This is a genomic window from Vibrio sp. 1874, from assembly GCF_033344395.1.
Taxonomy (GTDB): domain Bacteria; phylum Pseudomonadota; class Gammaproteobacteria; order Enterobacterales; family Vibrionaceae; genus Vibrio; species Vibrio alginolyticus.
In genome coordinates, this window is the sequence record NZ_JAWPOR010000018.1 from 1 (window position 1) to 56,981 (window position 56,981).

The window sequence follows — 56,981 nt, forward strand, 5'->3', positions numbered from 1 at the left end:
GTGGTGCCCGGAGGCGGAATCGAACCACCGACACGAGGATTTTCAATCCTCTGCTCTACCGACTGAGCTATCCGGGCAACGGAGCGCTATTAAACGGATTTTCCCGCGTTGCGTCAACCACTTTTTTTAAATAATTTCAAAAAAGTGGTTGTTCGAACGCTTTTTATTCAACTGTCACTACAAAGTTTGCTTCGAGTTAAATTCCTTTTTGAAATTTGTAACTTTTTCTAGGTAGCGACGCGCTTCTGCGTTCGGGTGTTTCTTGGTTAACGCCCAATAAACTTGGTTGGGTTGCAATGAATTAAGATCTTGCATTGCGCGTTTGCGATCACTGCGATGAAATGTGTTTAAAACTCCTCCAGTACCGCCATTGTAAGCTGAAATCATGCTGTACTCGAGAGAGGTAGGGTGGCGGACTTCTCTTAAATAACTATTTTTTAAGATATAGAAATACGCAGTACCGGTATCTATGTTGTTTTCTGGATTAAACAAATATTCAGGGCTTGGTTGGCCCGAGCGCTTTTTCACGAGTTTGAACACATCTCGTCCCGCTGTTTTAGGTACAACTTGCATTAGGCCATACGCATTTGCCCAACTTACCGCGTATGGGTTGAAACTGCTCTCGGTTTTAATAATGGCGTATATCAAGTCTTCTGGAATGTCGTATTTCTTGGAAGCTCGACGCACGATATCGGCGTATTGGTAGCTGCGAGTTGAAAAGTGGTCTTCAACCATGGGAATTTCGACGTAATACGCTTTCTTGAAATCTACATTTTTGGTTTTTATTTTATTTGCGATGAGGTATTCCGCAAATCGGTTTGCCCGCCAAGACCATTGAATTGGCTTATTGTCTTGGTCGACAACTTGTTTATACAGGAATGGTTGCCCCTCTAACGTGATACCTTTAGAGGAGAATAAGTCGACGTGCGCGGGATCGTCTGGTGTTAATAAGGTGGTGACAATCGCGTCTTTTAGGTGTTTTTGGGGCTCGGTCGGTGATACGGTCTCTATCGTGATCACGCCTTTGCGAAAGTCGACCTCGGCGCGGCTAAGGTAGTTATCGATGTACTTAACGTAATTACTCTTGCCAGCGTACTTGATTTCTTTTTTACCCCAGCGCTTTTGAATATTGCCTGAAAAGCTATTGATTAAGGCATCTAGCGCCGCAGTATCTTTTTCAAATTGTCCTGGTAGCTCAGCTAAGTTATTGGCAAAACGGTTTGTTGGCTCGTAGTTGACGTCATAAATCTTTTCGACGAATTCACGGCTACAGCCTGCCATTAAAAGTGCGGCAGCGATAAAGACAATTTTTTTCATAAGTATCAGAGTTATTGAAGGTAATAGAAAAATGACACCACAAATGGTTGTGATGTCATTGTTTAACTCAAGCGACTTTATTCGCTCGGCGGTGTGTAACCTTCGATATGAACGTCTTTTCCTTCAAAGAGGAAATTTACCATTTCTGTTTCGATCAGTTTGCGGTGTTCTGGATCCATCATGTTGAGTTTCTTCTCGTTGATCAACATGGTTTGTTTGTGTTGCCACTGAGCCCACGCTTCTTTCGAGATGTTGTCGAAAATGCGTTTACCTAGTTCACCAGGGTAAAGTTGAAAGTCTAGACCTTCGCCTTCTTTCTTTAGTCGAGCACAAAATACAGTGCGGCTCATAATGACTCCTTGTATTCAATTAACGAAGTTCGTGGGGTAGCGTTTCCAGCAATAGTTTTACTGGCGCGGCTAAACCGACTTCTTCAGGTTTAGATAAGTTATACCAAAGACCTTTGTTGCCTTCCATTATCACGTCCGGTTGCTTTGATAAATCAATCAAAATTGGCGTGATATCTAGGTGGTAATGGCTGAATGTATGACGAAAGGTCATCAGTGTTTGCTTCTGTTTGATATTGCTGGCTTGAATGCCGCGTTGATCCAGTAGCAATTCAATGTCGCTTTCTGCATCCACATGTTCGGTTTGTGGGAAGCAGAATAAGCCACCCCAAATGCCTGTTTGTGGTCTTTGCTCCAACCACACCTCATGACCATTTTCGGTGTTGTGGTGAAGCATCACGAAACGAGTTTGCTTGATTGGTTTATCTTTCTTCGGTTTTTTGCCCGGGTAGTCGAGCACATTACCTTGTTGTTTTGCCACACACAGGTCAGCAACAGGGCAGAGGCTACATTTGGGTTTGCTGCGAGTGCAGACCATTGCGCCCATGTCCATCATTGCCTGGTTATACTTATCTACATCCGTTTGTGGGGTATGCGTTTCGGCAATTTCCCACAGCTGGTTTTCAACCTTTTTTTGTCCTGGCCATCCTGCAACTGCGAAACAGCGGGATAGGGTGCGCTTCACGTTACCATCAAGAATCGCGTGTGGTTGTTTATACACAGACGATAAAATGGCGGCAGCAGTAGAGCGACCAATCCCCGGTAGGGCGTTCATTTTCTCTATATCAAGAGGAAACTCACCATTGTATGTAGAGGCGACCTCTTGTGCTGCTTTGTGAAGGTTACGGGCTCGGGCGTAATACCCTAAGCCAGTCCAAAGGTGTAGGACTTCATCTTGCTCAGCATTGGCAAGATCGATTACGGTTGGAAAGCGCTCCAAGAAACGTTGGTAATACGGAATAACCGTAGTGACCTGAGTTTGCTGAAGCATAATTTCAGACAACCAGACACTGTATGCGGTCTTATTTTGTTGCCACGGAAGATCTTTTCTTCCATATGCGTCATACCATTCTAGGATGGCACTGGCGAAAGGTGTCACGACTTGCTCTGTATTCTATTATTGGTTAGGTGCAAAATTGCACCACATAATGGGCAAGAAGTACAACGGATAAACAGTAGGGATATAAAGAGGTGTTTCGTTGCTTTTGGGTTGCCATAGACCAAGAGCTCAACAAATACTTGCACCTAAGTAAATTCTTTGGATAATCCCCGCTTTGATTAATCAATGTGCAGGCAAAATCAATGAGTGAAGTAACCACTAACGAATACAACGAAGACGGAAAGCTGATCCGCAAAATCCGCAGCTTTGTACGCCGTGAAGGGCGTTTGACTAAAGGTCAAGAGAGCGCGATGAATGAATGCTGGCCTACGATGGGTATTGACTTCAAAGCTGAACTTCTCGATTGGAAAGAGGTGTTTGGCAACGATAACCCAGTAGTGCTTGAGATCGGTTTTGGTATGGGTGCTTCATTGGTTGAAATGGCAAAGAACGCGCCAGAGAAAAACTTCATCGGTATCGAAGTTCATAGCCCAGGCGTTGGTGCTTGTCTTGCCGATGCTCGCGAAGCGGGAATTACTAACCTGCGTGTAATGTGTCACGATGCGGTAGAAGTATTCGAACACATGATCCCAAATGGCAGCTTATCGACACTGCAATTGTTCTTCCCAGACCCTTGGCATAAGAAGCGTCACCACAAGCGTCGTATTGTTCAATTAGGTTTTGCGGAAATGGTGCGTGAGAAGCTTATCCCTAATGAAGGTATTTTCCACATGGCGACCGACTGGGAAAACTACGCAGAGCACATGATTGAAGTGATGAACCAAGCGCCAGGTTTCGAAAACATTGCCAAAGATGGTGATTTCGTTCCTCGTCCAGACGATCGCCCGCTAACGAAGTTTGAAGCTCGTGGTCACCGTCTTGGTCACGGTGTTTGGGATATCAAATATAAGCGTATTGCGTAACCAGAGGAGTTCATGGGATGTACCATTACGCGATATTAGCGAATCCGGGTCATAACCGAATTTACTTTGATAGCGCAATGACCATTGCCTGTTCTGAGCTAAAAGCAATTTTAGCTTCACAAGGCGTGGATGTGACAGAAATTGGTAGTAAAGACGTTGGCTTACCTGCTGCGTTGGTGTTTTCTTGTCAGGAAGCGCTAACCGATGAGCAGGCGCGAAGAATCGCAGCCTCTTCGATTTACTATGCGCTATTTGAAGTGCGCGAAGATGGTTTACTTCGACCAGTTCAAGCGCCCGTATTTAACACTTTCCCGGAAAGTATGAGCCAGATTTTGCGCTACACCGGGAAAACAAACGAGCAGTTTACCCGTTTGATGGTGAATATCGGCATTAGTGCGTCCAATACGGGAAGTGAACAACTGACCTTAATGGATCCAATGTGTGGTAAAGGTACAACCTTATTTGAAGGCTTGATCCACGGTTTGAACGTGGTAGGGGTTGAGATCAACGCCAAGTGGGTGCAAGAGATCCAGACCTTTATTGTTAAGTTCATGAAGAATGGCCGCTTTAAGCACAAAGTGAGCAAAGAAAAGCGCACTGCGGGTGGCAAGAAAGTGGCGGATGGTTTCGTGGTTGAAGCTGCAGCAAATAAAGAAGATTACAACCAAGGCCATCTTCAGTTTATGAAGCTATATTCGGCTGATACTCGTATCGCTGATCAAGTCGTGAAAAAGAACTCAGTTGATGTGATGGTGTCTGACTTGCCTTATGGCGTGCAGCACGGCAGCAAAAATGCCAAGGACAGCAAACTGAACCGCAGTCCACTAGAGCTTTTAAAAGAGGCTCTGCCTGCATGGAAAGTGGTATTGAAAAAACAAGGTTCAGTGGTGTTGTCTTTCAATGAATTTACATTGAAATGGAAAGATGTCGCGGCATTATTTGAAGAGCAAGGTTGGAAGGTACTTTCAGAAGAGCCTTACATCGGTTATCTTCACCGTGTTGATCAATCTATCAACCGCAATATTATTGTGGCAGTAAAACCATAATCGACTTGAGTCGAACGAACCCTATGGAAAAGCCAACGACACGTTGGCTTTTTTTACCTCTGAGCTCAACGAGTTCTCTTGTAAATAGAAGGTAGAGAATGAAACCGACAGTGGAAATTTTGACAGATATTTTGGCGGAAGTACGCCCTTTAATCGGCCAAGGTAAAGTGGCTGATTACATTCCTGCTCTGGCAAAAGTACCCAGCAACAAGTTAGGTATTGCGGTATACACCAACGAAGGTGAGGTTATTAAGGCGGGTGATGCCGATGAACCTTTCTCTATCCAATCTATTTCAAAAGCATTGAGCTTGACGTTAGCGATGTGCTTGTACAAGCAAGAAGAAATTTGGTCTCGAGTGGGAAAAGAGCCTTCGGGGCAGGCATTTAATTCGCTAATCCAGCTAGAAATGGAGCAAGGTATTCCTCGTAATCCATTTATAAATGCTGGAGCGATAGTAGTGGCGGATTTGTTACAAACTCGCTTATCTGCGCCTCGTCAGCGCCTGTTGGAGTTTGTGCGTCAGCTTTCTGGTGATACCCATATTGTGTATGACAAAGTCGTTGCGGCATCCGAAATGATGCATGGTGATCGTAATGCGGCGATTGCATATCTCATGCGTTCGTTTGGCAACTTCGAAAATGAAGTGATTCCAGTACTACAAAATTACTTCCACGCTTGTGCGCTGAAGATGAGTTGCGTCGATTTGGCTAAAACGTTTAGCTATTTAGCAAACAAGGGCACATCGGTACAAACGGGTAAGCCTGTAGTTTCTCCTGTGCAAACCAAACAACTTAATGCACTGTTAGCAACGTGTGGCTTGTATGATGGCGCGGGCGAGTTTGCTTATCGCGTTGGAATGCCTGGTAAGTCTGGTGTTGGTGGTGGCATTATCGCGGTAGTACCTGGTGAAATGACCATTTCAGTATGGTCTCCAGAGCTTGATCCTTCAGGTAACTCGCTTGCTGGTACTAAGGCGCTTGAGCTGCTCTCAGAGCGAATTGGCCGTTCAATTTTCTAAGGTTGGAAATGTGTCAACCTTATTTAGGACGGCACACAGTTTCTAAATAAAAAGCCTCTCAATTGAGAGGCTTTTTTTGTTTTGGGGTTGCGTTACTCTTCGCTTTCTTCGGCCATAAAGGCTTCGAGCAAATCATTAAGGAAGAGCTTCCCTTTTTCAGTAATTTGCCAGTGGGTAGGCGTTTCACTCAGGTAGCCCATTTCTATCGCCCAGTTGATGGTTTCTTGAATCGTACTAAGCGGTAAGCCCGTGGTGTCCACGTAATCTTGCTTCGGACAGGCTTCAATTAAGCGGAATCGGTTCATAAAGAACTCGAATGGACGATCTTCATCCGCGACGACATGTTCCGTATGCAGATAAGGTTTGACCATATTTTGATAAGCCGCTAAATAGCCTCGCGGGTGTTTTACCTTTGTCGTTCGAATAATACGTCCGTCGGTAAAACTGAGTTTGCCATGAGAGCCACAACCGATACCAAGGTAATCACCAAAGCGCCAGTAGTTGAGGTTGTGCTGACACTGATAGCCCGGCTTACTGTAACCGGAGATTTCATATTGCACATAACCCGCGGCTGCAAGTTTTTGGTGTCCGAGCTCGAAAATATCCCACAAGTCATCATCGTCAGGTAGCGTTGGTGGCTTGTAGTAGAACATGGTGTTTGGTTCGATGGTCAGCTGATACCAAGACAAGTGCGGCGGTGCCAACTCAATCGCTTTGTCCAAATCTGCCAAGGCTTGTTCGATGCTTTGATCAGGTAAGCCGTGCATGAGATCGAGGTTAAAGCTGTTCAAACCGATTTGGTGCGCCAGATGAGCAGCGTTGACGGCTTCGTCTTGGCCGTGAATACGCCCCAAACGCTCAAGCTTTTGTTGCTCAAAGCTTTGCACGCCGATAGAGATACGCGTTACCCCGGCTTTACGGTAGCCAACAAAACGCTCTGCTTCGATGGTGCCTGGGTTCGCTTCCATGGTTATTTCGATTTCAGGCTTGAACGGAATACGCGCTTCAATGCCCTTAAGTAGACGCTCGATGCCTTCTGCCGAAATCAAACTCGGCGTACCACCACCAATGAAGATTGAATGCAGTGGACGTGGCGCTTCGTTAAGTCGGTATTTCTCAATGTCGGTATCCAAATCTTCTAAAAGGGCACTGATGTACTCTTCTTCTGGAATCTCGGTTTTGAGCGCGTGAGAGTTAAAGTCGCAATACGGGCACTTTTGCACACACCAAGGGATGTGTACATACAAGCTGAGTGCTGGGGGCGTTAACATGGTCTAATTCGCTCGTGATTACTGAGACACTTGCTCAGACAGTTGAGCAAACAACGACTTGAGCGCTTTACCGCGGTGAGACAGTTGTTTCTTACGTGCAGGTTCAAGTTCGGCTGACGCACAGTTGTCTTCAGGAACAAAGAAGATTGGGTCGTAGCCAAAGCCATTTTCACCGTGTGCTTCAGTTAGAATTCGGCCTTCCCATTTACCGTGACAGACGATAGGCGTTGGGTCGTTCTCGTGACGCATGAGGACTAATACGCAGTGGAAACGTGCTGTACGCTCTGCTTCTGGTACGCCTTCCATTGCCGCTAGCAATTTTTCTAGATTCTCTTGATCAGATGCGCTCTCGCCTGCGTAACGTGCAGAGTAAATGCCCGGAGCGCCTTTTAAGAAATCGACTTCTAATCCAGAGTCGTCTGCAATGGCAGGAAGCCCTGTTTCTTGTGCGGCATGGCGAGCTTTAATGATTGCGTTTTCAATGAAAGTTGTACCCGTTTCAGCTACTTCCGATACATTGAATTCACTTTGCGCTAATACTTCAAAGCCGAAGTCAGACAATAAATCTGCCATTTCACGAACTTTGCCTTGGTTACCAGTTGCTAGCACAATTTTTTTCATGGGAATCTCTTTTAATAGTGATAGAGGAGAACAAATCGTTCTCCTCTAGATATTCTTTAACTAATAAGTGGTTTTTAGCCTGCTTAGATCCAAAAGCTTTTGGAACATCACAACCCAATTACTCTTCAACATAAAACTTCTGGGTGAATTTAAGCTTACCTGAGCCTTTGTTTCCAGCTTTTACGTCAATATCGAAAGTAAAAGTTTCTTCGTGGGTAATTGGCAGTTCGGCTAAATAGTATATCGCATTGCCTTCTTTGACTTCACGAAAGGTCAAGGTCTGAGTTTGGCCGATAAGGTTCTTCGCGCGTCCAGCAATTTTTGCTTCTAATGCTGGCTTACCCAATGAAGCTCTATCTAACACGCTAATATTAACCACAGCGAGGTATCCATTACGTTTGATATCGTAGCTACGTGCGACTTTGGGTGTTAGGAATGTTGAGTTAAACGCTACATAGTGTACTTCGATATCTTTCATATTTTTAAACTGATCGGCGAAGCTTGGTAACGACAACAGGCTAATCAGTAATGCGGTAATCCATTTGCTCATTGTTACTTCCTCAAAGCACTTGTTATAAAACAACCATAGCTGCAATTTTACCTTGGTCAGGGGGTAAAAAATGCGTACTCAGTCGTTGGTATTAGTAAGTGTGGTACAAAATCGTAAATAAAAAGCCATCATAAGATGGCTTTAATTTCTGTCGGTATCTGGGTAGGCGATTCTATCCGAATTTGTTTGTGCCGTCCTAATTCACCTTTTTCTATGTTAACCAAGCCCTTAGCGATTTTAAACTGCTTGGCTAAGAACTTAGTTAGGTGTGCATTAGCTTTGCCATCGACAGGTGGAGCAGTAATGGCGATTTTTAGCTCTTCACCATGCAAGCCAACGATTTTATCGCGGCTAGCTTTAGGTTGAATATAGAGCTTCAGGATGATGTCCTCACCATCTTGCCAAACTGCAGCTGACATTATAGCTGGAACCAAATTGGACCAATGATATCGCCCATTAAGAAGTTCGCGAACTGCAAGCCGATAAATAACACCAGTACGCTTAAATCAAGACCACCAATAGCCGGAAGAATACGACGGATTGGAGCGCACATTGGCTCGGTCAGTTGATGGAATACGTACTCGATAGGGCTGCGGCCTTGGCTTACCCAGCTCAAAATTGCACGGATCAATAGTACCCAGAACAATAGGCCACCTGCGGCTTTGATTAATGATAATAAGCCCAAGAATAAGAAGTCAGCGCTGAAAGAGACGGAACCGTTCGAAGCTATTAGGATAAGCACGACAAATTTAAGCACACACAACACGTAGGCAAACAACACGGTTGCTAGGTCAATATTCCCCACGGAAGGGATAACGCGGCGCAATGGACCAATGACCGGCTGAGTCGCTTTTACTATGAATTGCGAGAATGGGTTGTAGAAGTCTGCGCGCGCAGCTTGCAACCAAATTCGCAAAATTACGACCATGATGTACAGGTCAAATAGGGTTGAGATGAGAAAACTCATTGAATTCATAAGGTACCCTTAACAAGTGATGGATGATACTAAACGGAGTTCATCCAAATAATTAAAACAGTTTTTCCATTTCTTCCGCGCGAGCCACAGCAGCTTGCATGGCTTTAGCGACAATATCTGAAAGTTGATGTTCGTTGAATGTACGCAGTGCTTCTGCCGTTGTCCCACCTTTCGAAGTTACGTTCTCACGCAGGGTTGATAGCTCAGTTTCTGGGTTGCTAACCACCATACTGGCCGCGCCCAGTGCCGCTTGCTGAACCAATAGTCGAGCGGTCTCTTTATCAAAGCCTTGCGCAATCGCTTCTGCTTGCATCGCTTCCATAAACAGGAAGAAGTATGCTGGAGCACTGCCCGCTGCGGCAATCACATTATTGATGCCAGACTCTTGCTCAACCCAACATACTTTACCGACCGCTTCCATTAACTCTGCGGCAAAAGCTTTGTCGTGCTCGGTTACATGAGTTGGTGCGAACAACCCACTCATACCCAACCCAAGTTGTGATGGCGTATTTGGCATAACACGAACCAAGTTCAATTTGGTGGCTAGCATATCATCCAATCGTGAACAGTTGATGCCTGCGGCAATAGAAATCACCAGTTTATTAGTGAAATCGATCGATTGCAGTGGTTTACAGACATCCGCCATCATTTGCGGTTTTACAGACAATACCACCACATCCGCCTCGGTCGCAGCTTGGATGTTATCGCTGGTGGTACGGATGCCAAAATCTTGTTCTAGCAGAAGGCGACGAGCCTCTGAAGGAGCCGTCGCGGTAATGTTTTGCGCTGGGTATCCGTTAGCAACCAAGCCGGAAACAATGGCTCTCACCATGTTGCCAGCACCAATGAAGGCGATTTTCTTATGTTCCATTTGTCTGATTTCCATCATGATATTTAGAATTTATTGTGCGCTCAGGTGTATAATGGCGCCGCTGTTACTTACTGCTCCTATTGGCGAGTAAGATGATTGCGCATTTACGCTCTAACTTTTGGCGACGTAACTTATGTCGCGAGTGAGCGTTTTTTTGATTTAGCTGTAGTCTCGAGCGCCGAAAATAGCGGTTCCAATACGAACCATTGTACTACCAGCTTCGATTGCAGCGGTCATATCACCACTCATTCCCATTGATAATGTATCGATTTCTGGGAACTGTGCTTCGAGTGTTTGCTTCAACGTAGCCAACTTCTGAAATTCACGGAGTTGTGATTCGTAGTCAGACACGTTGGCAGGGATCGACATCAACCCTCTTAAAGTGAGGTTGGGTAGGCGAGAAATCAACTCTGCCAGCTCGAATACTTCCGCTTCAGTGACACCAGACTTAGATGCCTCACCACTGGTGTTAACCTGAAGCAGAACTTGTAGCGGTTTAAGTTCGCTTGGCCGCTGATCATTCAGGCGTTGAGCAATCTTGGTTCGATCGATGGTGTGAACCCAATCGAAATGTTCAGCAACAAGTCGCGATTTATTCGATTGAATCGGGCCAATGAAGTGCCATTCGATTCGATTATCTGGATAATGCTCGGCAAAGTGCTGAACTTTACTGACGCCCTCTTGAACGTAGTTTTCACCAAAGGCGGTTTGTCCCGCTTGGTAGGCTTCGAGAATTGCCTCGACAGGTTTAGTTTTGCTTACCGCTAGAAGTTGCACTGACTCTGGAGTTCGACCACATTTTTGCTCGTCATATCGAATTTGAGAGGTGATATGTTCAATATTTTGTTGAATACTACTCATAGCTGTACTTTAGACTTAAGGATTTTAAATGGATATCACTGAGTTACTGGATTTTAGTGTAAAACATAATGCCTCGGATCTACATCTTTCTGCAGGTGTCCCACCAATGGTTCGTATTGATGGGGATGTGAGAAAACTAGGCATTCCAGCGTTTACACACCAAGAAGTGCATCGTTTGGTTTTCGAAATCATGAACGATGCCCAACGCAGTGAGTTCGAAGAAAAACTCGAAGTCGATTTCTCTTTTGAGTTGCATAACGTTGGCCGTTTCCGTGTCAACGCTTTCAACCAATCTCGCGGTTGTGCGGCAGTATTCCGTACCATTCCAAGTAGCATTCCAACTCTGGAAGAGCTAGAAGCGCCAGAGATCTTCAAAAAAATTGCGAACGCTGAAAAAGGCTTAGTTCTGGTCACTGGCCCAACAGGTTCAGGTAAATCGACGACCTTAGCAGCCATTGTTGACTACATTAACCGTAATCACAACAAGCACGTACTCACAATTGAAGATCCGATTGAATTTGTTCACAACAACAATAAATGTTTGATCAACCAGCGTGAAGTTCACCGTGACACCCATAGTTTCCAAAATGCTTTGCGTAGTGCATTGCGCGAAGACCCGGATGTGATTCTAGTCGGTGAGATGCGTGACAAAGAAACCATCAGTCTAGCGCTGACAGCGGCTGAAACCGGTCACCTTGTTTTCGGGACGTTGCACACCAGCTCGGCGGCAAAAACCATTGACCGTATTATCGATGTGTTTCCTGGTAGTGATAAAGATATGGTTCGCTCGATGCTATCTGAGTCCCTTCGTTCGGTTATCGCGCAAAAGCTTCTGAAGCGTAACGGTGGTGGCCGTATTGCATGCCATGAAATTATGATGGCAACGCCTGCGATTCGTAACTTGATCCGCGAAGACAAAGTCGCGCAGATGTATTCGATCATTCAAACAGGTGCGGCTCACGGCATGCAAACCATGGAGCAAAATGCTCGTCAGTTAATGGCGCAAGGCATGGTTGCTCGTGAAGAGGTCGATAGTAAGATCGGATTAGAAGTGCAGCAATTCTCGTAACGTTCATACAGATAATGGTGAATACGGAAGATGGATCTAGATAAATTTCTCGAAGGCATGTTGGCGCTGAAAGCGTCGGATCTTTACATCACGGTTGGAGCGCCAATTCTATTTCGTGTGGATGGCGAATTGCGTCCGCAAGGGGAAAAACTCACCGAGAGTGATGTGGCTGCATTACTCGACAGCGCTATGGAACCAGATCGGCGTCAGGAATTTCGTAAAAGTCGCGAGTCGAATTTTGCCATTGTGAGAGATTGTGGTCGCTTCCGTGTGAGTGCCTTTTTTCAACGCGAGTTACCAGGCGCAGTGATTCGTCGTATTGAAACTAATATTCCTACTTTTGAGCAGTTAAAGTTACCGTTAGTGTTGCAAGATTTGGCGATAGCTAAGCGTGGTTTGGTGCTGGTGGTCGGTGCTACTGGATCGGGTAAATCGACCACCATGGCGGCGATGACAGGCTATCGAAACAGCAATAAAACCGGGCACATTTTGACGGTCGAAGATCCGATCGAGTTCGTGCATGAACACAAGCGCTGTATCGTGACTCAACGTGAAGTTGGGTTAGATACGGAAAGCTATGAAGTTGCGCTTAAAAACTCGCTGCGCCAAGCACCAGATATGATTTTGATTGGTGAGATCCGTAGCCGTGAAACAATGGAATACGCGATGACCTTCGCCGAAACGGGTCACCTGTGTATGGCAACGTTGCACGCCAACAATGCAAACCAAGCTTTAGAGCGCATTCTTCACTTGGTACCGAAAGATCAAAAAGAACAATTCTTGTTCGATTTGTCGATGAACCTAAAAGGCGTGGTTGGTCAGCAGCTGATCCGAGATAAAAATGGGCAGGGACGTCATGGTGTATTTGAGATCTTGCTAAATAGTCCACGTGTGTCGGATTTGATTCGTCGCGGAGATTTACATGAGTTGAAGTCAACCATGGCTCGCTCAAATGAGTTTGGTATGCTGACGTTCGATCAATCTCTTTATAAGTTAGTGATGCAAGGTAAGATCAGCGAAGAGGATGCACTACATAGTGCCGACTCAGCGAATGATCTGCGCCTGATGTTGAAAACGCAGCGTGGTGAAGCATTCTCTACGGGCAGTTTGGCAAACGTTAAGATCGATATGGATTAATCCAATCCAGAAACAAAAAAGGTTGGCAGAAGCCAACCTTTTTTCATTGTGCTTGAAGTGTTTACTCACCCCAAAGGGCTTCAAACCAGCTTTCTAGAATCACCACCGCTGACTGGCAGTCAACATTACCTTTCGATAGGGCTTTGTAGCCGCCCATGCTGAACAACTCCGCACGAGCTTCTGCAGTAGATAAACGCTCATCATGCAGCTCAACAGGCAATCCGTATCGGCCTTGCAGACGCTTAGCAAATTTTCGTGCACGAGGGGTTATGGTCTCAAGGTCTTTACCATGCAGATCGGTCGGTAAACCGACCACTAGCAAATCTGGTTGCCACTCTTTGATTTGCTTTTCGATATCGTCCCAGTTTGGAATACCGTCATTGGCTTTAAAGGCTTTTAATGGGGAAGCTGTACCAGTAATTTCTTGGCCAATAGCGCTACCAATGCTTTTGGTTCCAAAGTCAAAAGCCATAATTGTGCGTGACATAAGGTGTCTCTATCTAATGTAACTGTATATTTGGACTAAGCATGTCCAGAGTCTGCTGAAAGGTGACTTGGGTCGATACCCAGCTTTTCGACCGCTTTCTTCCAACGCTCGTTGATTGGTGTATTAAAGATAATTTCAGGCGTCGCTTCAATGGTGAGCCAAGAGTTTTCGACCAGCTCACTTTCTAATTGGCCTGCACTCCAACCGGAGTAGCCAAGTGCCACTAAGTAATCACTTGGTTCTGCTTCTGTTCCTAACACCGACAGAATATCACGCGAAGTGGTTACCGCGAGGTCATCGGTCATTTGGACGCTGGACTCGTAGTAATCTTTGGGTTTATGCAAAATAAAGCCACGATCTTCCGAGATTGGGCCGCCATTATAAACTGGTCTATCTAGACTGGCTTCAAATAGGCGCGGGTGTACTGGCTGAACTTCCACCTGCTTGAGCATGTTGCCGACGGTGATATCAACAGGAGCATTGATCATCAGCCCCATAGCGCCGTCTTCGTTGTGCTCACAAACGTAGATCACGCTGTTTTGAAAGTACGGATCTTTCATCCCAGGCATGGCAACCAAAAAGTGATTTGTGAGATTCATACTCATACTGACCCTTAACTCTCGTAAATGCCCTTAAGCAAACATCATACAATTTACATCTAGGTATGTGCATGAGTTTGCTTAAGTTAATGTACTACGCTCTCTATTAACTGTAATACAGTTTGAGTTATTCGCCTTTTACTCGACGCTCAATCGCATCCATCAGCTTGCCTGTGATTGAGATATCAAAAGCTGCTTCAATTTCGCGAATACAGGTTGGGCTGGTGACGTTGATTTCTGTTAGCTTGTCGCCAATTACGTCAAGGCCAACAAAGATAAGGCCTTTTTCTTTCAGTGTCGGAGCAACGGTTTGCGCAATTTTGAGGTCGGTTTCGCTTAGCGGACGAGCTTCACCAGTACCACCAGCGGCTAGGTTGCCGCGCGTTTCGCCTTTAGCAGGAATGCGTGCTAGACAGTAAGGCATAGGTTCGCCATCTACCACTAGGATACGTTTGTCACCGTTGCTGATGTCTGGCACGAAGGTTTGTGCCATTGCGTAGTTTTGACCGTGGTTAGTCAATGTCTCGATGATCACAGAGACGTTTGGATCGTTTTCTTTTACACGGAAGATGGACGCGCCACCCATACCATCAAGTGGTTTCAGGATGACATCACCATGTTTTTCACGAAATTCTTTAATTTTCTCTGCTTTTCGCGTCACGATCGTTGTAGGTGTCAGCTCTGGGAACCATGCTGTAAACAGCTTTTCGTTACAATCACGTAAGCTTTGAGGCTTGTTAACGATCAGTGCACCTTGTTCTTCTGCACGCTCAAGGATGTAAGTCGCGTAGATGTATTCAGTATCAAACGGAGGATCTTTACGCATTAGCACCGCGTCTAGCTCAGACAGTTCGATAGTTTGCTCTGATTTGAACTCGTACCAACCGTTTGGATCTTCTTTTAGTTCTACCACTTTAGTATCTGCAATGGCAACGCCTTGATCGAGATGCAGATCATTCATTTCCATGTAGTGGATTTCATAGCCGCGTCGTTGCGCTTCAAGCATCATGGCAAAGCTAGAGTCTTTTTTGATGTTAATGGACGAGATTGGGTCCATTACGATACCGAGTTTGATCATTATTTTTCTCCGTTTAACCAAGATCGCCGAAACGAACTTGTAAGGCTGTAATTGCTGTCAGAGCCGCTGTTTCGGTACGCAGAACGCGAGGGCCGAGTAGCGTTTCTTCAAATTGGTATTCTCGAGTCATCTCGATTTCTTCAGACGATAAACCGCCTTCAGGACCGATCAGTAGGCGCACTTTTTCAACCGGGGTTGGCAAAGTGTTGATTGAGTATTTAGCACGAGGGTGAAGGTTAAGCTTTAAACCATCGTACTCTTCTTTACACCACTCTTCCAAGCTCATAATTGGACGAATTTCGGGCACGACATTACGCCCACATTGCTCACAGGCACTGATGGCGATTTTCTGCCATTGCGCGAGTTTTTTCTCAAAACGCTTTTGGTCAAGCTTGACACCACAACGTTCAGAAATCAGAGGAGTGATGGTATTGACGCCAAGTTCAACAGACTTTTGGATGGTGAACTCCATCTTATCGCCACGTGAAATGACTTGACCAAGGTGCAGATCTAAAGGGGATTCAATACTGTTTTCTACGCGCTCGGTGATGTTAACCAAAACTGATTTCTTGCTGACTTCACTGATAACCGCTGGGAACTCTGCGCCACTGCCGTCAAAAAGGAGAACGTCTTGGCCTTCTTTCATGCGCAAAACACGACCGATATGGCCTGCTGCGTCGTCACTTAAAGCAAGTGAGCCAAGTTGATGAATGGTTTCTGGATGATAAATTCGAGGGGTACGCATGAGATTTCCAGCAAGAGAATAAACTTAAACCCTAACATGGATGCTTTGCACCGAAAAAACAAGGGGCAAGAAGCGTTTCAATATCAGTAATTGAAACGCTTCGAGGTCGGAGGTTACAGTGCGCGGCAGGCTTCTTGAACAAATGGGTTGTGATTGCCCTGTACTTTTGCAATGCGCTCGTCACGCTCACATTCCCATTTATCGGCAGGATAGGTTTTGTTCCAAGCACTCATTAATTGCGTTTGCTGCTTCGACAGTTTGAAACCGTACTCTTTGCTCATGTATAGATAGGTACGAGCAATTGAACCACGCGCACGGTCTGGTGGCATGACTTTACGCTGCTTAAAGTTCACTTGCATCTCACAGCGACCATAACTCACGCCATCCATACCGTTCCATTGGCTGAAGTTGTAGTTCGAACGGTCACCGTTTACTTCACCAATAGCAGGAGTTAGGTTGTGCAAGTCTGCTTCCATCAAACGAAAAGTTTTGTCTTTTTTCTTACAGTTTTTACGTCCGCCATCTTGCCAGCATTGACGCTGGTGGCCAAATTGCCACGCAGGAACAATGTGCTCCCATTCGATTCGTGCAGCCCGTTTTTCTTGTTTACGGACTTGGTAACCGCAAGAGGCTAAATCGGGTAAGCCTTTCTTGCCTTGCCATTGAATGTTACAGCCACAGTAGAAGCTTGTTGGGTGGTCTTGATAAATTTTGACCGCCTCACGTTTGGCTGCAGAGAATGAGCTCGGTGGCGCGGCAATCGCAGTGCTAGAAAGCGCGATAAGCAACAGAGAGAGTAAGTATTTCATGATAAAAGTCTTTATAAAGTATGACTTTATTCATGATAACACGCATAAAATAGCTTTAGTGATGAGTAAGTTAACAATAAGTGGCGAAGGGAAGGTTTTGATCAACTCGATCTTTATTTTGGGAACGCAAGTAACACTATGAGGTAAGGGCTACGATAATTGAATGCCGGTGAAGTTAAGTGGTTGGCGGCATTTTTGACAAGAGTACGTCGCCTCTTTGCGCAGCACTTTATTATGACGGCGAATCGATAGAGGGTAGGCCATACAACCACAACGATACTCAAAGGTTTTACCTTGAACGGATTTTACTTCAAAGCTGTGAGTGGTTTTGGCTGGTACGTTAAATACGGCTTCCATGACGCCTTTCCATTCTTTACCGTGAGGCCTAACTCGCCCGTAAACCTGATAAGTAATCAGGTGTGCTACTTCATGAGGAATGACTTCATCTAAGAATGCTTGGGTGTTTTCGCGAAATAAAACAGGGTTTAGGCGTACTTGATTTAATTGAAGGTAGGCTTTTCCTGCCGCTTTCCCACGGACGTCGAAGGTGATTGTTGGAATCGGGAAAGAACGTTTGAAAGCTTGTTCCGCCATCGCGATACAGCCCGCCATCACTTGCTTGGCTTTATAGCTGAGTTCTATATCCACAATTCACCTCGATAAATCAAATAAAAAAGCCCCCGCATTTGCGAGGGCCAGATCATAGCATCAGTTAATTATGGTGTGTGTTTTTTCTTGATGGTGGCATGGTAAGCGTGCCATGTACCGTAGCCTAGAATTGGCATGGTAAACAACATTCCGATCCCGTAGGTCGCAAAGCCGATAAGAATACCGCCACAGATGATCGCTGCCCAAACAATCATTGCTGGAATGTTGGATTTCACTGCATTAAAGCTGGTAAATACAGCGGTCATCATGTCTACGCGACGCTCCATCATGAGCGGAATAGAAAAGGCTGAAATGCTAAACACCACACAAGCCAAAACAAAGCCAACTAAAGAGCCGATGACAAGGAAGGGTAGGAACTCACTTAAAGGTGCCCCTTGAACAGAAGGGTAGAGCGCATGAAGTAGAGCGGCAATGCGCATCCAAAATATCATACACACTGCGAGTAACACGGCGAACGCCCATTGAGATGTTGAGTTACGACCGATCGCTTTCATTGAATGGAACAAGCTTGCTTTGTGTCCGCGCTCTCTCTCCCAACTGGCATCATACAAGCCCAGCGCGAGAAACGGACCGATTAACATGTAAACAATCAAACTGGGCATGACGACCAAGTGTGTGCCTTGCCACTGTACGAGCAAAACAATGCCTATCGCAGCTGCCATAAAACAGATGCCATAGAAAGCACTAATAAGTGGCATTCGCACGAAATCATGCAGACCTAATGCTAGCCAATGAAAAGGTGCAGAAAGATTGACCGTATTGCACGGTATGGTTCTGGCGTATTCGTTGTCTGGCACTTCCTTTCGCTTGTTGTGGAAGTCCGATGGATTAACAGTTCGAGGCATAACTCCTCCTTGATTTATTCCCACATTATCCGCTTATACCAACTGACAGCGGTTTTTGTTCAGTCAAACTTGAAGCGACTTTTTCAAGTTTACATCTGAGCATTGGCTTAGTTTGGTATCGGCCATAAAGATGCCTGACTCATGTCTTTACTTAAGTGTTGCTTCCACAGTCGCCAGCATCCGACGTCTCTATTTAAATTGGAATTAACAATATTTTAACTATTGGCGGAGATGGGATAATTTACAAATAATTGCTTAAAATTTATTCGGTATAAAAATGAGGGAGAAACAGGACTGCTTTGTGGCGCAGGGCGGTATGAGTCGAAATGACTAGATAAAAGTTGCTGAAAATAAAAAGCCCCCACCATAGGCGAGGGCTTGATTGATTCTTGCTTGGCTTGATTATTTGATGCCAGCGAAATCGCGTAGAAGTGCAGCTTTGTCTGTTGCTTCCCACGGGAATTCTTCACGACCGAAGTGACCGTAAGCCGCTGTCTTCTTGTAGATAGGTTGAAGAAGGTTAAGCATTTCTTGTAGACCGTATGGACGTAGGTCGAAGAATTGACGAACCGCTTCAATGATGATGTCGTGAGATACTTTCTCAGTACCGAACGTTTCCACCATGATAGACGTTGGATCAGCAACACCGATTGCGTAAGAAAGTTGGATCTCACAACGGTCAGCCATGCCTGCCGCTACGATGTTTTTCGCTACGTAGCGTGCTGCGTATGCTGCACTACGGTCAACTTTTGATGGATCTTTACCAGAAAACGCACCGCCACCGTGACGAGCTGCGCCGCCGTAGGTATCTACGATGATCTTACGACCAGTTAGACCACAGTCACCCATAGGACCACCGATTACGAAGCGACCGGTTGGGTTAATGAAGAAGTTTGTTTCTTTGTTGATCCACTCAGAAGGTAGCACTGGCTTAATGATCTCTTCCATTACCGCTTCACGCAGGTCTGACGTTGAGATTGAGTCACAGTGTTGAGTTGAAAGAACAACCGCGTCGATACCAACGATGTTACCTTGATCGTATTGGAATGTTACCTGAGATTTTGCATCAGGACGCAACCAAGGTAGTGTGCCGTTTTTACGAACTTCTGCTTGCTTTTGAACAAGACGGTGAGAGTAAGTAATTGGCGCTGGCATTAGTACTTCAGTTTCGTTACAAGCGTAACCAAACATGATGCCTTGGTCGCCTGCACCTTGTTCTTTAGGGTCAGCTTTATCAACACCTTGGTTGATATCTGGCGACTGTTTACCGATTGTGTTTAGTACCGCACAAGAATCTGCGTCAAAGCCCATATCTGAATGTACGTAGCCGATTTCACGAACGGTTTCACGAGTTAACTCTTCGATGTCTACCCATGCTGAAGTCGTGATTTCACCACCCACCATTACCATACCGGTTTTAACGTAAGTCTCACATGCAACACGAGCCTTTGGATCTTGCTCTAGAATCGCGTCAAGAACCGCATCAGAAATCTGGTCTGCAATTTTATCTGGATGACCTTCTGATACTGACTCAGAAGTAAACAGGTGCTTAGCCATGTTAGCTCCACTATATCTGGTTTAAAACTGGGGAATGATAAACTCTCCAGCGCAAATTAATACTAATTTTTGTAGGTGTATCTACATCTAGACGTCTATTCTAAATTTGATTGCTCGAATTACAAGCTCTTTTTTGGTTTTTGTTATAACCAAACGTTTGCCTGATTTATTGATAATTTTAAGAACTTCGAACGATTTGGCGCGAAAGGTGCAATATTTGTGAGGTTTTGGACTGGAAAACGTTTGCACACCCAACAGGGCTTTGAGAGAATTATGACCTACTTTTCGTTTCGCTTAATGTACTCAGGAGCAGACATGTCGTCTCGTAAACATCTTGCCAATGCAATTCGTGCTCTAAGCATGGATGGTGTTCAACAAGCTAACTCAGGCCACCCAGGCGCACCAATGGGTATGGCTGATATCGCTGAAGTTCTTTGGCGCTCTCACCTAAACCATAACCCTTCAAACCCAGAGTGGGCCGACCGCGATCGCTTTGTGCTGTCAAACGGTCATGGGTCAATGCTTATTTACTCTCTACTGCACTTAAGCGGTTACGAGCTATCTATTGACGATCTGAAAAACTTCCGTCAATTGCACTCAAAAACCCCAGGTCACCCAGAGTACGGCTACGCGCCTGGTATCGAGACAACAACGGGTCCTCTAGGTCAAGGCATCACTAACGCTGTTGGTATGGCGATCGCAGAGAAAGCACTAGCGGCACAGTTCAACAAAGAAGGTCACGATATCGTTGACCACTTTACGTATGTGTTCATGGGTGACGGCTGTCTAATGGAAGGCATCTCGCATGAAGCATGCTCTCTTGCTGGGACGTTAGGTCTAGGCAAACTGATCGCGTTTTGGGATGACAACGGCATTTCTATCGACGGTCACGTTGAAGGCTGGTTCTCTGACGATACACCTAAGCGTTTTGAAGCGTACGGCTGGCATGTAATCCCAGCAGTCGATGGTCACGACTCAGACGCGATCAACGCAGCAATTGAAGCAGCAAAAGCGGACCCACGTCCTACGCTTATCTGTACCAAAACAATTATCGGTTTCGGTTCTCCTAACAAGTCTGGTTCGCACGACTGTCACGGTGCACCATTAGGTCACGATGAGATCCAAGCGGCTCGTGAATACCTAGGTTGGGAGTACGGCCCATTTGAGATCCCGGCAGATGTTTACGCTGAGTGGGATGCAAAAGAAGCGGGCGCCGCGAAAGAAGCAGCTTGGAATGAAAAATTCGAGGCATACGCTGCAGCTTACCCTGCTGAAGCGGCAGAGCTTAAACGACGTCTAAACGGCGAACTTCCTGCACAGTGGGAAGAAAAAGCGAACCAAATCATTGCCGATCTTCAAGCAAACCCAGCGAACATTGCATCACGTAAAGCGTCGCAAAATGCACTAGAAGCGTTTGGTCAAATGCTTCCTGAGTTTATGGGTGGTTCTGCTGACCTAGCGCCTTCTAACCTGACCATGTGGTCTGGTTCTAAGTCTCTAGAAATGGAGGACTTCTCTGGCAACTACATCCACTACGGTGTGCGTGAATTCGGTATGACCGCTATCATCAACGGTATCGCATTGCACGGTGGTTTCGTTCCTTACGGCGCAACATTCCTAATGTTCATGGAATACGCTCGTAACGCAATGCGTATGGCTGCGCTGATGAAAATTCAGAACATCCAAGTTTACACGCATGATTCGATCGGTCTTGGCGAAGATGGCCCAACTCACCAACCTGTTGAGCAAATGGCGTCTCTACGTGTAACTCCAAACATGAGCACATGGCGCCCATGTGACCAAGTTGAGTCTGCAGTTGCATGGAAACTAGCGATTGAACGTAAAGATGCACCAACTGCACTTATCTTCTCTCGTCAAAACCTAGCGCAACAAGAGCGTACTGCTGAACAAGTCGCAGACATCGCGAAAGGTGCTTACATCCTGAAAGATAGCGAAGGTAAGCCTGAGCTAATCCTTATCGCAACAGGTTCTGAGGTTGAGCTTGCAGTGAAAGCCGCTGAGCAACTAACTTCAGAAGGCAAGAAAGTACGCGTTGTTTCAATGCCATCAACAGATGCATTCGACAAACAAGACGCCGCTTACCGTGAAGCTGTACTGCCATCAGACGTAACGGCACGTATCGCTATTGAAGCGGGCATTGCTGATTTCTGGTACAAGTACGTTGGCTTCGACGGTCGCATCATCGGTATGACAACATTCGGTGAATCTGCACCTGCTGGTCAGCTATTCGAGATGTTTGGCTTCACGACTGAAAACGTAGTGAACACAGCAAAAGAATTGCTAGCGTAATTGCAGGACCGTCTAAACAGTCGAACGTAAACGACGATTGTTAAACGCTAAAGTTAGAAAGGCCATCATTATGATGGCCTTTTTATTTTTGTCAGGTTTTCCAACCTTGTGGAATGCTTTGGTGAATGCAGTCTAAAAGTACGGATAAGCGCAGTGGTGGTCGTCCTGCTGGTGTATAGCAGTTAATGGAAATAGGCTCAGAAAGCCAACCTTCTAAGCAAGGTGTGATTCGCCCTGGGTGATGTTTCTCATAGCCGCATGCTGTCCAAGTCGGCAGCAGTCCAATACCATGACCATTCGCGATACTGTCTATTTGCATTGCTATGTTGTCGCTGTATAACCGACTAACAAAGGGTTCTAAAAAGAACTCACCGTGTTGAGGGTGTGCTAGCATCAATCCATTTTCTTGCACTGAACCAAAATCGATCCATGGATGTGCTTCAAGTTCTTTGGGGTGCGGTATAGGCCCATGTTGTTTTAGATAATTTGGAGAGGCAAAAGGCGTATAGCGAAATACCCCCAGCACTTCTTTTCGCCAGTCTAGCTCTTTACGTTCACCGAGCCAGATGAACAAATCTGGGTCATGATGCGCCTCAGAAAAGTCACTGGTAAGTTGAACTCTAACATCGGGATTATCAGCAAGAAAACGATTGAGTACGCCGCCGAGCCAGCTTCTAACTAAGGCAGTGTGACAAACAATATGCAGTGGCCCTGAAACTTGGTTCGTTAAACCTTGCAGTGCATCATAACTCTCTTCGCTTAACTCAAGAATCTGGCGGCTGTAGTGGGCAAAGATCTCTCCAGCTCTTGTCAGAACTAATCGATTACCTTGTCTGGCGGTTAGAGCCTGACCGAAGTCTTCTTCTAATTGTGCCAAGCGACGACTTAGCGTTGATTTTGGCTGATTAAGGGCTTTAGCAGCGGCTGTCAAACTTTTATGCTGATTGAGCGCATCAAAGGCTCTAATTGATGCTAAGTCGTGCATATTTCTTTTACTCCTTACTGCGTTATGTACGAGTTCCATAAATGGAAAGAACCGTTCCATAACTCTCACTATACATCTCATTCTATTTGTGAATAATTCACTTTCGAAAATAATAATCATTATCAATTATGGAGATGTAGATGTCTACTCTTAGACTGCCAGTTATTACCGCAACTGGTATTTTAGCCTTCGTCAGTGTCCCTCATGTTTTTGCCAATGATGCAGTTTCTAAAATGGAAACAGTGGTTGTAACTGCATCAAGCTACGAGCAATCTCAAGCGGACGCGCCTGCAAGTATTAGTGTGATTTCACGTGAGGAGTTGGACTCTCGTTATTACCGCGATGTGACTGATGCACTAAAAAGTGTGCCAGGTGTTGTCGTGACAGGTGGTGGTGATACCACCGACATTAGTATCCGTGGTATGGGTTCTAAATACACTTTGATACTGGTCGATGGTAAACGTCAAAGCACGCGTGAAACTCGTCCAAATAGTGACGGTCCTGGTATCGAACAAGGTTGGTTACCTCCTCTTCAAGCGATTGAGCGAATCGAAGTTATTCGCGGCCCAATGTCGACGCTTTACGGTTCTGATGCGATTGGTGGCGTGATTAACGTCATCACACGAAAAGATGCGTTAGAGTGGACGGGTAATGTTCAACTGGGCACGGTACTACAAGAGAATAGCCGCTCAGGTGGAGAGCAGAGCGCGAACTTTTTCGTTAATGGTCCGTTGGCTGAAAATTTATCTCTCCAAGTATATGGTCAGTACACAACCAGAGAAGAAGATGACATCGAATACGGTTATGAAGATAAAGATATGCAGAGTATCTCTTCAAAACTGACTTACCAGATTAATGAGCGCCACTCGGTACAATTAGAAGGTGGCACGTCGGCACAAAGTCGTCGTGGCAATGTGGGCCTTTCAGTGCCGACCACTGGGTGTCGTGGAGGGTGTGAAGATTCACTGAATGAATATCGTCGTAATTACGTAACGGTAAGCCACAACGGTGATTGGGATTCGATTGGCATTTCAGATACTTACTTACAGCGAGAAGAGAGCGAGAACAAATCTCGTGAGATGACGATCACCAACACCACGTTCAAATCGAGCTTGGTGACTGGTATCGGAAACCATACGTTGACGACGGGTGTGGACGCCACTCATGCAGAGCTTGAGGATTTCACCTCCAACAAAGCGTCATCGAAGACTGAAACATCGAATACGCAGTGGGCTGTTTTCATTGAAGATGAATGGAGAATCGCTGATCCGTTTAGCGTTACGCTTGGTGGTCGTCTAGATCATGACGAAAACTATGGCGCGCACTTTAGTCCGCGTGTTTACGGTGTATGGCGAGTTGATCCGTCTTGGACGGTGAAAGGCGGTGTGGCAACAGGTTTCCGTTCTCCACAATTACGTGAAATTACTCCTGGCTGGGCGCAAGTCAGTGGTGGCGGTAATATCTACGGTAACCCAGATCTTGACCCTGAAACGTCGCTAAACAAAGAAATCAGCGTCTTGTATCAAGGTGATTCTGGCTTAGATGTCTCTTTGACAGCGTTCCATAACGAATTCAAAGACAAGATCACACGTGTTGTTTGTCCAGACACTATCTGTACTGATGGTCCAAACCAATGGGGCGCAGATCCAACGTACCGTATTAACGTGGATGAAGCCGTCACACAAGGTATTGAAGCGACTTTAGCATCGCCGTTAACGGAAACCATTTACCTTAGCTCGAGCTACACATTTACCGACTCAGAGCAAAAAACAGGTGAATACAAAGGCATGCCGCTGCAGCAGTTACCAAAGCATCTGTTTAATGTGGATGTGACTTGGCAAACGACAACAGATCTAGAGAGCTGGGCGAAAGTCACGTACCGAGGTAAAGAAATGGATCCGGTTACTGGCCCATCAAGAAACAGTATTGTAGAACCAGCTTATACCTTTGTGGACGCCGGTGTGACATACCAGTTAACCGACAATACTCGTATTAAAGGCGCTATCTATAACTTGCTGGACGAGGAAATCAGTTACGAAGAATACGGATATATTGAAGATGGTCGTCGCTACTGGTTAGGTTTAGACGTCGCATTTTAATTATCTATCGTTGTAATAAGGTCGAGTATAGTCTCGACCTTTTTTAATCCTGCTTTACTGTGATTCAACAGGTGCGTTTGTCAGCCTGATCAGGTAGTATCTGTGACACGAAATTTTTGGTAGGGCGAAGGATAAATGCTAAAGGTTGCGATCAATGGATTTGGACGTATAGGTCGTAATGTTCTGCGAGCGGTGTATGAAAGTGGAAAACACCAGCAGATCAAGGTTGTGGCGGTTAACGAACTAGCACAGCCAGAGGCGATGGCACACCTACTGCAATATGACACCAGTCATGGTCGCTTTGGTAAAAAAATTTCCCATGACCAAGAACATTTGCATGTTCATCATGACAGCGGTGAATATGATTCAATTCGCATTCTCCACCTCTCCGAAATCGAATTACTTCCTTGGCGTGATTTAGAAGTTGATATCGTCTTGGATTGCACTGGTGTATTTGGTTCGCAAGCGGATGGGCAAGCGCATATAGAAGCTGGCGCGAAGAAAGTACTGTTTTCGCACCCGGGCGCAAACGACCTAGATAATACGATTATCTATGGCGTGAACCACGAAACTCTGAAAGACGAGCACCGTGTTGTCTCCAATGGTTCTTGCACCACCAACTGTATCGTTCCCATCATTAAAGTATTAGACGAAGCCTTCGGCATAGAGTCTGGCACCATTACCACAATTCATTCGTCCATGAACGATCAACAAGTAATTGATGCGTATCATAACGACTTACGCCGTACCCGCGCTGCAAGCCAATCTATTATTCCGGTGGACACTAAGTTGCATAAGGGGATTGAAAGAATCTTCCCGAAATTTTCCAACAAATTCGAAGCAATTTCTGTTCGTGTTCCAACGGTTAACGTCACTGCAATGGATTTAAGTGTCACAATTAGTACAAATGTGAAAGTTAATGACGTAAATCAAACCATTGTTAACGCATCTCAGTGTACATTACGTAACATTGTTGACTATACTGAATCGCCACTCGTTTCCATCGACTTTAACCACGACCCCCATAGTGCGATTGTGGATGGAAGCCAGACTAGAGTGAGTAACGGGCAACTCGTAAAAATGCTCGTTTGGTGCGACAACGAATGGGGCTTTGCTAACCGGATGCTGGATACTGCCTTAGCAATGCAAGCTTCTTCGCAAGTGGAACAGTAATGACGAAGAAGTGATGGAGAATTTTTATTTCAAGCCTTGAAATAAATCCATAATATCTCCATATCTATAACCAGTTTGAAGAATTAACAGGCTTGGCAGGGTTGCCGAGTTTTCAAAAACTTTAATTATTAAATATTTGAGAGGACACATCATGTCTGTAATCAAGATGACTGACCTGGATCTTGCAGGTAAACGTGTATTTATCCGTGCTGACCTAAACGTGCCAGTAAAAGACGGTAAAGTAACTTCGGATGCACGTATCATCGCATCTCTTCCAACTATTAAGCACTGCCTAGAAGCAGGCGCTAAAGTAATGGTTACGTCTCACCTAGGTCGCCCAACTGAAGGTGAATACGCTGAAGAGTTCTCTCTACAACCAGTTGTTAATTACCTAAACGACGCACTAGATTGCGAAGTGAAGCTAGCAAAAGACTACCTAGATGGCCTAGAGCTAAATGCGGGTGAACTTGTTGTTCTTGAAAACGTTCGCTTCAACAAAGGCGAAAAGAAAAACGACGAAGAGCTATCTAAGAAATACGCAGCACTATGTGACGTATTCGTAATGGACGCATTCGGTACGGCTCACCGTGCTCAAGCATCTACTCACGGCGTTGGTATGCACGCAGACGTAGCATGTGCTGGTCCTCTACTAGCGAACGAACTAGAAGCGCTAGGCAAAGCAATGGACAAGCCAGCTCGTCCAATGGTTGCTATCGTAGGTGGTTCAAAAGTTTCTACTAAGCTAACTGTTCTTGAGTCTCTATCTAAAATCGCTGACCAACTCGTTGTTGGTGGTGGTATTGCTAACACATTCATCGCAGCTGCTGGCCACAACGTTGGTAAGTCTCTATACGAAGCAGACCTAGTTGAAACAGCTAAGAAGCTAATGGACGAGTGTGCAATTCCAGTAGCAACAGACGTTGCATGTGCGAAAGCATTCGACGAGAACGCAGAAGCTGAAATTAAGCACGTTTCTGAAGTACAAGACGACGACATGATCTTCGACCTTGGTCCAGATTCAACTGCTGAACTAGCTGAAATCCTTAAAAACGCTAAGACTATCCTATGGAATGGTCCAGTAGGCGTATTCGAATTCAAGAACTTCGAAGCAGGTACTAAAGGTATCTCTGAAGCTATCGCAGCTTCTGAAGGCTTCTCTGTTGCTGGTGGTGGTGACACGCTAGCGGCTATCGACAAGTTCGGTATCAAAGCGGATGTATCTTACATCTCTACTGGCGGCGGCGCTTTCCTTGAGTTCGTAGAAGGTAAAGTTCTTCCAGCAGTAGAAATGCTAGAAGCACGCGCTAAGTAATTAAAGCAAAGCGGGGGAGTGATTCTCCCGCTTTCTTGTTTGCTGCAACGTGTGAGGAACTCTGCTAGAATAACCTCAGTTGTGAGCAAACGTTTGCAAGATTTTCAACTTAACAAGTTTTGTTTAAAAACGACAGATAAATAGGATTACATCCATGTCTAAGATCTTCGACTTCGTAAAACCAGGTGTTATCTCTGGCGATGACGTTCAGAAAGTATTTGAAGTTGCAAAAGAAAACAGCTTTGCACTTCCAGCAGTAAACTGTGTGGGTACTGACTCTGTAAACGCAGTACTTGAAGCAGCTGCAAAAGTTAAAGCTCCAGTTATCGTTCAGTTCTCTAACGGTGGCGCTGCTTTCTTTGCTGGTAAAGGTCTAAAACTTGAAGGTCAAGAAGCTCAAATCCTAGGTGCTGTTGCTGGTGCGAAATACGTTCACGCTGTAGCTGAAGCTTACGGTGTTCCAGTAATCCTACACACTGACCACGCAGCTAAGAAACTACTTCCTTGGATCGACGGTCTACTAGACGCTGGTGAAGAGTACTTCGCGCAAACTGGTAAGCCACTATTCTCTTCTCACATGATCGACCTTTCTGAAGAGTCTCTAGAAGAGAACATCGAAATTTCTGCTAAGTACCTAGAGCGCATGGCTAAAATGAACATGACTCTAGAAATCGAACTAGGTTGTACTGGTGGTGAAGAAGACGGTGTTGACAACTCTGATATGGATGCGTCTGAACTATACACTTCTCCAGAAGACGTTGCATACGCATACGAGAAACTAAGCGCAATCAGCCACCGTTTCACTATCGCAGCATCTTTCGGTAACGTACACGGCGTATACAAGCCAGGTAACGTTGTACTAACTCCAACTATCCTACGTGATTCTCAAGCGCACGTTTCTGAGAAATTCGGTCTTCCAGCGAACTCTCTAAACTTCGTATTCCACGGTGGTTCAGGTTCTTCTCTAGAAGAAATCCGTGAATCTATCGGCTACGGTGTAATCAAAATGAACATCGATACTGATACACAGTGGGCTACTTGGGATGGTATCCGTAAGTTCGAAGCTGAAAACCACGATTACCTACAAGGTCAGATCGGTAACCCAACTGGTGAAGATGCACCAAACAAGAAGTACTACGATCCACGCGTATGGCTACGTGCAGGCCAAGCTTCAATGGTTACTCGTCTAGAGCAAGCATTTGCTGACCTTAACGCAGTTGACGTACTATAATCGTTACTGATTAAGTTACTTAAAAACCCGCTCTTTGAGCGGGTTTTTTTTATATCTATCATTTTCTTCCCCTCTGCTTTCTCCCGATATTTTTATGCGTTAGGTTGTATTTGCTAGTGAGATATCTCACCTTTAACGTTTTTTTTAAAGAAAACATGGGAATATCAGTCTTAAGAGTGGCGAAATCAGAGTGCATTGCGTAACCTGTAACAAGTCAGTGTCAGAAAGCTCTGATAAAGTCTTGTTTTGCATATCTTTGCGAAACTCTGACTTTGAAAAAAGTCAGAGTTGGGATATTGTGCCAAAAATCTGACACTGTTCAGTGGAGCAATAGGGATGTTGTTTTAGAAAAGAGCCTTTAAAAAACAAGGTTCATAAATTAACGGCAATTGGATTTATATCTCTTTATTTTTGAGGATAAGAATTATGGCAGGTGAATCGGTGGGTATCGATACCACTTTAACGGATGGTCTAACTCAGGCTGAAACTTGGCTGACAAACAATTCAGATCTACTGGTTCAGTACGGTGTGAACATTATCTCTGCGGTGCTTATTCTGTTTATCGGTAATCTTATCGTTAAGGCAGTCGCTGGTAGTGTTTCTAAAGTACTAGAAAAGAAAAACATGGATAAGGCCGTCGTTGAATTTATTCACGGTCTTGTTCGTTACTTGCTATTTGTAATCGTGCTAATCGCGGCTCTTGGTCGATTAGGAGTTCAAACCGCTTCTGTTGTTGCTGTGATTGGTGCGGCAGGTCTTGCTGTTGGTCTTGCACTACAAGGTTCACTATCAAACTTTGCAGCAGGCGTACTTATTGTTGCGTTCCGTCCATTCAAATCAGGCGACTACGTAGAAATCGGTGGTGTAGCGGGTAGTGTTGAAGCAATTCAAATCTTCCAAACAGTTCTAAAAACACCAGACAACAAAATGGTTGTTGTGCCTAACTCTTCAGTTATCGGCGGTGCCATTACTAACTACTCTCGCCATGCGACACGACGTGTCGACCTAGTGATTGGTGTTTCATACAAAGCAGACCTTAAACTAACGAAGAAAGTGATTCGTGAGACGCTAGAGAAAGATCCACGTATCTTGAAAGACCCAGATATCACAATTGGTGTACTTACGTTAGCAGACTCTTCAGTTAACTTTGTGGTTCGTCCATGGGTGAAAACTGCAGATTACTGGGGCGTATACTTTGATGCAATGCAAGGTATTAAAGAAGCATTGGATGAAAATGGTATCGAGATTCCATTCCCACAAATGGATGTTCACCTGAACAAAGTCGACGCTTAATCAAAAGCAGTCGATATTCAAAAGCGAGGCCAATAGGCCTCGCTTTTTTATACTTCGTAAAGGGTGTGATGACCAGCAAGTAAGAGGCGTTTTAGATGTTTACCTGCAAATCCAAATGTGAACTCAGGTAAGCCAGGCGTATAGAGCAACTCTTGATGTTGATAGAGATTGGTATCAACAATGATAGTGATGTATTCCGGTAAGCCTATTGGGCAAACCGCGCCGGGTACGCAACCTAACACTTCGACCATTTCATCGTCATTACAAATAGAGGGACGTTTACCTGTAATCGCTTTAATCTGCTTGGCATCGAGGCGCGAGTCCTTATCTGTCAGATAAACTGCGTAACCTTGTCCTTTGAGTGTTAAAAAGAGGCTTTTGGTATGCGTACCCGTCCAACCAAGCTCTCTCGCAATGCGTATATCTGTCTCAAAGTCTAAGATGGCTTCGTGCTGCCATTCCCGAAAAGGAATAGAGAGCGCGTTGAATCGCTCTCTATTGTTGTTATAAATACGTTTTAGTGACTCCATGTCTTTGCTGCCTTACTACCTTATGATTACCAATACTTATCAATAAGCTCACTCGCTAAGATATACGCTATTGTGAACATCATCATTGCGATTGCAATGTCGATGGTTTTTTTCACTTTTGGTTTAGAGAGTGTTGGACCTAGTTTGGCGGCTCCTATCGATAAAGTGTAGAACCAAACAAAGGAAGCCATAATCGTACCTAGTGCAAAAGCAATGCGATCATGGCCTTCAAATTGTCCACCGATCGAACCTAGAATAACGACTGTATCTAAATATAAGTGCGGATTAAGCACAGTGACGGCTAACGCACCTAGAATAACCGTTCGACGACCTCGAGCTACGATCTCCCCTTTTGATTCCGATTCACTCTCTGGCTTAAAAGCACTTTTTAGTGAGAGCAGTCCATAGAAGCTCAAGAAAGCAATACCACCAAGTGTCACCGACGTCAGTAAGATTTCATTTTGAGACAGAATTGCACCACCACCAAAAATACCTAGAGAGATGAAAATCATATCTAGCACGCTACAAATAGTGGCGGTTGTTAGGTGGTGGTTACGCTTTATGCCTTGATTCAAAACATACGCATTTTGCGCGCCGATCGGAATGATCATTGATGCTCCTAAACCAAAACCTTGCAATAGAACCCACAAGCTCACACTTCACCTCACTTCAAAATAACAAATACATTTACAGAAAAGGGAAAGATAAAGCGTTTATCTAAATAAGTATAATTAATGATTTTAATCTTACATTAGATAGACTAATTTAACGGGAGGCGTTTGATCAAGAGTGAGAGGAAAGGTATGCGAGGGTTAGATTACAAATGGATTGAGGCATTAGACGCTATAGTTTATCAGGGTAGCTTTGAGCGTGCTGCCGAGCATTTATTTGTTTCTCAATCCGCCATTTCTCGACGTATCAAGCAGTTAGAGAAGTTTCTCGCGCAGCCTGTTTTAATTCGAAGCCAGCCACCTAAGCCAACGCCAATTGGTAAAAAATTGTTGGGTCTTTATCGGCGAGTACGCTTGCTAGAGCATGAAATTCTCCCCGAACTAAAAAATGATACCAGTACGCGACCTGTGCAACTCTCTTTAGCGACTAATGCAGATAGCCTTGCAACATGGCTACTGCCAGCGCTGCAAAATGTTATGAAGCAGCGTCAAGTTGAACTAAAACTGACTATCTATGGTGAATACCGCTCTATTGAAAAACTCAAAAGTGGCGAAGTGACAGGAGCGATCAGCTTGGAGTCCCAGCCAATCCCCGGATGCAGAGCAGACTATTTAGGTCGCATCGATTATGTTTGTGTCGCGAGCCCAGAGTTCTATCAGCGTTATTTTTCTAAAGGCGTAAATAATCAGACATTGGCAAAAGCACCGGCCGTTTCATATGACCAATATGATGATCTACATAAAACATTTCTTACCGAGCACTTTAACGTCAATCCTGACAGCGTTATTCATCACAACATCAGTAGTTCTGAAGCGTTTCTAAAAGTGGCGTTAGCTGGTGTAGCTTATTGCTTGATCCCCCGCTTGCAAATTACCGACGAATTAGACAGAGGTGTGTTGGTTGATGTGACTCCAGGTTTTTTAATGTCCCATCGGATTTATTGGCACCACTGGCAGTTAGAAACTGGGGTACTACAAGAAATCTCACATGCGATAGTGGGGTATGCGCAGCAGCATCTACCTCAATAAGTTCGTCAGAGCTGCATATCGTTAACTTAAGTGTGTTTTGTTTAAAAATTACGCCAATGTTACATAGTCAAAGTTGTGTTAGAAGTCACTATGGGTGCTTGGATAATCGGCGGAAGTTTCTATTATGAAACCACACGCTTTCTCAGCCATGATAGTGATGTTGGAATCTGAGATTAAGTACTTAATTTTGTATGGATGGATTTATTGAATGAAATTGTATTCATTTTTGCTGGCTTCAGCACTCAGCCTTACCAGTGCTTCAGTTTTGGCGAATACGCCAGAGTTTGCTCATGTTACGACAACGGGGTATGGCGAAGTGACGGCCACACCTGATATGGCTACGTTTTCTGTAAAAGTAGTCGATACGACAATGACGGCCGAACAAGCGAAATTGTCCGTAGATAAAACCGTTGAAGAGTTTCTAAAAAGCTTATCGGATGCCGGCTTGTCAAAAGACAATATTACTAGCTCGAATTTATACCTTGCTCCTCAGTACCATTACCCTAAATCAGGAAAAGCAGAACTTGTTGGGTATCGAGCATCTCGCAGTATTGATGTCACGGTGACGGATCTGAAAAACCTTAACCAATACCTAGATATGGCGTTAGAAGCGGGAATTAATCAGGTTGATAATATTCAACTTAAGGTAAGCAACCAAGCCGAGTATCAGCAAAAGGCACGAATGGCTGCGATTAAGGACGCAAGAGAAAAAGCAGGGTCATTAGCGATTGGTTTTGAGAAAAAGTTGGGCGATGTATGGCAGATCAATTACAGACAGATGCACGTTCAGCCTGTGTTAATGCGTTCAATGGCGATGGATAGTAAAGAAGGAGCGAATAGCTACCAAGATTCAACCATGATCATTCGCGATCAAGTCGATGTCATTTATAAGCTAAAGTAAGGCTTAGCAAACAGTAAAAAGCAAAAGGCAGGGAGTTACAACCCCTGCCTTTGTCATTTCTATTTCACAGTTTAATGCAGGATACGAGCACGGATTGTGCCTTCAATGTTTTTGAGCTTTGTTAGAGCTTCTTCTGCTCGTTCAGTTTCAACGTCGATCACTACGTAGCCTATTTCAGCGGCTGTTTGTAGGTACTGCGCGGCAATGTTAATGCCTTCTTCAGCAAAGATGGTGTTGATCTGAGTTAGAATACCAGGACGGTTCTTATGGATATGAAGCAGACGAGAGCACTCACCACTGTGTTCTGGCAATGACACTTCAGGGAAGTTTACGCTTGAAAGTGTCGAGCCGTTATCAGAGTACTTAGCCAGTTTGCCCGCCACTTCTAAGCCGATATTCTCTTGTGCTTCTTGCGTTGAACCACCAACGTGTGGAGTGAGAATGACGTTATCGAATTTTTGTAAAGGAGACTCGAACGGGTCAGCATTTGTTTTTGGTTCAGTTGGGAATACATCAATTGCAGCTCCGGCAAGGTGACCAGCTTCTAAGCTATGGCAAAGTGCAGGAATATCCACAACGGTGCCACGTGCAGCGTTGATAAAGATGGAACCTGGTTTCATTCGAGCAAATTCAGCTTCACCCATCATGTTTTTCGTTTCCGGTGTTTCGGGAACGTGCAAAGAAATCACATCACATTTGTTCAATAGTTCACTCATGGTATGTACTTGCGTCGCATTACCAAGGGACAGTTTGTTCTCAATATCGTAGTAGTAAACGCGCATACCTAAGTTTTCGGCAATAATACCAAGCTGCGTACCAATGTGACCGTATCCGATAATGCCAAGGCACTTACCACGAGCTTCGTAAGAGTTGTCTGCACTTTTCTTCCAAATACCGCGATGTGCAAGTGCATTCTTTTCAGGAATACCACGCACTAGTAAAAGGATTTGCCCAAGTACAAGCTCTGCCACGCTTCGAGTGTTAGAGAATGGTGCATTAAAGACAGGAATACCGCGTTTTGCTGCTGCATCTAGGTTTACTTGGTTAGTACCAATACAAAAACAGCCAATTGCAACCAGCTTGTTCGCCGCATTGATTACCTCTTCGGATAGGTTCGTACGGGAGCGGATACCAATGAAGTGCACGTCTTTTACCGCTTCAATTAGTTCTTCTTCCGGAAGGGAACCTTTATGGTATTCAATGTTGGTATAACCAGCTGCTTGAAGAACTTCAACTGAAGAAGGGTGGAGTCCCTCTAACAAGAGGATCTTAATCTTTTCTTTTTCCAGTGAAACTTTGGCCATTTTTTCTCGTCCTTAAAATGGAAAGGTGGGCTAATGTGGCGCACATTGGGCAAAACTATTAAAAAGGGGATAATTAACAGTTTTGTAGGAAGACAAACGTTTCCCTGTGCGTCTTCTGTTCAATAAAGTAACAAAAAAAAATTGCTTTGGGTAAGAAAATTACGGAATAAGAGATAATTTTCTTATAGAAAGGAATAAAAAACGGTGCCTTGCAGCACCGTATGTAATGAAATAACAGAAAAGTGAACCAGATAGGTTCATTTTGGGCTGTTATTTATTCTTCAATTTTTGCACCTTCTGGTGTGCCAGTGATCACTACGTCTGCACCACGATGAGCGAAAAGACCCACAGTCACGACACCAGCGATGCCGTTTATTTTGTCTTCCATTTCTTTCGGGTTGGTAATTTGCATATTGTGCACATCCAGAATCACGTTGCCGTTGTCAGTCACAACGCCTTCACGGTAAGCTGGATCACCACCTAGTTTTACCAATTCACGAGCCACGTAAGAGCGTGCCATTGGGATTACTTCAACAGGCAATGGGAACTGGCCAAGTACGTCAACTGCTTTAGTGCCGTCAACGATACATACGAACTTATCAGAGATTGCTGCGACAATTTTCTCACGAGTCAGAGCCGCGCCGCCGCCTTTGATCATTTCACGTGCTGGGTTGATCTCATCTGCGCCATCAACATACACATCCAGCTTCATTACATCGTTACACTCGTATACTTCAATACCAAGCTCTTTAAGGCGCTCAGTTGAAGCGACAGAGCTAGACACTGCACCTTTAATATCATCTTTGATAGTGCCTAGTGCATCGATGAAGTGATTCACGGTAGAGCCAGTACCAACACCGACAATGCTGCCTTTCTCAACATATTTTAGTGCTGCCCAACCAGCCGCTTTTTTCATTTCATCTTGAGTCATGCCAATCTCCTGAATAGATGTTCGTTAACGTTTGCGGGCGTGATTATAGCGGCTTACTTGTCACTTTCCCATTGCCATATTTGGCTTGGGGTCACGATCTTAGGTAATGGAATGTCCCAGCTTTCAATTGGTAAGCGTTCTACATGTTGGCAGTCATGAGCGATACCAACAGGTTTAGCTCCCTCTCCAGTTATAAACCAACGTGACAGAGTACGATCGTAGTACCCTCCGCCCATGCCTAAGCGGTGTCCGATACTGTCGAACCCAACTAAAGGCGTGCAGATTAAATCAAGCTGGCGAACGGGTTTGAGGTGTCTGATATCGAGCTTGGGCTCTAAGATGCCGTACTTGTTGTAGACGAGCTGTTCATCACTTACATACTGAAGAAACAGTAACTGACCTTTAGAAAAGGGATGGATGACGGGCAGATAAACCGATTTTCCCTGTTGCCATAACCATTCAATGAGCGGTTTAGTATCAAGCTCACCGTCTGCAGAAAGGTAGATGGCAATATGTTGCGCCTGATCGATTTCAGGAAGTTGGGAAAATTGAGTAATAAGGTCGATTCCCGCTTGGTATTGCGTATCACTGCACAGAGCGTTGCGCTTTTCACGAATCAGTTTGCGGAAGTCTTGTCGAGAGAGGTCTGACATAGAGAGAATACCCCAGGGTGCCGTTGAGGATTGTGGCCCTTGAACCAGCTGGTTCAAGGCGGATCAGCAATGACAACCGTAGGCTTCTCGGTGCATGCCGAGCTTGCTCAATAGTTACCAAATACTAACCCTTAGGTATTGCTTATCGGCTCAGGGACTTAAATCCTGCTGACGCACACCCCAGGGTAAATTTTGTATTTACTGCTGTCCTTGCGTAACTTTGCTTAGTGCGTTCTCTAAAGACGCGGTGAGCTTTTCCATTCGCTCAGTAATTTCTTGCTGTTGACCATTGGATTCGTATGACTTGGTGTGCAACTCATAGCAAATATTCAATGCAGCAAAGGTCAGCAGTTGGATTTCATTGGTTACCTTAGTACGTTCGCTCATTTCTTTCAATCGGCGATCCAGATCTTTTGCCGCTGCAACAAGAGACTCTTCTTGTCCTGTCGGACAATTCACTCGTGTAAGTTTGCCTAATATTTCAACGTCGATCGCTTGATTGCTCATGATGAATAAACTCTATATTCGCGCTATCTAAGGTGTTGCTTCATACAACTACCGAGGAGCAAACTATAGGAAAACCGCTATTAAGATTCAAGCATTTCCCATCACAGAAAGAGAAATGATGACGAGATCACACAGGAATTGGGCAAATTGAACAAATGCTGTCCAAAATTGAATTTGATAGCCGTTTCAGACCACTAACCTTGATGGTAGGATATACCAATACATTATTACGCAAGAATGAGCCAAGTTATGAGTGAAATCACCCTTCCTGAATACCAATCTATTGCTGCTGAACTGCAATCTGCAAGCCTAGCAGTAACACCGGCGGAGTTACATGGCTTATTTGTCGGCATGTTAAGTGGTGGATTGGCGATCAATGATCAAACTTGGCAGCCTATTCTGTTTGACTACACCAATGATGGTATGGGTTGGCCTTCTACCGCACTAGCTTTTGCTCAAAGCGTATTCACTGTTACTGTCAATGAACTAACTGGCACGTCGATGGAGCTGTCTTTATTATTGCCAGATGAGCCGGGCGAAGAAGGCTTATTCGCATTAGCCGACAGTGTGTCCGACTTTGTAAACCACTTTATTTCTGGGCTAGGTCTAGCAGGCGTTGCGCTTAATAAAGCATCTGATGACGCTAAAGAAGCACTGGCTGACCTAGAAGAGATTGCCAAATTAGGCATCGATGAAGATGACGATCTTGGTGAACAAGCGCAATTGCTAGAGCAAGTGATTGAGCACATCAAAGCTTGCGTACTAACGATCCATGCTGAATTTGGTGTTCGTCCTGAAAGCAGCGACAAAAAACCTACTATTCACTAATCGTAGACCGTCCAGAGGTTAGTATGAAGCAATATGATGTAGTCATTGCTGGTGGTGCCATGGCTGGTGCAACGTTAGCATTGGCGATTGACCATTTGTCTCAGGGAAAGCTCCGCATTGCCGTCGTTGAGCCTTTTAAAGCACAATCAGATATGCACCCTGGTTTTGACTCTCGCTCAATCGCATTGTCTTACGGTACTGTCAATCTGTTGCGTCAACTACAGCTCTGGACGTCAGTAGAACCGTTTGTCACACCCATTGAACATATCCACGTTTCTGACCGTTCTCATGCTGGGATGACGGAGATTACCAAGCAAGAGGTTGGGGTTGAAGCTCTAGGGTATGTTGTAGAATTAGCCGATGTTGGGCGTGTATATCAAGAATTATTAGACAGCAGCGAGTCAATTACGCTGTTTTGTCCTGACTCCGTTACCGATATCGAGCGCGAGCAAAACTGTACCCATGTGACGTTGAAAAGTGGTGAGCAACTTGAAGCAAAACTGCTGGTGGCTGCAGATGGTGCTGTTTCGACCTGTTGTCAGAAAATTGGTCTAGAACTTTCTGAGCAAGATTTTGAACAAGTGGCTGTCATTGCCAATATTGTGACTCAAGAACCTCATCAAGGTAGAGCCTTTGAACGTTTTACTGAGAATGGCCCTGTTGCTTTATTGCCAATGAGTGACAATCGAATGTCCTTAGTTTGGTGTTTGCACCCTGAAGAAGCCCAAGCCGTTCTTGAGTTATCTGATCAAGCATTTCTCCAGCGTTTACAGAACGATTTTGGTTGGCGTTTAGGCGCGATGAAAAAAGTGGGGCGCCGTGCAAGTTACCCATTGCTTCTTCGCCATCGAAAGCAAAATATTTCACATCGCTTTGCGATTGTTGGAAATGCGGCGCAAACGCTGCACCCGATAGCTGGACAAGGCTTTAATCTCGGTATTCGCGATGTAGTCTCACTAGCAGAAGAAATTGTGCAGCAAAGTGAGGATGTGGGTCTTTATCAAGGCCTGATGCGCTTTAGTCAACGTAGAGAAGCAGATCGAAGCGAAACTATTTGGCTAACCAGTGCCTTAGTGCATGTTTTTTCAAATGATTTACCCGCGATGCGAATTGGCCGAAATACTGCCTTAGCAGCGATGGATAACCTTTCTATTTTTAAGCAGCCGCTACTACGCCATACACTTGGCTTGGTAAAACGATGAACGGCCGCACTGAATTAGGTAATAAAAAGCAATGATGCAAAGTGTAGATATCGCCATCATCGGCGGAGGGATGGTTGGGTTGGCACTTGCTGCCGCGTTCAAAGACAGTGATCTGCGTGTCGCCATTATTGAAGGTAAAGTGCCAGATGATTCGTTGAAAGAATTACCCGATGTTCGTGTGTCTGCGTTGAGCCGCTCTAGTGAGACGATTTTGCGTAAACTTGGTGCTTGGCAGGGCATAGAACAGCGCCGAGCTTCACCTTACCATGGCATGGAAGTATGGGAACAAGATAGCTTTGCCAGCATTGAATTTAATGCACAAAGTATGGCACAACCTGATTTAGGGCATATTGTTGAGAATCGTGTGATTCAACTTGCACTGCTTGAACAAGTCCAAAAGCTCGATAACGTCACTATGTTTATGCCTGCACGTTGCGCGACTCTCGCGGTCGGTGAGCAAGAAAGCTGGCTGACGCTCGATAATGGCCAAGCCATGACCGCTAAATTAGTGGTCGGAGCCGATGGGGCGAATTCGTGGCTTCGCCATCAAATGGATATTCCATTAACGCATTGGGACTATGGTCATCATGCTTTGGTCGCGAATGTCAAAACTGCCATGCCACACAACAGCATTGCGCGCCAGATATTTACTCCTCACGGACCGTTGGCATTTTTGCCAATGTCGCAACCAGATATGTGCTCTATTGTTTGGTCCACGGAGCCAAATCGAGCAGAGCAGTTAGTGGCAATGAGTGAACATGATTTCAATAAAGCGTTGACGAGTGAGTTTGATGCTCGACTTGGTCTATGTGAAGTAGTGGGAGAGCGTGCTGCGTTTCCTTTGAAAATGCGCTATGCGCGAGATTTTGTTGTCGAGCGAGTCGCGCTGGTTGGTGATGCAGCTCATACCATTCATCCATTAGCGGGGCAGGGTGTGAATTTAGGTTTATTAGATGCGGCCAGTCTTGCTCAAGAGGTGTTAGCACTTTGGAAGCAGGGACAAGATATCGGTAGTAAACGCAACCTAAGAAGCTACGAGCGTTGGCGAAAAGCGGAAGCGGCAAAGATGATCGCTACTATGCAAGGGTTTCGAGATTTGTTCTCTGGCGAGAACCCAGCTAAGAAGCTCGTTCGTGGCATTGGCTTAAGTTTAGCGGGGCAACTGCCGGGAGCGAAAGATGAGATCATGAAGCGCGCGCTTGGTTTAAAGGGACACTTGCCGGATCTGGCGCGTCAGTAAGTGCAAAGCGAACTTCAAATACACAAAAGGCTGGTTAATCCAGCCTTTGTTTTATCAACATTTTGCTAAGCATATGCGCATCGGAGTTTCATTATTTCTTGATTGATCTCTTTGACCGCTCGGAAATGGCGTTGCTCTGCTTTCTCCGGCAGTATTAACTTACCGTTATCAAACTCGAATCTACCGACCCCGTAAATATAAATTCTTCCTTTAAAAAGACGACTTATATGTTTAGCAATCATACTTGGTGTATAGCGCTTAAACAGTCTCATATTTACTTTCCTTTTATCTAACCTAGCCTAGGTATTCTACGTTCTGGACGCGAAAATTATTGTGACAGCAATAGTATTAAATACAGATGTAGGGTGTTGCGTCAGAGAATTGTGTTGTCTTAGACAATTTGACAGTGTCATCTCTTAAATAGCGTGAGGATTACCCCAAAAATAACCTCTCTAAAGGAATCCTTACGCCAATACACTCCTTTTTACGTGACGCATTAAGCAATAGTTTTGTTACAGAATTAAGAATAGAACGAAAACGGTTGTTTGCTAGTTGTTTCTATTAAGGTCGTGCCTCGCGCAACACACTTTACGTTCTAACGATTAGAGGAAATGAAAGAGAAAAAGTTCCACGTAAAAAAAAGCCCGCTTCAGCGGGCGAATAGTCACAGATGCATTACACAAAAGTGGATAACTAACTGCATGAATGCTGTCACTCAGCTAGCTGACTCACTTTATATCGGTTAAGTGCTTGTTTGAAACTTAACCAACAAATTCAGCATATACGAGTTTTATCTTTGTGACTATTTATGTTTTATATGTGATTAAAAATTCTCATGTCTATTTTTGTAGATATGAGCGAGATCACGCAGTGATAGAAACACTACATGTCATTACATTGTTTTTAGACGATTAACGACAGATCTCAGCTACGGTCGGCTGGCACAATTGGATAAGATCTTGAATAGAAAGCGCCAGCCCAGCCATTCGATCGCCACTGCTGATCGTGACTTCCTGTTCTTCTAGTAAGCTAGGGTCGAACACGATTGGCATATGACGTTTGAGTAACAGAGGAGTGACAGTACCAATTTTGTAACCAGTGATGGACTCAACGTCGGCTTGATCAACACAAGTCATCCGGCGACATTTCAGTAACGAGCGCACTTTTTTGGGATCAACGCTACGATCACCTGGCGCACAGGCGAGTGCATATTGATTACCCATGTCTCGTAGCAAGATTGCTTTCACCATTTGAGAAGGGCGAATGCCGCGTTGGTGCGCGGCATCCTCAATGGTGGTTGCTGGTCTTTGATGCGGTAACAGACGAAACGGAATGTGTTGGTCTGTGAGAAATTGCATCAAAGGAGTATGGATTGTATTACTCATCATCAAGACTGTAAGGCAGTGATTCGATTGTCCATTCACACTCTGGTTGCGCAACCAAACGAAGACGAGTGTCCTCATCGAGATTATTAGGCAGCACGATCAGGCCAATCGCATGATTGTCACTGAACTGGTAGTGATTTAATAAAGCACCTACTGAACGCCAGTTTTCACCTACGCTGCGTTCGAGCTCAATTGGTTCGTCACTGAATGGAGCAGAAGTTGCACCTTTTACGATATACATCGCACGTTTATTGGTACCGCGATACTTCGCTCGTGCTACCGTTTCTTGTCCCGTGTAGCAGCCCTTTGTGAAGCTTATGCCTCCTAAAGCTTGCACGTTAAGTGCTTGTGGAATGTGAGCATTCTGCGCGGATGCAGAGACAAATGGTAAACCTGCCTTAATATCGAAACGATTCCAAAGCTCATTTGTCGTAAAGACAGCGTCGGTAGTTTCAACGATTTGCTGTGCTTCTGGCGCACTTAATATCAGTAACCAGCGATCTTGGGCAACTTGTACTGCTGTGCCACCGTTAACTGGGCGAACGCTGCCAGTTGTCTTGCTCATTGTTGAAATGAATTCGTCGGCTTTGACGCCAGCAACGCCTAAGATAACGTCATCAGAAGCTTCAATCGTTACTTTAGAGAAAATAGCGTATTTCTTTATTTCACTAAGTTCTACGTCAATCGCCGATTTTGGTTGGATCATGCCGTAGCCATCATGATGATGGAAAAGGCGGAACACGCTCCACACTTTTCCTTTTGCATCACAATGTGCGCCCAGTGTTGATTGGTCTTGTTCTAAAGAAACAACATCGCAGGTAACCTGACCTTGTAAGTATGATTTTTTATCGTCACCGATCATGGTGATCATGCCGAAGTTATCCAGCAGTGAGATAGATAACTCTGGAAGTGCGTCTTGAGTTGAGAGAGGTAATGCTGAAAAACGAGTTTGCCATTCCATAATTACAATGCCTTTTGAAGATATTTTTCCGCTATGTTATACCCAAATAACCTTGAGATACTAGGGGAGCGATTTACGAATCAACATTTGTCTGCTTTCACTATCGTATTGTGACCCGCACACTAGTGACGTAGCACATCCCTTGTTACACTCCGCACTAACAACAAGACATCTATGAAGGAATAGTGAATGTACACTCCGGAAGAAAAAGCGCGTATTAAATGGGCTTGTCGTCGAGGCATGCTTGAGCTTGACGTAGTAATTATGCCGTTTTTTGAAGAGTGCTTTGATACTCTGAGTGAACAAGAGCAGCGTGACTTTGTTTCTTTACTTGAATGCGATGATCCTGATCTGTTTACTTGGGTAATGGGGCATGGCCGTAGCGAAAATTTAGGTCATGCAGCAATGGTTGATAAAATTGTCGCCCATAACCTCAGCAAAGTTCGTTAATTTTACTGCTTCTCCCTCTCTGACTGCCCGAGTCTTCAATGTTGTACTTTTCTTATTGATGACTTGGGCTGTTATCCTCTCTAGCATTCCGCTCGTATTATCGACTTATTTGTTATTACTGATTGTGAAGGCTTTCTCAAACCAAAGTCTTGTTCAACCTACAAGTCATGGGCATTGGTATGTGCACTGCGATGGCTCGGTTAGGTTTGATGCCCTTGAGTGTGGCGAATACTCGGAAGATATTGAGTCCGAAAAGGGTCATTTACAGCGAGTTGATACATCGGCATCACCATTCAAGATAACATTCCAATTGCAATCTGGCCGTAGTGTTACGATTTGGCGTGATAGCTGTGACGATGAGCAGTATCGTCAATTATCTTTGGTATTACGCCAATGGGAAATGAAACAGGGAGCTAATGCTCCCTGCTGATGTAATAGTTTACTTGGTAAAGTTAAAGCTGTTTAGCTGGAACCAAAATCGTTGGGCCGCTGTTTTCCAGTTGGTTCGGATAGTCAAGCGTGTAGTGCAAACCTCGACTCTCTTTACGCTGCATCGCACAACGAACCATCAACTCTGCTACTTGTAAAAGGTTACGCAGTTCTAATAAGTTGTTCGACACTCGGAAATTGCTGTAGTACTCGTGTGTTTCTTGTTGCAACAGTTGGATACGGCGTAAGGCGCGCTCTAAACGCTTGTCAGTTCGCACAATGCCCATGTAGTCCCACATAAACAGACGAAGCTCGTGCCAGTTGTGCTGAATAATCACTTCTTCATCACTATTGGTTACTTTGCTTTCATCCCAACATGGCACCTGTGAAGGTAGCTCAACGTTAGTGTGATGTTTTAGAATATCTTTTGCCGCAGACCAAGCATAAACCACGCATTCGAGAAGTGAGTTTGATGCCATGCGGTTAGCACCATGCAGCCCGGTGTAGCTAACTTCACCAATCGCATACAAATTTTTCAGATCGGTGCAGCCATTTCTATCCACCATGACACCGCCACAAGTGTAGTGTGCAGCAGGTACGATTGGGATTGGCTCTTTAGTCATGTCAATGCCCAAGTCCATCAAACGTGAATAAATGGTTGGGAAGTGTTTCGTAATAAAGTCAGCAGGCTTATGGCTGATGTCGAGATACATACAGTCGGCACCTAAACGCTTCATTTCGAAGTCGATAGCACGAGCCACGACGTCACGCGGAGCAAGCTCTTTACGTTCATCGAAATCCGGCATAAAGCGAGAGCCATCTGGACGACGCAGGTAAGCACCTTCGCCACGCAACGCTTCAGTCAGCAAGAAGTTACGTGCTTCTGGGTGATATAAACACGTAGGGTGGAACTGGTTAAATTCCATATTCGCCACACGACACCCTGCACGCCAAGCAATCGCAATACCATCACCAGACGACACATCTGGGTTAGAGGTGTATTGATAAACCTTTGAAGCACCACCTGTAGCGAGAACCACAAATTTGGCTCGCACGGTTTCGACATGCTCTTCGTTGCGGTTCCAAATATAAGCACCGATAACTTTGTTTTTATCACCGCCAATTTTGTCTTCGGTGATTAAGTCCAGAGCATTGTGACGTTCGAGAACATGAATGTTTGGATGGTTATGAGCGTTATCTTGCAGGGAGGTTTGCATCGCCATACCTGTCGCATCTGCCGCGTGAAGAATACGACGACGGCTATGACCACCTTCACGAGTTAAGTGGTAGCGAGGTTCATCGTCAGAGTCATCTTCTTCACGATCAAATGGGACACCACCGTCAATCAACCACTGTACACACTCTTTTGAATGCTCAGCAATGAACCTTACGGTCTCCTCATCGCAAATACCATCCCCGGCGATTTGCGTGTCTTCAACGTGTGAATCAATGGTGTCTGACTCATCAAATACGGCAGCGATACCGCCTTGAGCATAGTAGGTTGCCCCTTCGCTGCGTGGTCCTTTACTCAGCACCATCACCTTACAGTGGTTAGCAACGCGCAAAGCCAACGACAAACCTGCCGCGCCACTCCCTACCACTAATACATCACACTCATGTTCACGATTTGTGTTCATATAACTTTTATAATCCCAAGCTAAGGTAACAAAGTTACCTTGTGTATTATTTGCACACCATGTGCATTCCATTATCGCGACATCTGTCGCTAAGGGCTAAGTTGGGAGACCTATCGACGTCCGTGTTACGGCGGTGACTGAGCCACTCTTCTTTTTCATGCAGAGCATGAGCATGCTTCCTAAGTTATAATTTGTAACGCGGTGTTCAGATAGCCATTAGCCATGCAAATGAAAAGTAATAGTTTGTCAATGCCATTGCTTTTCCATGCCCGACCCAGCACAATCTGGGACAGAGATCATTCATTATACCCATTTCCCTCCAAGATGCTCGCTTGTCAAACTTAGACTAAAGTCAGGCAGCGGTGGTCATTTGGGTACAGACATCACATTGTGAAAAAACAATGACAAAAAACTTGAGAAACCATGGAACTTTCTCATTCACGTTAGGGTCACAATAGTGCTCAAGTAAGCAGTGGTGTCAATACTACGTTTTGCATAATTAGTACCCATATCTGAGAAGAGTAGGGGCATAACAAATAGGAGTATCCGCTCGAATGAACGAGCAGCTGACCGATCAAGTATTGATTGAGCGAGTTCAGAATGGCGATAAGCAAGCATTCAACCTGTTGGTAACAAAGTACCAGAATAAGGTATGTAATCTTATTTCCAGATACGTTAGTAATCCTGGCGATGTACCAGATGTAGCACAAGAAGCGTTTATTAAAGCTTACCGAGCTATCCCTAGCTTTCGTGGGGAAAGTGCGTTTTATACGTGGCTGTATCGCATTGCAGTGAATACTGCGAAAAATCACATTGTTGCTCAAGGGCGTAGACCTCCAGCGACAGATGTCGATGCTGAAGATGCTGAATTTTACGAAACAGGTAGTGCACTTAAAGAAATATCGAACCCTGAGAACTTAACGTTGTCCAAAGAATTGCAACGGGTGGTGTTCAGTGCAATCGAAGCTTTACCTGAAGATTTAAAAACCGCAATGACATTACGAGAGCTCGATGGCTTGAGTTATGAAGAAATTGCAGAAGTGATGGATTGCCCGGTAGGAACGGTACGATCGCGTATCTTCCGTGCTCGTGAGGCGGTGGAAAAGAAAATCAGACCTCTTTTGCAACGCTAGTACAAGTAATAACTATGGTGAAAATAATGGCTGACAAAGAAAAACTTTCAGCTCTCATGGATGGAGAATTGGTCGATAAGGCTTTAATTCAAGAGTTAGAGCAAGACCAAGAGAGCCGTGATGCTTGGCAGAACTATCACCTGATTGGTGATGTGATGCGAGGCGAAGCGCCAGCAAAACCTGAGTGGAATATTGCTGAAAGCGTGGCGTTAGCGTTAGAAGATGAACCTGCACACCGTGCGTTTGATTCGCACAGTGCAAATGTTATCTCAATTGCGGATACGCCAAAAGAGTCGCAACCAGAACCGCAAAAAGCAAAACGTCAGTTGCCAGGTTGGTTGACGCAGTTTGGTCAAGTTGCTGTTGCTGCATGTGTATCGCTTGTTGTTATTTTAGGTGTACAGCAGTACGGTGGTAGCGATTCAATGTCGCCGCAAACAGATCAATTACCTGTATTGCAGACGGTTCCGTTTGCTGGCAGCGCAGAACCAGTGAGTTTGACTCGTGAGTCTGTAGAACGTTCTGTAGGCGAGGCAAATATGCAAGAGCAGCGCAAGCGTGTTCATGCTATGCTGCGAGACTACGAATTGCAGTTACGAATTAACAGTGATGCATCTCAACAAGATGCAAATCTGAATCCGGATATTGAATGAAAAAATTTCTGATCAGCGCTTGCGCTCTGTTCAGTATGATGTCTTCTCAAGCCTTTGCTGGTGATAAGCCAGCGGAGGCTTTATTGCATCAAATGAGCGAGGCGAGTAAGAATTTAAGTTACGAACTCTCTTATATCCTTATCAAAAAGAACAGCATTGAGCCGTTGCTGTATCGTCATGCCACGCATGGTGACGATCAATATGCTCATCTTGTCTACTTAAGTGGCCCTGTGCGTGAAGTGATTCGTCGCGGAACTGAAGTAAGTTATATCGAAACGGGTTTAGAACCGTTCACCATCGAGTCAGGTAAAATGGTCGCTCCGACTATGCCTATGCTCAACACCAATATCGATGAGCTAAACTTGTATTACGACTATGTAAAAGTGGGCAGAGCTCGTGAAGCTGGTGTGGCAACACAAGTGCTGCGTATTGTTCCTAAAGACGGTCTGCGCTATTCATACGTACTATGGATCGATGAAAAGAGTAAATTGCCGTTACGTGCCGACCTTGTGGACCGCGATGGTGAAATGCTTGAACAATATCGCACTATTTCTTACACGGTAAACCCAAAAATCGCAGAGTTAATGAGTGGCCTGCAAGATGTTCAATTACCTGCTGTTCTCACCATGCCAAAAGGCGATATTGGGACCAGTAATTGGCAGGTTGGTTGGATCCCTGAGGGTTTCGAGCCGAACGAGCTCAACCGCTATCGTATGGCCGTTACTAACCAAATGGTGGAGAGCCAGCTGTATTCTGATGGTCTGTTTAGCTTCTCTGTTTACGTAGCAAACAAGGATGAGCATTCGTTAAAAGGGCAGTTGGTTCGCCAAGGCAGAAGAACGCTACACAGTTTTGTGAGCGGTCAACATGAAATCTCTGTTGTAGGAGACATTCCACCGACCACAGCACAGCGTATCGCCCAATCTGTCACATTTAATGTAACAAAGAGTAAATAACAATGATGACCGCGTTGGCTACCGTGACAGACGTGCATCGTCGCGGCAAGCAATTCGAAATTGATTTAAGTTGCGAACAGCAGACCAGTTGCAGTAGTTGCTCTTCACAGAAAAGCTGTGGAACGGGCGTTGTTACTAAAGCCATTGGTAACAAGAGTTTATCTTGGCACCTGCGCACGGATAAATCGGTGAAAATAGGTCAAGTCGTTGAGATTGGTTTTCCTGAGTCGAGCCTAATAAAATCAGCAATGGCGGTTTATTTACTGCCATTGTTTGGTTTGATTATCGGTGCGATGTTTGGTCACTTCCTGTTAGCGCCGCTGACAGCCGGCGGGGAAGGCATCATCATATTGGCATCGGTATTGTTTGCCGCTGGTGGAATGTGGATCGCAAAACGTGTTTCTCGTCCGTTAGAAGATGAATCCAAGCGCCAAGTTACCCTCGTTCGGGTACTTGGAGAGCCAATCCAGTAAGTGCTGTCCCCCTCCACTAAAGGTTATTTGGGTATGTACTTTAAATTACGTGCGCCCGTTAACGAAATTCGGTAGAATCTGCCAACTTGATTGAAATGCCGTCAGTAGATGGCGTTTCTTACTGTCCCTATTTGTAAAGAGTTAGTCACCCTAAATCTATGAAGCACATTCGTAACTTTTCGATTATCGCCCACATCGACCATGGTAAGTCGACCCTATCAGACCGTCTAATCCAAGTTTGTGGCGGGTTAACCGATCGTGAAATGGCCGCACAGGTTCTGGATTCAATGGATCTTGAACGTGAGCGTGGCATCACCATCAAATCTCAGAGTGTGACGCTAAACTACACCGCTAAAGACGGTGAGACGTATCAGCTGAACTTCATCGATACTCCGGGGCACGTTGACTTTGCATATGAAGTATCACGTTCTCTAGCGGCTTGTGAAGGTGCGCTATTGGTTGTGGATGCGGGTCAAGGTGTTGAGGCTCAAACACTGGCTAACTGTTACACCGCGATCGAAATGGATCTAGAGGTTGTGCCAATCTTAAACAAGATTGACCTACCTGCAGCTGATCCTGAGCGTGTAGCGGAAGAAATTGAAGAAATCGTTGGTATCGATGCAATGGAAGCAACCCGCTGTTCTGCGAAGACAGGCATCGGTGTTGATGACGTTCTAGAGAACATTGTGTCAGCGATTCCAGCACCGGAAGGTGATCCAGATGCGCCACTACAAGCGCTGATCATTGACTCATGGTTTGATAACTACCTTGGCGTTGTTTCTTTAGTGCGTATTAAAAACGGCGAACTGAAGAAGAACGATAAGATCAAAGTGATGAGTACGGGCCAAGTTTGGGGTGTAGATCGTCTTGGTATCTTTACGCCAAAACAAGTAGATACCGATATCCTTCGTACTGGTGAAGTAGGTTGGGTTGTTTGTGGTATCAAAGACATTCTTGGTGCCCCTGTTGGTGATACGCTGACTCTAGCGAAGAATGGTTGTGATAAACCGCTACCAGGCTTTAAGAAAGTTAAACCTCAGGTTTACGCAGGTCTGTTCCCTGTATCTTCTGACGATTACGAGAACTTCCGCGACGCACTAGGCAAACTAAGCCTAAACGACGCATCGCTATTCTACGAGCCAGAAAACTCTGCAGCACTAGGCTTTGGTTTCCGTTGTGGTTTCCTTGGCATGCTACATATGGAAATCATCCAAGAGCGTCTAGAGCGTGAATACGACTTGGATCTTATTACCACAGCACCAACGGTAGTTTACGAAGTTGAGAAGACGGATGGCGATCTGCTGTATGTTGATAGCCCAGCAAAACTACCAGCGATCAATGATATTGAAGAAATTCGTGAACCGATTGCGCGTTGTAATATCCTTGTGCCTTCAGAGTACCTAGGTAATGTAATCACCCTGTGTGTTGAAAAGCGAGGCAGTCAAGTTGATATGGTTTACCACGGTAACCAAGTCGCTGTGACTTACGATATTCCAATGGCTGAAGTGGTACTGGATTTCTTCGATCGTCTGAAATCAACATCACGCGGTTACGCATCTTTGGATTACAACTTCCAGCGTTTTGAAGCTTCGAACATGGTACGTGTAGACGTTCTTCTTAACGGTGACACTGTTGATGCATTGGCGATGATCACACACAAAGATCAGTCTCAGACTCGCGGTCGTCAGTTGGTAGAGAAGATGAAAGAATTCATCCCTCGCCAAATGTTTGATATCGCAATCCAAGCGGCAATTGGTAACCACATTATCGCTCGTTCAACGGTAAAACAGTTGCGTAAGAACGTTATTGCGAAATGTTACGGAGGTGACGTAAGTCGTAAGAAAAAACTTCTGAAGAAACAGAAAGAAGGTAAGAAACGCATGAAGCAGATCGGTAACGTTGAGCTGCCTCAAGAAGCGTTCCTAGCCATCCTTCACGTAGGTAAAGACTAAAGTTGAACTTTGTCTCACACTTGTCGGTCTTAAGACGTTAGATATTAAAATAAGTGAAAGGGTTTCGGCTCTTTCACTTTCGTATTTTTAGATAAGGGAATTTAATGGCGAATACATTCTCACTGATGTTGGTTATTGCGACTTTGGTAACTGGCGTGGTTTGGCTATTGGAAAAGCTGGTTTTCGCGAAAAAGCGTCAGGAAAAACTGGCTGAGATTCAAGCTCAGACGTCTAATGGTTTGGATGCAGTGACCTTGCAAAAAGTTGAGCGTCAGCCTTGGTGGGTTGAAAATAGCGTCTCTATTTTTCCTGTGATCGCGTTCGTTTTAGTATTACGTTCTTTTATCTACGAACCATTTCAAATCCCATCAGGCTCAATGATGCCTACCTTGCTGGTTGGCGATTTCATTTTAGTTGAGAAGTACGCGTACGGTCTAAAAGACCCAGTATGGCGTACTCAGCTAGTGGAAACTGGTAAGCCTGAGCGTGGTGATATCGTGGTATTCAAATACCCACCACAACCAAGTGTGGACTACATTAAGCGTGTAGTTGGTTTACCTGGTGATATCGTGCGTTATTCAAGTGATAAGCAGCTTTGCGTGCAAAGCCAAGGCGAATCGGCATGTAAGCCAGTTAAACTGAGCAATGTTGAAGAAAGTCAGTTTAGCTCGAACGGTATCCCAATGATCCAACTGGATGAAAAATTGGGTAACGTTGAGCACAATATTTTGGTTAACCCTCTTGTGCGTAACCGCGTGGAGCAATATTTCCCACGTAGCGGCACGACAGAGTGGGTTGTACCACAAGGTCAGTATTTTGTGATGGGTGATAACCGTGACAACAGTGCTGACAGCCGTTACTGGGGCTTTGTTCCAGAAGCAAACTTAGTCGGTAAAGCTGTCGCGATCTGGATCAGCTTCGAGTTTGATCGTGGCGCAGATAGTGTTCTACCTTCATGGATTCCAACTGGTGTGCGTTTTAACCGCATCGGTGGCATTCACTAACCATTCAAATATCGAGAGAGTATGAATTCTCCAATTGATAAACTAGAGAGAAAGCTCGGCTACCAGTTTCAAGATGCCGGGCTTATCAATTTGGCGCTGACGCACCGCAGCGCCAACAGTAAGCACAATGAACGTCTTGAGTTTCTGGGCGATTCAATTTTAAGTTTTGTCATCGCTGATGATCTGTACCATCGTTTCCCAAAAGTGAACGAAGGTGACATGAGCCGCATGCGTGCTACTTTGGTTCGCGGACATACATTGGCGGAACTGGGTCGTGAATTCGATCTAGGAGATTATTTAAAATTAGGTCCAGGTGAATTGAAGAGTGGCGGTTTTCGCCGAGACTCTATTTTAGCCGATGCGGTTGAAGCCATTATTGGCGCAATTTACCTAGACAGTGATCTTGAAGTTGTGCGAGGCATTGTACTGAGTTGGTATCAGTCACGCCTTGAAGCCATTAAACCAGGCGTTTCACAAAAAGATCCGAAAACTCGCCTACAAGAGTTCCTACAAGGCAGAAGAAAACCGCTGCCTGTCTACACAGTGACTAATATTAAAGGTGAAGCGCACAACCAAGAGTTCACGGTTGAGTGCGAAGTAGCAGGTGTGGATAAGCCTGTAATCGGTAAAGGCACCAGCCGCCGCAAGGCAGAACAAGCGGCTGCTGAAACAGCACTTGAGCAATTAACAAATGGCTGATAACGAATTCGATATCGATGCGTTTTTCGCATCACAGGGTGAGCCAAGCTCGCCAGAAAACCAACACTGTGGCTTTATTGCGATTGTTGGTCGCCCAAACGTAGGTAAGTCGACACTTTTGAACAAGATTTTGGGTCAGAAGATTTCGATCACCTCTCGTAAGCCGCAAACGACACGCCACCGTATTATGGGTGTGGATACGGACGGCGATTACCAAGCGATTTACGTTGACACGCCTGGACTTCACATTGAAGAAAAGCGTGCGATTAACCGTTTGATGAACCGTGCAGCTAACTCGTCATTGAGTGATGTAAACCTTGTGTTCTTCTTAGTCGATGGTACGCATTGGACTAAAGATGATGAGATGGTGCTGACCAAACTTCAAAAATCGAACTTCCCAGTTGTGCTTTGTGTAAACAAAGTCGACAACGTACAAGATCGTAACGACGTGATGCTACACATGGCGGAGATGTCTAAGAAGATGGACTTCGTGGATGTTGTGCCAATCTCTGCCAAGCAAGGTAAGAACATTGACGTACTGCGTAAGCACGTGCGTAATCACCTACCTAAAGCAACGCATCACTTCCCAGAAGAATACGTGACTGACCGTTCTCAGCGTTTTATGGCGTCTGAGATTGTGCGTGAAAAGCTGATGCGCTTTACTGGTGAAGAGCTGCCATACTCAGTAACGGTTGAGATTGAACGTTTTGATTACAACCCAGAAACCGACGGTTTCCACATCAATGCCTTGATTCTTGTTGAGCGTAATGGCCAGAAGAAAATGGTGATTGGCAAAGGCGGCGAGAAGATTAAAACCATTGGTCGCGAAGCGCGTTTAGATATGGAAGAATTGTTCGGTCGTAAGGTTTACCTAGAAACTTGGGTAAAAGTGAAATCTGGCTGGGCAGACGACGAACGAGCGTTGCGATCGTTGGGTTATATAGACGATTTATAATCTTGGCTGCGAAGGTGCTTCGCTCCAACATCGATGAAAAATCAGTATCGATTAAAATAAGGAGCCGCTCGGCTCCTTATTTTTTATTTCACACTTTTTAGGCACAATGACTTAGATGAGTAATCTGTCTTCCGAAGGTTTACAGCGCTGTTTTGTATTGCACCGACGCCCTTACAGTGAATCGAGCTTAATCCTTGATGTATTTAGTGAGGAATATGGCCGAATGACTTTAATGGCCAAAGGCGCGCGCAGTAAGCGTTCGAACTTAAAAGGCGCATTGCAACCTTTTACCCCGCTATTACTTAAATGGTCGGGGAAAGGCTCAATGAAAACTTTGCGTCAAGCCGAGCCGATAAGTCTAGGTTTGCCGTTAACGGGCATTAATCTCTACTCAGCCATGTACGTCAATGAACTGATTGGCCGTATTTTGATGGCTGAAGTGCCGATGCCAGCACTATTTCATGATTATTTGCATGCGTTAACCGAGTTGGCGCACAACGAGAACCCTGAGCCTGCACTGCGTCGTTTTGAGTTAGCCTTGCTGTCTGCGATGGGGTATGGCGTGGATTTTTTGCATTGTGCAGGTACCGGCGAGCCCGTCGATCCAGAAATGACCTATCGTTACCGGGAACAGAAAGGGTTTATTGCTTCGGTTAGGCGCGATAACCTCACGTTTTTAGGGAATGAACTGATTGCTATCAGTGAGCGGCGGTTCGTCACTAAAGAGCAGCTAAAAGCGGCAAAACGCTTTACACGTATAGCCTTAAAGCCGTATCTTGGCGGCAAACCTTTAAAAAGTCGTGAATTTTTCATTCAGACCCCCAGAGCACGGAGTAACGGAAAATGAGCTCAATTTATTTAGGCGTCAATATCGACCATATTGCCACTCTACGTAATGCACGTGGTACAAAATACCCAGATCCTGTTCACGCTGCTGAAATTGCTGAGCGTGCAGGCGCGGACGGTATCACTATCCACTTACGTGAAGACCGTCGCCATATTTTGGATCGTGATGTACGTATTCTGCGTGAAACCATTCAAACGCGTATGAATCTAGAGATGGCAGTGACGGACGAAATGGTTGAGATTGCGCTGCAAACTAAACCAGAGTTTGTGTGTCTAGTGCCTGAAAAGCGTGAAGAACTGACGACGGAAGGTGGCTTAGATGTTGTAGGGCAGCTTGAAAAAATTAAAGCTGCGACGAAAAAGCTGACAGATGCCGGCATTAAAGTTTCGCTCTTTATTGATGCTGACCGTCAACAGATTGAAGCTGCGAAAAAGTGTGGCGCTCCGTTTATTGAGCTACATACTGGCCACTATGCAGATGCGACGACAGAAGACGAACAGCAAGCTGAACTGAAGAAGATTGCTGCTGGTGCGAGTTATGCACATGACCTAGGTATTATTGTTAATGCCGGGCATGGCCTGACTTATCACAATGTCGCACCAATTGCTGCATTACCAGAAATTTACGAACTCAACATTGGTCATTCAATCATTGGTCGCGCAGTATTTGATGGTTTAAATAAAGCGGTTGCTGACATGAAAGCACTGATGATTGAGGCTCGCCAGTCATAGGGCTATCTAGATGGCGATTATAGGGTTAGGGACCGACATTGCAGAAATTGAGCGTATTGAAAAAGCGTTAGCTCGTAGTGGTGAACCTTTTGCTCAGCGGATTCTTTCAGAAGACGAAATGGCCAAATTCTCACAGCTTAAGCTGCAAGGTCGTTATCTTGCTAAGCGCTTTGCAGTTAAAGAAGCGGCCTCAAAAGCATTGGGAACAGGGATCGCAAAAGGGGTCACGTTTCACGACTTTTCCATCTCGAACGATGAGCTTGGAAAACCAGTGCTCGCATTGGCGGGCACAGCCAAGCAAATAGCGGATGCGATGGGCGTTAACCACATTCACCTGTCCATTTCCGATGAGCGTCATTACGCTGTGGCGACGGTCATTTTTGAATCCTAGCTTGTAAGTCTTAAACAAAATACTAAAAAGCCAGAGCATTTGCTCTGGCTTTTGTTTCTCTTCAATAGATCACTGTTCAAGGTATAACTTTGCGGTTGTTGTTACTTTAATCATTTCATCTTGCAGCTCGAACATTTCAGGCTCAACTTCCTCAAGACTGATCCCTGAGCGCAGTGCTTGTTCAAGCGTCGCACAGAGTGATTTCAGCCTTGGAACGCCACAATATGAACTACTGCCGTGCAGCTTATGGATGACATGAGTTAGGTCGTCACGAGAGATATCTTCTTGCTCCAGTGCTTGGTCAACGACTGCTTCTACTTCAGGGATGAACTCAATCAACATGCGCAGCATATCTTTGGCGAGATCCTCTTTATTCGCGCTCTGTTTCAAGGCTGCTTGCCAATCAATAATCACATCCTGCTGAGGCGAAGAAACGGATTGCGGTACGCTTCCTTCAGGTTCATCAACGTATGAAGGGGCGACTTTGCCAATGCTCTCTGTACAAGCATTTGGGTTCCAGTGAACCAAAACCTGTTGTAGCACATGCTCTTCAATAGGTTTGGTCAAGTAGTCATCCATTCCTGCCGAGAGCAAGCGGTCTCGTTCCCCAGCCATGGCATGCGCCGTTACCGCAATCACTGGCGTGTCTTTATTTAGCTCCAACTCTTTAATGTGCTTACAAGCGGTCACACCATCCATTTGTGGCATTTGGATATCCATGAAGATTAAATCGTACTTTTTCTCTGTCGCCAGGTTCACCGCTTGCTGGCCATTGCTACAGGCGGTGACGGTTTCTACTCGTTCGCGGAGCAGTGCAGAGATCAGCTTCAAGTTTGCAGGGTTGTCATCCACTGCTAGTACAGTCAGAGGTAAACGGTCCCCTTCGCTTGGCGTAATTGGAGCGCTTAATACCGGTGGCGATTCTACATGTTCGCTAATCAGGCTTTGTAGCAACTTACGGCGAGACAATGGCTTCGTCAGGCACTGGACGTGATGCTCTGTCATTATTTGGTCCGCAAGCGCCAATTCGGTACTCGGTGTCCCTAGGAGAACACTCGGAGCCATACGTTTCGCTTGTTCTATCCAAGGTGTAATAACTTCCGCATCGTGAGTCTGGTTGGCCGCTAAATTCAACAATACATAATCATATTGTTCTTCGTTGTTTGGTAGCGAAGAGCGGTAGGTTACTAAAATACCCTCCTGACTTAGAATCTGTTGGGTTACGGATGCGGCTTGCATGTTTGGTTCAATCAGCAGTAACTGCTTCCCAGTCAGAAGTTCCACTTCAATCAGTTCGCTCATTGGCATCTCGGTTGAGTGCAAGCGCACCGTAAACCAGAAGGTTGAACCTTGGTGTAGACGGCTGGTTAAACTGATTTCGCCGCCCATCTGGCTCACCAGTTTCTGAGTGATAACCAGACCAAGGCCAGTACCACCGTAACGACGTGAAATACTGGCATCCGCTTGGCTAAAGGCTTGGAACAACTGCGCTTGCTGACGCTCAGAGATACCAATACCGGTATCACGCACCATGAATTGTAGTTCGACGGAGTCTCCTGATTGAGAGCGCATTTCTACGCTAACATCAATGTTGCCTCGCTCGGTAAACTTGATTGAGTTACCTACTAAGTTCGTCAAAATTTGCTGGATACGTAGTGGATCCCCAACTAAACCTGGTGGAATTTTAGGGTCCACTTTTAGGGTGATTTCTAACCCTTTCTCATGTGCACTTGTGGCTTGTAGGTTAATTACCTCTTCTAAACTTTCTCGGAAATCAAAAGGAATATTTTCCAGCGCCAGCTTACCCGCTTCAAGTTTCGAGAAGTCGAGAATGTCATTGATGATATTCAGCAGGTTGTTCGCCGACTTCTCAATCGTCTGTAGGTAATCCGTTTGGCTGTTAGAAAGCTGCGTTTTAAGCATTTGACGAGTAAAGCCAATCACCCCATTGAGCGGAGTACGCAGCTCGTGCGACATGTTCGCCAAGAACTCTGACTTAACCCTGGCCGCTTCTTGCGCGCGTTTCTTCGCGATATCCAGCTCAACGTTCTGAATTTCTAGCTGCTCAAGCGTTTCACGTAAGTCGGATGTGGCTTGGTCTATACTGTGCTGCATCTCCACGTGATATTCTGATAACGATACCGCCATGGCGTTGATGCCATTTTTTAGCTGGTCTAACTCACCGTGCATTTTGCCTTCGATACGCACATCCAGATGACCACGGCGAATT

59 protein-coding genes, 1 tRNA gene and 1 other RNA gene (1 of these 61 running past the window's edge) are annotated in these 56,981 nt (G+C 45.2%); 29 read left to right on the forward strand and 32 right to left on the reverse strand.

What is annotated here, in order from left to right; all coding sequences use genetic code 11:
• Position 1: 1 nt before the first annotated feature.
• From R8N46_RS21120 to mutY, 4 genes are all read right to left on the reverse strand, one after another.
• Positions 2-77: transfer RNA gene (locus R8N46_RS21120), tRNA-Phe, on the reverse strand.
• Positions 78-177: 100 nt separating this feature from the next.
• The gene (gene mltC, locus R8N46_RS21125) at positions 178-1,317 is read right to left on the reverse strand and encodes a membrane-bound lytic murein transglycosylase MltC (RefSeq protein WP_213972542.1); all 1,140 of its coding nucleotides are present in this window, start codon (positions 1,315-1,317) and stop codon (positions 178-180) included.
• Positions 1,318-1,394: 77 nt separating this feature from the next.
• Positions 1,395-1,667, reverse strand: coding sequence for an oxidative damage protection protein (locus tag R8N46_RS21130; protein WP_005381002.1), 273 nt, complete (start codon positions 1,665-1,667; stop codon positions 1,395-1,397).
• A gap of 19 nt (positions 1,668-1,686) precedes the next feature.
• A complete protein-coding gene (gene mutY, locus R8N46_RS21135) occupies positions 1,687-2,763 on the reverse strand; it encodes an A/G-specific adenine glycosylase (RefSeq protein WP_318098466.1) in 1,077 nt (358 codons plus the stop codon).
• A gap of 203 nt (positions 2,764-2,966) precedes the next feature.
• On the opposite strand from mutY, the gene trmB reads away from it, so the two are divergent.
• From trmB to glsB, 3 genes are all read left to right on the forward strand, one after another.
• Positions 2,967-3,686, forward strand: coding sequence for a tRNA (guanosine(46)-N7)-methyltransferase TrmB (trmB, locus tag R8N46_RS21140; RefSeq protein WP_005384506.1), 720 nt, complete (start codon positions 2,967-2,969; stop codon positions 3,684-3,686).
• Positions 3,687-3,703: 17 nt separating this feature from the next.
• On the forward strand, positions 3,704-4,732 hold the full coding sequence (locus tag R8N46_RS21145) for a TRM11 family SAM-dependent methyltransferase (protein WP_065274864.1): 1,029 nt from the start codon (positions 3,704-3,706) through the stop codon (positions 4,730-4,732).
• Between the two features lie 98 nt (positions 4,733-4,830).
• On the forward strand, positions 4,831-5,751 hold the full coding sequence (glsB, locus tag R8N46_RS21150) for a glutaminase B (RefSeq protein ID WP_005381007.1): 921 nt from the start codon (positions 4,831-4,833) through the stop codon (positions 5,749-5,751).
• Between the two features lie 92 nt (positions 5,752-5,843).
• On the opposite strand, the gene hemW is transcribed toward glsB, so the two are convergent.
• The 7 genes from hemW to R8N46_RS21185 form a co-directional block, all read right to left on the reverse strand.
• Positions 5,844-7,022 carry a radical SAM family heme chaperone HemW gene (hemW, locus tag R8N46_RS21155; RefSeq protein ID WP_065274863.1) on the reverse strand — a complete coding sequence of 393 codons (1,179 nt, stop codon included), beginning with the start codon at positions 7,020-7,022 and terminating at the stop codon, positions 5,844-5,846.
• 18 nt (positions 7,023-7,040) lie between these two features.
• Positions 7,041-7,643: an XTP/dITP diphosphatase gene (locus R8N46_RS21160; RefSeq protein WP_005381009.1), complete on the reverse strand. Its 603-nt coding sequence runs from the start codon at positions 7,641-7,643 to the stop codon at positions 7,041-7,043.
• A 118-nt stretch (positions 7,644-7,761) separates the two neighbouring features.
• Complete coding sequence (locus R8N46_RS21165; RefSeq protein WP_005381010.1) at positions 7,762-8,193, reverse strand: DUF4426 domain-containing protein; 432 nt, start codon at positions 8,191-8,193, stop codon at positions 7,762-7,764.
• 128 nt (positions 8,194-8,321) lie between these two features.
• Positions 8,322-8,612 carry a DUF167 family protein YggU gene (gene yggU, locus R8N46_RS21170; protein ID WP_065274862.1) on the reverse strand — a complete coding sequence of 97 codons (291 nt, stop codon included), beginning with the start codon at positions 8,610-8,612 and terminating at the stop codon, positions 8,322-8,324.
• Entirely contained in the window at positions 8,612-9,169 is a 558-nt protein-coding gene (locus R8N46_RS21175) for a YggT family protein (RefSeq protein ID WP_005381012.1), read from the reverse strand. The genes yggU and R8N46_RS21175 overlap by 1 nt, the downstream gene beginning before the upstream one ends.
• Before the next feature lie 52 nt (positions 9,170-9,221).
• Positions 9,222-10,040 carry a pyrroline-5-carboxylate reductase gene (gene proC, locus R8N46_RS21180; protein WP_005381013.1) on the reverse strand — a complete coding sequence of 273 codons (819 nt, stop codon included), beginning with the start codon at positions 10,038-10,040 and terminating at the stop codon, positions 9,222-9,224.
• 159 nt (positions 10,041-10,199) lie between these two features.
• Complete coding sequence (locus R8N46_RS21185) at positions 10,200-10,901, reverse strand: YggS family pyridoxal phosphate-dependent enzyme (RefSeq protein ID WP_115386296.1); 702 nt, start codon at positions 10,899-10,901, stop codon at positions 10,200-10,202.
• A gap of 28 nt (positions 10,902-10,929) precedes the next feature.
• Here R8N46_RS21185 and R8N46_RS21190 point away from each other — a divergent pair, with 28 nt between their 5' ends.
• Positions 10,930-11,970 (forward strand): type IV pilus twitching motility protein PilT, encoded by a 1,041-nt coding sequence (locus R8N46_RS21190; RefSeq protein ID WP_005381015.1) that lies wholly within the window; start codon positions 10,930-10,932, stop codon positions 11,968-11,970.
• A 30-nt stretch (positions 11,971-12,000) separates the two neighbouring features.
• The gene (locus R8N46_RS21195) at positions 12,001-13,107 is read left to right on the forward strand and encodes a PilT/PilU family type 4a pilus ATPase (protein ID WP_005381016.1); all 1,107 of its coding nucleotides are present in this window, start codon (positions 12,001-12,003) and stop codon (positions 13,105-13,107) included.
• 61 nt (positions 13,108-13,168) lie between these two features.
• Here the strand turns inward: R8N46_RS21195 and ruvX are convergent, their stop codons facing one another.
• The 8 genes from ruvX to metK all read right to left on the reverse strand — a co-directional run bounded on the left by ruvX (position 13,169) and on the right by metK (position 19,896).
• The gene (gene ruvX / locus R8N46_RS21200) at positions 13,169-13,594 is read right to left on the reverse strand and encodes a Holliday junction resolvase RuvX (RefSeq protein WP_005381017.1); all 426 of its coding nucleotides are present in this window, start codon (positions 13,592-13,594) and stop codon (positions 13,169-13,171) included.
• A 35-nt stretch (positions 13,595-13,629) separates the two neighbouring features.
• Positions 13,630-14,193, reverse strand: a complete 564-nt coding sequence (locus tag R8N46_RS21205; RefSeq protein WP_005381020.1) for a YqgE/AlgH family protein — start codon at positions 14,191-14,193, stop codon at positions 13,630-13,632.
• Between the two features lie 127 nt (positions 14,194-14,320).
• Positions 14,321-15,271: a glutathione synthase gene (gene gshB, locus R8N46_RS21210; RefSeq protein WP_005381021.1), complete on the reverse strand. Its 951-nt coding sequence runs from the start codon at positions 15,269-15,271 to the stop codon at positions 14,321-14,323.
• A gap of 13 nt (positions 15,272-15,284) precedes the next feature.
• Positions 15,285-16,016 carry a 16S rRNA (uracil(1498)-N(3))-methyltransferase gene (gene rsmE, locus R8N46_RS21215; RefSeq protein ID WP_025768830.1) on the reverse strand — a complete coding sequence of 244 codons (732 nt, stop codon included), beginning with the start codon at positions 16,014-16,016 and terminating at the stop codon, positions 15,285-15,287.
• Between the two features lie 113 nt (positions 16,017-16,129).
• Entirely contained in the window at positions 16,130-16,825 is a 696-nt protein-coding gene (endA, locus tag R8N46_RS21220) for a deoxyribonuclease I (protein WP_005384533.1), read from the reverse strand.
• 150 nt (positions 16,826-16,975) lie between these two features.
• Complete coding sequence (locus R8N46_RS21225) at positions 16,976-17,473, reverse strand: SprT family zinc-dependent metalloprotease (protein WP_115386294.1); 498 nt, start codon at positions 17,471-17,473, stop codon at positions 16,976-16,978.
• A 68-nt stretch (positions 17,474-17,541) separates the two neighbouring features.
• Positions 17,542-18,339 carry a DUF2189 domain-containing protein gene (locus tag R8N46_RS21230; protein ID WP_005381026.1) on the reverse strand — a complete coding sequence of 266 codons (798 nt, stop codon included), beginning with the start codon at positions 18,337-18,339 and terminating at the stop codon, positions 17,542-17,544.
• A 402-nt stretch (positions 18,340-18,741) separates the two neighbouring features.
• On the reverse strand, positions 18,742-19,896 hold the full coding sequence (gene metK, locus R8N46_RS21235) for a methionine adenosyltransferase (RefSeq protein WP_005381027.1): 1,155 nt from the start codon (positions 19,894-19,896) through the stop codon (positions 18,742-18,744).
• Positions 19,897-20,211: 315 nt separating this feature from the next.
• Between metK and tkt the strand changes: the two genes are divergently transcribed.
• Positions 20,212-22,206: a transketolase gene (gene tkt / locus R8N46_RS21240; RefSeq protein WP_115386293.1), complete on the forward strand. Its 1,995-nt coding sequence runs from the start codon at positions 20,212-20,214 to the stop codon at positions 22,204-22,206.
• A 91-nt stretch (positions 22,207-22,297) separates the two neighbouring features.
• On the opposite strand, the gene R8N46_RS21245 is transcribed toward tkt, so the two are convergent.
• Positions 22,298-23,191 (reverse strand): LysR family transcriptional regulator, encoded by an 894-nt coding sequence (locus tag R8N46_RS21245; protein WP_017633561.1) that lies wholly within the window; start codon positions 23,189-23,191, stop codon positions 22,298-22,300.
• A gap of 140 nt (positions 23,192-23,331) precedes the next feature.
• On the opposite strand from R8N46_RS21245, the gene R8N46_RS21250 reads away from it, so the two are divergent.
• The 5 genes from R8N46_RS21250 (at position 23,332) to mscS (ending at position 30,299) form a co-directional block, all read left to right on the forward strand.
• Positions 23,332-25,290 (forward strand): ligand-gated channel protein, encoded by a 1,959-nt coding sequence (locus tag R8N46_RS21250; RefSeq protein ID WP_005380999.1) that lies wholly within the window; start codon positions 23,332-23,334, stop codon positions 25,288-25,290.
• Positions 25,291-25,425: 135 nt separating this feature from the next.
• On the forward strand, positions 25,426-26,463 hold the full coding sequence (epd, locus tag R8N46_RS21255; protein WP_005384545.1) for an erythrose-4-phosphate dehydrogenase: 1,038 nt from the start codon (positions 25,426-25,428) through the stop codon (positions 26,461-26,463).
• Between the two features lie 151 nt (positions 26,464-26,614).
• The gene (locus R8N46_RS21260; RefSeq protein WP_005384547.1) at positions 26,615-27,775 is read left to right on the forward strand and encodes a phosphoglycerate kinase; all 1,161 of its coding nucleotides are present in this window, start codon (positions 26,615-26,617) and stop codon (positions 27,773-27,775) included.
• A 154-nt stretch (positions 27,776-27,929) separates the two neighbouring features.
• Positions 27,930-29,006: a class II fructose-bisphosphate aldolase gene (gene fbaA / locus R8N46_RS21265; RefSeq protein WP_005380996.1), complete on the forward strand. Its 1,077-nt coding sequence runs from the start codon at positions 27,930-27,932 to the stop codon at positions 29,004-29,006.
• Between the two features lie 426 nt (positions 29,007-29,432).
• Positions 29,433-30,299: a small-conductance mechanosensitive channel MscS gene (gene mscS, locus R8N46_RS21270; protein ID WP_005384548.1), complete on the forward strand. Its 867-nt coding sequence runs from the start codon at positions 29,433-29,435 to the stop codon at positions 30,297-30,299.
• A gap of 47 nt (positions 30,300-30,346) precedes the next feature.
• On the opposite strand, the gene R8N46_RS21275 is transcribed toward mscS, so the two are convergent.
• Positions 30,347-30,829 (reverse strand): YbaK/EbsC family protein, encoded by a 483-nt coding sequence (locus R8N46_RS21275; RefSeq protein ID WP_017633558.1) that lies wholly within the window; start codon positions 30,827-30,829, stop codon positions 30,347-30,349.
• A gap of 26 nt (positions 30,830-30,855) precedes the next feature.
• The gene (locus R8N46_RS21280; protein ID WP_025998531.1) at positions 30,856-31,485 is read right to left on the reverse strand and encodes a LysE/ArgO family amino acid transporter; all 630 of its coding nucleotides are present in this window, start codon (positions 31,483-31,485) and stop codon (positions 30,856-30,858) included.
• Positions 31,486-31,632: 147 nt separating this feature from the next.
• On the opposite strand from R8N46_RS21280, the gene R8N46_RS21285 reads away from it, so the two are divergent.
• A complete protein-coding gene (locus tag R8N46_RS21285; RefSeq protein ID WP_318098467.1) occupies positions 31,633-32,529 on the forward strand; it encodes a LysR family transcriptional regulator ArgP in 897 nt (298 codons plus the stop codon).
• Between the two features lie 208 nt (positions 32,530-32,737).
• Positions 32,738-33,430, forward strand: coding sequence for an oxidative stress defense protein (locus R8N46_RS21290; protein WP_115386291.1), 693 nt, complete (start codon positions 32,738-32,740; stop codon positions 33,428-33,430).
• A gap of 71 nt (positions 33,431-33,501) precedes the next feature.
• On the opposite strand, the gene serA is transcribed toward R8N46_RS21290, so the two are convergent.
• The 5 genes from serA to R8N46_RS21315 all read right to left on the reverse strand — a co-directional run bounded on the left by serA (position 33,502) and on the right by R8N46_RS21315 (position 36,825).
• Complete coding sequence (gene serA / locus R8N46_RS21295) at positions 33,502-34,734, reverse strand: phosphoglycerate dehydrogenase (protein ID WP_017821632.1); 1,233 nt, start codon at positions 34,732-34,734, stop codon at positions 33,502-33,504.
• A gap of 274 nt (positions 34,735-35,008) precedes the next feature.
• A complete protein-coding gene (gene rpiA, locus R8N46_RS21300; RefSeq protein WP_005380982.1) occupies positions 35,009-35,665 on the reverse strand; it encodes a ribose-5-phosphate isomerase RpiA in 657 nt (218 codons plus the stop codon).
• A gap of 53 nt (positions 35,666-35,718) precedes the next feature.
• Positions 35,719-36,318, reverse strand: a complete 600-nt coding sequence (locus R8N46_RS21305) for a 5-formyltetrahydrofolate cyclo-ligase (RefSeq protein WP_017633556.1) — start codon at positions 36,316-36,318, stop codon at positions 35,719-35,721.
• A 5-nt stretch (positions 36,319-36,323) separates the two neighbouring features.
• Positions 36,324-36,508: non-coding RNA, 6S RNA (gene ssrS, locus R8N46_RS21310), on the reverse strand.
• 8 nt (positions 36,509-36,516) lie between these two features.
• Entirely contained in the window at positions 36,517-36,825 is a 309-nt protein-coding gene (locus tag R8N46_RS21315) for a cell division protein ZapA (protein ID WP_005384553.1), read from the reverse strand.
• Between the two features lie 249 nt (positions 36,826-37,074).
• On the opposite strand from R8N46_RS21315, the gene R8N46_RS21320 reads away from it, so the two are divergent.
• From R8N46_RS21320 to R8N46_RS21330, 3 genes are read left to right on the forward strand one after another with little or no spacing between them, the layout of a single operon-like run.
• Positions 37,075-37,653, forward strand: a complete 579-nt coding sequence (locus R8N46_RS21320; protein ID WP_033907447.1) for a YecA family protein — start codon at positions 37,075-37,077, stop codon at positions 37,651-37,653.
• Positions 37,654-37,676: 23 nt separating this feature from the next.
• Positions 37,677-38,855, forward strand: coding sequence for a 2-octaprenyl-6-methoxyphenyl hydroxylase (ubiH, locus tag R8N46_RS21325; protein ID WP_005380974.1), 1,179 nt, complete (start codon positions 37,677-37,679; stop codon positions 38,853-38,855).
• A gap of 31 nt (positions 38,856-38,886) precedes the next feature.
• Positions 38,887-40,095: an FAD-dependent 2-octaprenylphenol hydroxylase gene (locus tag R8N46_RS21330; protein ID WP_025768841.1), complete on the forward strand. Its 1,209-nt coding sequence runs from the start codon at positions 38,887-38,889 to the stop codon at positions 40,093-40,095.
• Positions 40,096-40,160: 65 nt separating this feature from the next.
• Here R8N46_RS21330 and R8N46_RS21335 read toward each other — a convergent pair whose 3' ends face one another.
• From R8N46_RS21335 to ygfZ, 3 genes are all read right to left on the reverse strand, one after another.
• Complete coding sequence (locus tag R8N46_RS21335) at positions 40,161-40,367, reverse strand: DUF1107 domain-containing protein (RefSeq protein ID WP_005380970.1); 207 nt, start codon at positions 40,365-40,367, stop codon at positions 40,161-40,163.
• Between the two features lie 639 nt (positions 40,368-41,006).
• A complete protein-coding gene (locus R8N46_RS21340) occupies positions 41,007-41,480 on the reverse strand; it encodes an aminoacyl-tRNA deacylase (RefSeq protein WP_047103194.1) in 474 nt (157 codons plus the stop codon).
• Positions 41,473-42,441, reverse strand: a complete 969-nt coding sequence (ygfZ, locus tag R8N46_RS21345) for a tRNA-modifying protein YgfZ (protein ID WP_047103180.1) — start codon at positions 42,439-42,441, stop codon at positions 41,473-41,475. Before ygfZ ends, R8N46_RS21340 begins: the two co-directional genes overlap by 8 nt.
• Before the next feature lie 189 nt (positions 42,442-42,630).
• Between ygfZ and R8N46_RS21350 the strand changes: the two genes are divergently transcribed.
• Together R8N46_RS21350 and R8N46_RS21355 are read left to right on the forward strand one after the other, a co-directional pair.
• The gene (locus R8N46_RS21350) at positions 42,631-42,891 is read left to right on the forward strand and encodes a succinate dehydrogenase assembly factor 2 (RefSeq protein WP_005380951.1); all 261 of its coding nucleotides are present in this window, start codon (positions 42,631-42,633) and stop codon (positions 42,889-42,891) included.
• A complete protein-coding gene (locus R8N46_RS21355; RefSeq protein WP_235429224.1) occupies positions 42,860-43,321 on the forward strand; it encodes a protein YgfX in 462 nt (153 codons plus the stop codon). Before R8N46_RS21350 ends, R8N46_RS21355 begins: the two co-directional genes overlap by 32 nt.
• Positions 43,322-43,343: 22 nt before the next feature.
• On the opposite strand, the gene nadB is transcribed toward R8N46_RS21355, so the two are convergent.
• Positions 43,344-44,957 carry an L-aspartate oxidase gene (gene nadB / locus R8N46_RS21360; protein WP_005380947.1) on the reverse strand — a complete coding sequence of 538 codons (1,614 nt, stop codon included), beginning with the start codon at positions 44,955-44,957 and terminating at the stop codon, positions 43,344-43,346.
• Positions 44,958-45,511: 554 nt separating this feature from the next.
• Here nadB and rpoE point away from each other — a divergent pair.
• The 11 genes from rpoE (at position 45,512) to acpS (ending at position 54,751) form a co-directional block, all read left to right on the forward strand.
• Entirely contained in the window at positions 45,512-46,090 is a 579-nt protein-coding gene (gene rpoE / locus R8N46_RS21365) for an RNA polymerase sigma factor RpoE (protein WP_005380946.1), read from the forward strand.
• A gap of 26 nt (positions 46,091-46,116) precedes the next feature.
• Positions 46,117-46,743, forward strand: a complete 627-nt coding sequence (locus R8N46_RS21370) for a sigma-E factor negative regulatory protein (protein WP_005380944.1) — start codon at positions 46,117-46,119, stop codon at positions 46,741-46,743.
• The gene (gene rseB, locus R8N46_RS21375; RefSeq protein WP_005380941.1) at positions 46,740-47,699 is read left to right on the forward strand and encodes a sigma-E factor regulatory protein RseB; all 960 of its coding nucleotides are present in this window, start codon (positions 46,740-46,742) and stop codon (positions 47,697-47,699) included. Before R8N46_RS21370 ends, rseB begins: the two co-directional genes overlap by 4 nt.
• Before the next feature lie 2 nt (positions 47,700-47,701).
• Positions 47,702-48,172: a SoxR reducing system RseC family protein gene (locus tag R8N46_RS21380; RefSeq protein WP_005380936.1), complete on the forward strand. Its 471-nt coding sequence runs from the start codon at positions 47,702-47,704 to the stop codon at positions 48,170-48,172.
• A gap of 158 nt (positions 48,173-48,330) precedes the next feature.
• Positions 48,331-50,124, forward strand: a complete 1,794-nt coding sequence (gene lepA / locus R8N46_RS21385) for a translation elongation factor 4 (RefSeq protein ID WP_005384577.1) — start codon at positions 48,331-48,333, stop codon at positions 50,122-50,124.
• Positions 50,125-50,228: 104 nt separating this feature from the next.
• Positions 50,229-51,128 (forward strand): signal peptidase I, encoded by a 900-nt coding sequence (gene lepB / locus R8N46_RS21390; RefSeq protein WP_005380933.1) that lies wholly within the window; start codon positions 50,229-50,231, stop codon positions 51,126-51,128.
• A 21-nt stretch (positions 51,129-51,149) separates the two neighbouring features.
• A complete protein-coding gene (gene rnc, locus R8N46_RS21395) occupies positions 51,150-51,827 on the forward strand; it encodes a ribonuclease III (protein WP_005380932.1) in 678 nt (225 codons plus the stop codon).
• Entirely contained in the window at positions 51,820-52,782 is a 963-nt protein-coding gene (gene era, locus R8N46_RS21400) for a GTPase Era (protein ID WP_005380931.1), read from the forward strand. The genes rnc and era overlap by 8 nt, the downstream gene beginning before the upstream one ends.
• A 115-nt stretch (positions 52,783-52,897) precedes the next feature.
• On the forward strand, positions 52,898-53,629 hold the full coding sequence (recO, locus tag R8N46_RS21405) for a DNA repair protein RecO (RefSeq protein WP_005384578.1): 732 nt from the start codon (positions 52,898-52,900) through the stop codon (positions 53,627-53,629).
• Complete coding sequence (gene pdxJ / locus R8N46_RS21410; RefSeq protein WP_005384579.1) at positions 53,626-54,360, forward strand: pyridoxine 5'-phosphate synthase; 735 nt, start codon at positions 53,626-53,628, stop codon at positions 54,358-54,360. Before recO ends, pdxJ begins: the two co-directional genes overlap by 4 nt.
• 10 nt (positions 54,361-54,370) lie before the next feature.
• Entirely contained in the window at positions 54,371-54,751 is a 381-nt protein-coding gene (acpS, locus tag R8N46_RS21415; RefSeq protein WP_115386289.1) for a holo-ACP synthase, read from the forward strand.
• 69 nt (positions 54,752-54,820) lie between these two features.
• Here the strand turns inward: acpS and barA are convergent, their stop codons facing one another.
• Positions 54,821-56,981: the 3' portion of a two-component sensor histidine kinase BarA gene (gene barA / locus R8N46_RS21420; RefSeq protein WP_213972541.1), read on the reverse strand. It continues 638 nt past the right edge of the window; 2,161 of the gene's 2,799 nt are visible here — the last part of the coding sequence; its start codon lies off the right edge, out of view; it ends in the stop codon at positions 54,821-54,823.

Excerpts from the sequence above, each read along its gene's own strand:
- R8N46_RS21330 (WP_025768841.1), top strand. The coding sequence starts at position 38,887 with ATGATGCAAAGTGTAGATATCGCCATCATCGGCGGAGGGATGGTTGGG.
- fbaA (WP_005380996.1), top strand. The coding sequence starts at position 27,930 with ATGTCTAAGATCTTCGACTTCGTAAAACCAGGTGTTATCTCTGGCGAT.
- R8N46_RS21380 (WP_005380936.1), top strand. The coding sequence starts at position 47,702 with ATGATGACCGCGTTGGCTACCGTGACAGACGTGCATCGTCGCGGCAAG.
- pdxJ (WP_005384579.1), top strand. The coding sequence starts at position 53,626 with ATGAGCTCAATTTATTTAGGCGTCAATATCGACCATATTGCCACTCTA.
- R8N46_RS21335 (WP_005380970.1), bottom strand. The coding sequence starts at position 40,367 with ATGAGACTGTTTAAGCGCTATACACCAAGTATGATTGCTAAACATATA.
- hemW (WP_065274863.1), bottom strand. The coding sequence starts at position 7,022 with ATGTTAACGCCCCCAGCACTCAGCTTGTATGTACACATCCCTTGGTGT.
- R8N46_RS21160 (WP_005381009.1), bottom strand. The coding sequence starts at position 7,643 with ATGAAAAAAATTGTGCTAGCAACTGGTAACCAAGGCAAAGTTCGTGAA.
- R8N46_RS21370 (WP_005380944.1), top strand. The coding sequence starts at position 46,117 with ATGGCTGACAAAGAAAAACTTTCAGCTCTCATGGATGGAGAATTGGTC.
- R8N46_RS21320 (WP_033907447.1), top strand. The coding sequence starts at position 37,075 with ATGAGTGAAATCACCCTTCCTGAATACCAATCTATTGCTGCTGAACTG.
- proC (WP_005381013.1), bottom strand. The coding sequence starts at position 10,040 with ATGGAACATAAGAAAATCGCCTTCATTGGTGCTGGCAACATGGTGAGA.
- R8N46_RS21165 (WP_005381010.1), bottom strand. The coding sequence starts at position 8,193 with ATGAGCAAATGGATTACCGCATTACTGATTAGCCTGTTGTCGTTACCA.
- rpiA (WP_005380982.1), bottom strand. The coding sequence starts at position 35,665 with ATGACTCAAGATGAAATGAAAAAAGCGGCTGGTTGGGCAGCACTAAAA.
- metK (WP_005381027.1), bottom strand. The coding sequence starts at position 19,896 with ATGGCTAAGCACCTGTTTACTTCTGAGTCAGTATCAGAAGGTCATCCA.
- R8N46_RS21260 (WP_005384547.1), top strand. The coding sequence starts at position 26,615 with ATGTCTGTAATCAAGATGACTGACCTGGATCTTGCAGGTAAACGTGTA.
- recO (WP_005384578.1), top strand. The coding sequence starts at position 52,898 with ATGAGTAATCTGTCTTCCGAAGGTTTACAGCGCTGTTTTGTATTGCAC.
- R8N46_RS21145 (WP_065274864.1), top strand. The coding sequence starts at position 3,704 with ATGTACCATTACGCGATATTAGCGAATCCGGGTCATAACCGAATTTAC.
- serA (WP_017821632.1), bottom strand. The coding sequence starts at position 34,734 with ATGGCCAAAGTTTCACTGGAAAAAGAAAAGATTAAGATCCTCTTGTTA.
- rpoE (WP_005380946.1), top strand. The coding sequence starts at position 45,512 with ATGAACGAGCAGCTGACCGATCAAGTATTGATTGAGCGAGTTCAGAAT.
- ygfZ (WP_047103180.1), bottom strand. The coding sequence starts at position 42,441 with ATGGAATGGCAAACTCGTTTTTCAGCATTACCTCTCTCAACTCAAGAC.
- R8N46_RS21175 (WP_005381012.1), bottom strand. The coding sequence starts at position 9,169 with ATGAATTCAATGAGTTTTCTCATCTCAACCCTATTTGACCTGTACATC.
- R8N46_RS21350 (WP_005380951.1), top strand. The coding sequence starts at position 42,631 with ATGTACACTCCGGAAGAAAAAGCGCGTATTAAATGGGCTTGTCGTCGA.
- R8N46_RS21340 (WP_047103194.1), bottom strand. The coding sequence starts at position 41,480 with ATGAGTAATACAATCCATACTCCTTTGATGCAATTTCTCACAGACCAA.
- gshB (WP_005381021.1), bottom strand. The coding sequence starts at position 15,271 with ATGATCAAACTCGGTATCGTAATGGACCCAATCTCGTCCATTAACATC.
- acpS (WP_115386289.1), top strand. The coding sequence starts at position 54,371 with ATGGCGATTATAGGGTTAGGGACCGACATTGCAGAAATTGAGCGTATT.
- rnc (WP_005380932.1), top strand. The coding sequence starts at position 51,150 with ATGAATTCTCCAATTGATAAACTAGAGAGAAAGCTCGGCTACCAGTTT.
- R8N46_RS21230 (WP_005381026.1), bottom strand. The coding sequence starts at position 18,339 with ATGCCTCGAACTGTTAATCCATCGGACTTCCACAACAAGCGAAAGGAA.
- R8N46_RS21315 (WP_005384553.1), bottom strand. The coding sequence starts at position 36,825 with ATGAGCAATCAAGCGATCGACGTTGAAATATTAGGCAAACTTACACGA.
- rsmE (WP_025768830.1), bottom strand. The coding sequence starts at position 16,016 with ATGCGTACCCCTCGAATTTATCATCCAGAAACCATTCATCAACTTGGC.
- R8N46_RS21285 (WP_318098467.1), top strand. The coding sequence starts at position 31,633 with ATGCGAGGGTTAGATTACAAATGGATTGAGGCATTAGACGCTATAGTT.
- glsB (WP_005381007.1), top strand. The coding sequence starts at position 4,831 with ATGAAACCGACAGTGGAAATTTTGACAGATATTTTGGCGGAAGTACGC.
- nadB (WP_005380947.1), bottom strand. The coding sequence starts at position 44,957 with ATGAACACAAATCGTGAACATGAGTGTGATGTATTAGTGGTAGGGAGT.
- mltC (WP_213972542.1), bottom strand. The coding sequence starts at position 1,317 with ATGAAAAAAATTGTCTTTATCGCTGCCGCACTTTTAATGGCAGGCTGT.
- lepB (WP_005380933.1), top strand. The coding sequence starts at position 50,229 with ATGGCGAATACATTCTCACTGATGTTGGTTATTGCGACTTTGGTAACT.
- yggU (WP_065274862.1), bottom strand. The coding sequence starts at position 8,612 with ATGTCAGCTGCAGTTTGGCAAGATGGTGAGGACATCATCCTGAAGCTC.
- ruvX (WP_005381017.1), bottom strand. The coding sequence starts at position 13,594 with ATGTCACGCACAATTATGGCTTTTGACTTTGGAACCAAAAGCATTGGT.
- R8N46_RS21190 (WP_005381015.1), top strand. The coding sequence starts at position 10,930 with ATGGATATCACTGAGTTACTGGATTTTAGTGTAAAACATAATGCCTCG.
- tkt (WP_115386293.1), top strand. The coding sequence starts at position 20,212 with ATGTCGTCTCGTAAACATCTTGCCAATGCAATTCGTGCTCTAAGCATG.
- epd (WP_005384545.1), top strand. The coding sequence starts at position 25,426 with ATGCTAAAGGTTGCGATCAATGGATTTGGACGTATAGGTCGTAATGTT.
- R8N46_RS21290 (WP_115386291.1), top strand. The coding sequence starts at position 32,738 with ATGAAATTGTATTCATTTTTGCTGGCTTCAGCACTCAGCCTTACCAGT.
- R8N46_RS21245 (WP_017633561.1), bottom strand. The coding sequence starts at position 23,191 with ATGCACGACTTAGCATCAATTAGAGCCTTTGATGCGCTCAATCAGCAT.
- mscS (WP_005384548.1), top strand. The coding sequence starts at position 29,433 with ATGGCAGGTGAATCGGTGGGTATCGATACCACTTTAACGGATGGTCTA.
- trmB (WP_005384506.1), top strand. The coding sequence starts at position 2,967 with ATGAGTGAAGTAACCACTAACGAATACAACGAAGACGGAAAGCTGATC.
- endA (WP_005384533.1), bottom strand. The coding sequence starts at position 16,825 with ATGAAATACTTACTCTCTCTGTTGCTTATCGCGCTTTCTAGCACTGCG.
- R8N46_RS21130 (WP_005381002.1), bottom strand. The coding sequence starts at position 1,667 with ATGAGCCGCACTGTATTTTGTGCTCGACTAAAGAAAGAAGGCGAAGGT.
- R8N46_RS21205 (WP_005381020.1), bottom strand. The coding sequence starts at position 14,193 with ATGAATCTCACAAATCACTTTTTGGTTGCCATGCCTGGGATGAAAGAT.
- R8N46_RS21305 (WP_017633556.1), bottom strand. The coding sequence starts at position 36,318 with ATGTCAGACCTCTCTCGACAAGACTTCCGCAAACTGATTCGTGAAAAG.
- R8N46_RS21275 (WP_017633558.1), bottom strand. The coding sequence starts at position 30,829 with ATGGAGTCACTAAAACGTATTTATAACAACAATAGAGAGCGATTCAAC.
- rseB (WP_005380941.1), top strand. The coding sequence starts at position 46,740 with ATGAAAAAATTTCTGATCAGCGCTTGCGCTCTGTTCAGTATGATGTCT.
- ubiH (WP_005380974.1), top strand. The coding sequence starts at position 37,677 with ATGAAGCAATATGATGTAGTCATTGCTGGTGGTGCCATGGCTGGTGCA.
- R8N46_RS21250 (WP_005380999.1), top strand. The coding sequence starts at position 23,332 with ATGTCTACTCTTAGACTGCCAGTTATTACCGCAACTGGTATTTTAGCC.
- lepA (WP_005384577.1), top strand. The coding sequence starts at position 48,331 with ATGAAGCACATTCGTAACTTTTCGATTATCGCCCACATCGACCATGGT.
- R8N46_RS21185 (WP_115386296.1), bottom strand. The coding sequence starts at position 10,901 with ATGAGTAGTATTCAACAAAATATTGAACATATCACCTCTCAAATTCGA.
- era (WP_005380931.1), top strand. The coding sequence starts at position 51,820 with ATGGCTGATAACGAATTCGATATCGATGCGTTTTTCGCATCACAGGGT.
- R8N46_RS21195 (WP_005381016.1), top strand. The coding sequence starts at position 12,001 with ATGGATCTAGATAAATTTCTCGAAGGCATGTTGGCGCTGAAAGCGTCG.